Here is a 55035-nt window from a genome sequence, read left to right on the forward strand (position 1 = left end):
AGCCGGCCGAGTTCGTCGTACACCCACTGCTGCTGGCGCACCAGGCTGCCGCTGGCGTCCTTCAGCCGTTGCGCCGTGCGGTTGCCCTGGGCGTCCACGTCGTATTCCAGGCGCTCGCCGAGGTTGTTGACGATGGCCACCAGGCGCCGCGCATCGTCGTAGGTGTAGTCCAGCCAGCTGCCGTCGCCGCGGGTCAGGCGGGTGATCTGCCCGACCGCGTCATAGTCGAAGCGGGTGGTGCTGCCGGCGCGGCTGATGGAGGCCAGGCGCGCGTCGATGCCGCTGTAGGTCAGGGTGCTGACCACGCCGTTAGCGTCGGTGAGGGTACCGGGGTTGCCGCGCTCGTCGTGCCCGCCCAGGCGGGTGACGTGGCCCAGGGCATTGGTCACCGCGGTGAGGTTGCCCTTGGCGTCGTAGCTGTAGCGGGTGACGTCCTGCACGTCGGTGCGCGGGCCATCGGCACTCTCGACCAGGCCCAGGGCGTTGTAGCTATAGGACCAGCTGCGCTCGGCGGCCTGGACACCCAGGCTCAGGAAACAGGCCAGGGCAAGCGCCCCAAGCCGGAAGGTTTGTGGCTTACGCATGATCGACATCCTTGTTCAGTGAGTGGAGAAGGTCTGGCTGGTCTGCCGACCTTGTTCGTCGTACTGGTAGCGGATGGTTCGTCCGGGCTCCTCCACCTGGCTCGGCAGGTAGAAGCGGGGATGCCACTGCGTGAGGATGGTGCGTTCCTGGGGCGCGCCCAGGGCTTCGCGGCGCGAGGTCTCCAGTCCGCGCTCGTTGTATTCGTAGGTGGTGACGTTGCCGTTGTTGTCCGTACGACGCTTCAAAAGACCGCGCTCGTCGTAGGCGAAGGTGGAGTTGCTGGCAGGGCAGTTCGGCGAAGGCTCGCCCTCAACGGCTACCAGCTTGCGAATCCCCTGGATCACCTGAAAACGGTAGGTGGCCTTCTTGCCGTATTCGTTGGTGACCGTGGTCGAGCCGTCCTGGTTGTATGCCAGAACGATTCTCTCGGCGCCATTGGCGTGCTCGCTGGAAATGGCACGCCCCTGGCTGTCGTATGTCCAAGTTGCGTAGCGGACTCCGTTTTCGTCGACGATGCCAGTCAGGAATCGGGGATACAGTTTGTTCTCATGGAGATAGCGGCGTTCCCCGGTACTACCCTGGCCGAATCGCTTGACGCCGATCAGGCGCCTGGTCGAGTCATAGGCATAATCCACTGTCGAATCCGCTGCCACGAAGGACAATGGCTGATACTTCTCGTCCTGGGTGAACCTGAAGCTTTTGCCATGATCATCCGTGACCGTTATCTCCGCGGCCGAATAATCCAGCGCCACGCCTCTCCCTGATGCGTCCCGCCAGGACAACAGGCGCCCCTGCCCATCGAACGTGCCCTGCTCCTGGTCAGCCGAGGCGAACAGCCATTTTCCCACCTCATGCTTCAAGCTGCCCAACTCATCGGCCGGAGGTGTGGCCACGTTACCGGCCAGTGCAAATTCGACTTCTCTTCCGTCCGCATGGACAAGGCGAATGCTGGTCTTTCCCACGACCAGGCGCGTCGAGAAGTTATGCCGCCAGTATCCGTCGAAGCTGTTGTACGCTCTGGCGAACTCCATGAGCGGCGAAGACTTGTCGAGATAGTCGACCTCCCGCTGATACTTGTTCCCGACGGCCAGGTTGATCGGATTCCCGATGCAGGCTTCCGGAGGTGGCGCCCCCTTGTTCTTCGCCTGGGTCACCTCGGGATCGTAGGTCACGGTCATAGTGTCCGATGCGGAACAACTACCCGCGCTACCGCTGACGAATAGAAAATTCTGCCCCGGCCTCAGCCTGACCGGCACACCGCGACTCTCGAGAAAGGAAACCGCAGCGGTAAATGAGCCGGAATAACTGAAGAAGGGGACGCCATTGAGCGTGGCAGTCACCGTTCCCTGATCGCCTTCCTGGGCATTCGCCCCGCCTTGGCCATAGACGGTAATACCCGGACTGCGAACCGTTGCGCCATCCCCTGGAGAGGTGAAACTCAACGAACAGGCCTGGGCCGTGAACGGCGCCATGACCGCGACCGCAAGCAGAGTGAACCTGTGCATACGCCTACCTCCATGTGCTGAATTGACCGACCACACAGTGGTAAATCCATCAGCCCAAGGAGCGATGTCAGACGCATGTAAAGAAGTATTTCAAGACGAAAGATCAGGCCACGCTGAACAGACAATGCTCATTAGAAGGAAAACAGAAGAAAATGATTGAATTGATCTTTCACCAAGAAAGGCAACCAAGGAGAGAGAAATAATTAATTACATACGCCAGCAGCAAAGAATTTCCGCATGCACAAAAGAAAAATAAAGAACAGAACGCAACCCTATACATGAGTCGCAAGTATCAAAGGGAACAACAGATTTAATCTGTAGGAAACTCCCTCAAATCATATCCATACCTAGAGTAGCGACAGCCCTCTCCTGTTTCGTCCAAATTCAAATGCGAGCTTCTATCACCCGCACCAGGCTCGGCATGCGCCCGCGCGGCAGGCACAGCTCGGCGCCGTGCACCTGCGGGTCGAGCACCTCTACGCCGCTGAAGCCGCAGCCGCGGAAGGCCGCGGCTATTTCCGCCTCGCTGCGGTAGTGCAGCGGGTAGCCGCCGCGGGTCAGCCGGCCGATCAGGCCGACGCCCCAGCGGATCTGCCGGTAGCGCGGGTGCTCGCGCAGGTCGGGGTAGAGTTCGGTGAGGTAGGTGGCCGCCGGGAAGTCGGCCAGGGCCGCCGCCAGGCGCGTCCAGAAGCCCTCGATCAGCGGGCGCTGGAAGTAGTTCACCAGGCCCTCGGTGATCACCACCAGCGGGCGCTGGCGGTCGAGCTGGGCGAAGAGCGCAGCCAGGGTGTGCGGGCCGTCCTCGGCGAGGATGTCCACGGGGTGCACCCGGTGCCGTTCATCCAGCCAGCCCTGCTGCCGCAGCAGCGCCGACTTGCGCGCGGCCATGGGCGGCAGGTCCGCCTCCAGGTAGTCCAGCTGTGGATAACGCTGGCGGAAGCGCCTTCCCCGTGGCGACAGGCCGCAGGCGATCTCCACCACCTGGGTGACGCCGCTCTGCTCGATGGCCTGGCGCAGGCGCACGTCTATTAGCAGGTGGCGCTGCAGCAGGAAGTCCTCGATGTTCAGCCCGAAGCCCAGGCGCGCCCCCCAGGCGATCGGCGCCACGCAGCCGTGCACCCAGCGCCCGAAGGTGGTGGCGAAGGCCGGCTCGGCGAGCTTGTGACGGAACCAGACATAACCGGTGTAGTGCGCACTGGGGGTGATGTGCGCGCTGTCGCTGCGGACGCGTTCAGTCATGATTCAGTCTCTTGTTGTTATCATCCGCCAGCCTAAGAGCGTCCTGGTACCCACGACAATCCCATGCCTGCCGATCCCATCCTTGGTTTGCCCTGGCCCGATGCACGGCCGCTGCCCCACGCCTTCTTCGACCGCGACGCCCTGCTGGTGGCACGCCAGCTGCTGGGCAAGGTGATCCGCCACCGCGTCGGCGACCTCTGGCTGTCCGCCCGGATCATCGAGACCGAAGCCTATTACCTGGCCGAGAAAGGCAGCCACGCGTCCCTCGGTTACACCGAGAAACGAAAGGCCCTGTTCCTCGACGGCGGGCACATCTACATGTACTACGCCCGCGGCGGCGACTCGCTGAACTTCAGCGCCGGCGGCGCCGGCAACGCGGTGCTGATCAAGTCCGGCCACCCGTGGCTGGACCGCGTCAGCGGCGACGCAGCCCTGGCCCGCATGCGCCAGCTCAACCCCGCCGCCGATGGCGGCGAGCGCCCGCTGGGCAAGCTCTGCGCCGGCCAGACCCTGCTGTGCAAGGCCATGGGCCTCAAGGTGCCGGACTGGGACGCCCGCCAGTTCGACCCGCAGCGGCTGTTCGTCGACGACCTCGGCGACACCCCGGCCCAGGTCATCCAGACCACCCGGCTGGGCATCCCCCACGGCCGCGACGAGCACCTGATGTACCGCTTCGTCGACGCCGCCTTCGCGCCCTTCTGCACGCGAAACCCGCTGCGCCGCGGCCAGGTCGAAGGACGCGACTACTACCTGCTGGACAGCTCGGAAGCCCACCGCACATGAGCCTGGAACTCTTCAACCAATGGATCGCCAGCCACCCGCAATGGCTGGGGCTGATCGTCTTCCTCGTGGCCTTCATCGAATGCGCGGCGGTGGTCGGCCTGGTGCTGCCCGGCGTGGTGATGCTCTTCGCCATCGCCGTGCTGGCCGGCGGCGGCGCCCTGGGCCTGGGGCAGACGCTGCTGCTGGCCTTCGCCGGCGGGCTGCTGGGCGACCTCTGCTCGTACGGCCTCGGCCGCCGCTTCCACCAGGACATCCGCCGCCTGCCGCTGCTGCGCCACCACCCGGAATGGCTGGCCGGCGCCGAGGGCTTCGTCGCCCGCTACGGCGTCGCCAGCCTGCTGGTGGGCCGCTTCATCGGCGCCCTGCGGCCCTTCCTGCCGCTGGTGGCGGGCATGCTCGACATGCCTTTCGGGCGCTTCCTGGCGGTGTCCATCCTGGCCGCCGCCGGCTGGTCGGTGGCCTACCTGCTGCCCGGCTGGACCACCGGCGCAGCCCTGCGCCTGCCGCTGCCCGAAGGCTTCTGGCCGGAAATGGCGGTGATCGCCGGCGGCCTGGCGGTGCTCGGCGGTGCGCTGATCCACGCCTGCCTCAGGCGGCGCCACGGCACCGCGCTGATCGCCGCGGGCCTTAGCGCCGCCCTGCTGCTAGGCATCCTGGTCGGCTGGCCGCACCTGGACGCCCTCGACCACGGCCTGATGACGCTGATCCAGCAGGAGCGCAGCCCGCTGCTGAACCACGTCATGGTGGCGGTGACGCGCCTGGGCGACTTCCGCACCCAGGTGATCGTCGGCGTGATCGTCAGCGTGCTGCTGCTGGGCCTGGGCAAGTGGCGCCACGCGCTGTTCGCCGGTGGCACCCTGCTGGCCACGGCGCTGCTCAACACCACCCTCAAGCATTTCTTCGGCCGCGCCCGCCCGGAGGTGATCGCCGACCCGCTGAGCGCCTTCAGCATGCCCAGCGGGCACAGCTCGGCCTCCTTCGCCTGCTTCCTGGTGCTGGGCGTGCTGGCCAGCCGCGAGGGCTCGCCGCGGGTGCGCCTGACCTGGCTGCTGCTGGCCATGCTGCCGGCCGCCTGGATCGCCGGCTCGCGCCTGTACCTGGGCGCGCACTGGCCCAGCGACGTGATCGCCGGCGCCCTGCTGGCCGCCGCCGTGTGCGCCGCCGTGCTCTGGGCCAGCCAGCTGCGCCAGCCGCTGCAGGCCCTGCCCGGGCGCGTCTGGTGGTGCCTGGTGCCGGCCCTGCTGCTGGTGTTCTCGGTGTCGGTCGGCTGGGACCTGAGCCACGCGGTGGCGCGCTACCGTCCGCTCTGAGCCTCAATGCCAGGGCGCGCCGCGCATGTGCTCGGCGCAGCGCTGCTGGATGAACTCGCGCAGCAGGGTCACCGGCGGGCTCAGCTGCGCGCGGTGGGTGCAGAACAGGTTCAGCGGCGCCGCCTCGCCCGGGTAGTCGCCCAGGGCCACTTCCAGGCGCCCGGCGCGCACGTCGGCGGCCACGTCCAGCCAGGACTTGTAGACCAGCCCGCAGCCGGCCACGGCCCAGCGCCGCACCACGTCGGCATCGTCGCAGACACGGTCGCCGCCCACCTCCACCGTCTGCTCGCCGAAGCTCCAGCGCTCGTGCACCCGGCCGCCGAGCATGTACAGCAGGCAGTTGTGCCGCGCCAGGTCCTGCGGCTGGCGCGGCCGGCCGCGGCGCGCGAAGTAGGCCGGCGCGCCGCACAGCACGCGGCGGTTGTCCGCCGCCAGGGGCAGCGCCACCAGGCTGGAGTCCGACGGCAGGCCGAGGCGGATGGCCACGTCCACCGGCTGGCGGTAGAGGTCGGCCTGGCGGTCGCTGATCAGCAGGCGCAAGCTCAGCCGCGGGTGCAGCGCCTGGAACTCGTCGAGCCAGGGCAGCAGCACGTTGCGCCCCAGGTCCGAGGGCGCCGAGACCTGCAGCGGCCCGGCGATCTCGCTGCGCCCGCCGGCCAGTAGCTGGCGGCCCTCCTCCAGGCTCTGCAGCGAGGCCCGCGCATGGGCCAGGAACAGCTCGCCCTCGGCGGTCAGCCGCAGGCTGCGGGTGGAGCGGGCGAACAGGCGCGCCTGCAGGGCCGCCTCCAGGCGCTTGAGGGCGGCGCTGGCCACCGCCGGCGAGGCTTCCAGCTCGCGGGCCGCGGCGGACAGGCTGCCCCGCTCGGCGGTACGGACGAACAGGCGGAGGTCGTCGAAGCGCAGCATTTTCAAAATTCTTTTGAAAGAGACTTTCTTCCTACGCGGTTTTTCTTCGCAACGAAAGAGCGGAGGATGCGCCCATCCCCCACTGCCGCAAGGAAACCTCCCGATGAGCAGCCCCCTCACCCTGATCGCCATCATCCGCGCCAAGCCCGGCCGCGGCGACGCCCTGCAGGCCCGCCTGGCCGATCTGCGCATCCCCTCGCGGGCCGAACCCGGCTGCATCCAGTACGACCTGCACCGCGACCGCAAGGACGCCGACCTGATCTACATGATCGAGCAGTGGCGCGACGCGGCCGCCCTCGCCGAGCACGAGGCCAGCGAGCACTTCCAGGCCTTCGTCGCGGCGTCCCGGGCCGACCTGGCCGAACTCGACATCCGCCTGATGAACCGCATCGACTGAGGAGCCGCCCGCATGAAAGCCATCGGTTACACCCACAGCCGCCCGATCGCCGCCGACGACGCCCTGCTCGACATCCAGCTGCCGGAGCCCACCCCCGGCCCGCGCGACCTGCTGGTGGAAGTCCGCGCCATTTCCGTCAACCCGGTGGACACCAAGGTGCGCCAGCGCGCGGAGCCGCAGGCCGGCGAGTACAAGGTGCTGGGCTGGGACGCCGCCGGCGTGGTCCGCGCGGTGGGCAGCGAGGTCAGCCTGTTCCGCCCCGGCGACGAGGTGTTCTACGCCGGCGACCTGACCCGCCCGGGCAGCAACGCCGAGCTGCAGTTGGTGGACGAACGCATCGTCGGCGCCAAGCCGGCCAGCCTCGACTTCGCCCAGGCCGCGGCCCTGCCGCTGACCAGCATCACCGCCTGGGAACTGCTGTTCGAGCGCCTGCAGATCGCCGAGGGCCCGGGCAGCACCGGGCAGAGCCTGCTGATCGTCGGCGCCGCCGGCGGCATGGGCTCCATCCTCACCCAGCTGGCCCGGCGGCTGACCGGCGCCACCGTGATCGGCACCGCCTCGCGGGCGGACACCCAGCAATGGGTGCGCGACCTGGGCGCGCACCACGTGATCGACCACGGCAAGCCGCTGAGCGAGGAACTGCAGCGCATCGGCATCGGCCAGGTCACCCACGTGGCCAGCCTGACGCACACCGACAGCCACCTGGAGCAGATAGTCGCCAGCCTGCGCCCGCAGGGCCGCCTGGGCCTGATCGACGACCCGGCGAGCCTGAACGTGGGCCTGCTCAAGCAGAAGAGCCTGTCGCTGCACTGGGAGTTCATGTACACCCGCTCGATGTTCCAGACCGACGACATGATCGAGCAGCACCGCCTGCTGCAGCGCGTGTCGAGCCTGGTCGACCAGGGCGTGCTGCGCACCACCCTGGGTGAGCACTTCGGCCGCATCGACGCCGCCAACCTGCGCCGCGCCCACGCGCTGCTGGAAAGCGGCAAGGCCAAGGGCAAGATCGTGCTGGAAGGGTTCTGAACGGCGGGACCGCGCCTGGCCGACGGAAACGGCGGATAACGCCTGGGGCGTTATGCGCCCTACGGGCGAACGACGAGGTTGGAGCTGGCGTAGGGCGGATAACCGTTCGCGGTTATCCGCCGCCTGACCTTGGCCCCAGGCGCGCTCCGCATTCAACCTGAACACCCGCCTCGGCGCATAACGCCTGCGGCGTTATGCGCCCTACGGGCGGTCAGCCGTCTTCGCGTTGGCGAGCAGGCGGCAGAGCTTTTCGGTGGCGGCCAGCATGGCGTGGCTCGGCCGCTCCAGGTTGCGGTCCGGCAGCACCCACAGCTGGCCCAGGCGGGTGGCGCTGAGCTGCTTCATGGCCTGCCATTCCCCGGCCTGCTCGGCGGTGGGCGCCAGTATCACTTCCGGATCGCGTGCCAGCACGGCCTCCAGGCCCACCTGGGGCGCCGGCAGTTGCAGGTCGTCGAACAGGTTGCGCGCGCCGCAGACCTGCAGGGCGTCGCTCACCACCTGCTGCCCGCCGAGGGTATAGAGCGGGCGGTTCCAGACCTGGTAGAACAGCCGCAGCGGGCGCTCGCGGGCGTATTCCCGGCGCAGCTCGGCGATCCGCCCGCGGAAGTCCGCGGCCAGCGCAGCCCCCTTCTCCCCGGCGCCCAGCAGCGCGCCCAGTTCCTCCAGTTGCTTCGGGATGTCGTCCAGCCGGTGCGGCTCGGCGACGTAGAGCGTCAGCCCGAGATTCCTCAACCGCGCCATCTGCGCCTCGGGAATGCTCCCGGGCCAGACCAGCACCAGGTCCGGCCGCAGGCTGAGCAGGCGTTCCAGGTTCAGTTGCCCGTAGCGCCCCAGCGACGGCAGCGCCGCCAGTTGCGCCGGGCGCGCGTCGCCGTCGAGCACGCCCACCAGGCGCGCGCCGGCACCCAGCTCCAGGACGCTGTCGGTCATCGAGGGGGCGAGGCTCACCACCCGCTGCGCCGCCAGCGAGGGCAGGCCGAGCGCTAGCAGCAGGGCGGCGAGCAGGATGCGCATCAGAGCAACTGGCGCGGCAGGCGGTACAGCCAGAGGATCAGCAGGCTGGTCAGCCCGAGGAGGATCAGCGCCACGCCGGAGAGGTCGGTGAAGCAGGCCAGCGCGCCGATCCAGGCCGGCAGGCTGGCACCGAGGGCGCCGTTGCGCCGGGTGCGCGCCAGCTTCGCCCAGGCGGCGGGCTCTGCGGCCGTGTCCCGGGCCTTGCCGGCGTCGATCAGGGCGAGCTTGTAGCGGCGGAACAGCGGCAGGGTGAAGTACATCGAGACCAGCGCGGCGACGTACAGCGGGGTGGCCAGCACGGCCAGGGCATCCACCTCGAAGCCCCACAGCAGCAGCGCCAGCAGCGGCCCGAGGGCCAGCGCCAGGTGCAGCCACCAGAGCCTGCCCAGGCGGCCGAACTCGGCGGCGCGGTTCACTGCGCCTCGATCTCCGCCTCGCCCTGGTGCAGCTCGCCGAGCATGTGCCCGAGCTTGCCGGCCTTGGTCGCCAGGTAGCGCTTGTTGTGCGGGTTCAGGCCCTTCTGCAGGGGTACGCGCTCGGCCACGGTGAGGCCATAGCCTTCCAGCGCCTTCACCTTGCGCGGGTTGTTGGTCATCAGCTTCAGCGAGCACACGCCCAGGTGCTGCAGCATCGGCAGGCACATGGCGTAGTCGCGCTGGTCGGCGCCGAAGCCCAGCTTGAGGTTGGCCTCGACGGTGTCCGCGCCTTCGTCCTGCAGGGCATAGGCGCGGATCTTGTTCAGCAGGCCGATGCCGCGGCCTTCCTGGCGCAGGTAGAGCAGCACGCCGCGGCCCTCGCGGGCGATGGCCGAGAGCGCGCCTTCGAGCTGGAAGCCGCAGTCGCAGCGCAGGCTGAACAGGGCATCGCCGGTCAGGCATTCGGAATGCAGGCGACCGAGCACCGGCTGGCCGTCGTCGAGGGTGCCCATGGTCAGGGCGACATGTTCCTTGCCGGTTTCCTCGTCGAGGAAGCCATGCATGGTGAATTCGCCGAAGGGGGTGGGCAGCTTGGAGGCGGCGACGAACACGACGGACACCGGAAACTCCTGAAAGTCAGACAGTAGTAAGGAGCCGGCATTGTAACAGCAGTGCCGGGGCGACCGTCATTGCGAAATCCGCAACTTGGCTATCGAAGCCATCGATAGGTCGATGGCGCGATGACCGGCTCAATGCTTGGACTGGATGTACATCATCCCCTGCTCTTCCCGCCAACCCACGCGGTTGAGGAAGCTCATGCCCAGCAGGATCTCGGTGGGGAACTCGCCTTCCAGCACGCTGGCGTCGACGCCCAGCACCTCGATGCCGCCGAGCTTCACGCTGTTCAGGCTGATGCGCCAGCCCTTGACGGTGCCGCTGGCGGTGGAGGCGACCATGGGCTTGCCGACCACCCGGTAGTCGATGCCCAGGCGGCGCGCCTGGCCTTCGTTCATCGCCACCGTGGTGGCGCCGGTATCGACCAGGAACTGGGCGTTCTGGCCGTTGATCGAGCCGGACACCCAGTAGTGCCCGCCGGTGCCGCGGGCGATGCTCATTTCCTGCACCGGCGCCGGGGCCGAGTAGCCGCTGGCGTTGTATTCGCGGCTCAGCTCGTAGGTCTTCTCGACGCCGCCCACGCGCAGCACCGCCTTGCGGCTGTCGGCGCTGACCACCTGCACGCCCTGGGGCCCGGTCTCGCCGACGCGGAGGAACTTGCGCTGGCCGTCGATGTTGACCACCGCGGCGTTGGGGAACAGCCCCACCACCCACACCTGCGGGGCGGCGAGGGCCACGCTGGCGGCAAGGGCGAGGCTCAGGGCGGACAGCAGGCGCAGCATGATGGGGCTCCTTGTCGGCTGGCGCGAAGGTGGCGCCACGTTACACCGGCGCCGCTGCGCCGTCAGTGATTCAGTCGGCTGTTGTCAGACCAGCCAGGTGGCCCAGGCCCAGACCAGCCCCTGCATGGCCAGCCAGGCGAAGACCCCGGCGAGGACGTCGTCGAGCATGATGCCCACGCCGCCGTGCACGTGGCGGTCGACCCAGCGGATCGGCCAGGGCTTGAGGATGTCGAAGAAGCGGAACACCAGGAAGCCCACCAGCAGCCACCACCAGCCCTCGGGCACCAGCCAGAGGGTGATCCACATGCCGACCATCTCGTCCCAGACGATGCCTTCGTGGTCGTGCACGCGCAGGTCGTCGGCGACCTTGCCGCACAGCCAGAAGCCGAACAGCATGGTCAGCCCCAGCATCAGCCAGTAGCCCCAGTCCGGCAGCAGCTGCCACAGCGGGACGAACGGGATGGCCACCAGCGAGCCCCAGGTGCCGGGGGCCTTGGGCAGGGTCCCGGAGCCGAAGCCGAAGGCCAGGAAATGCCAGGGGTTGCGCCAGACCGACGGCGGTACGGGCTGGGCGGGGGCTTGGTCGGGATGTTCGGGCACTGCGGTCACTCCGTGAAATGCAGGTAGCCGCCCTGGCGCGGCGTGATGTCGTGGCCGCCGGCGTCCAGCACGCGCACCCCGCTGCCGGTCTCGACGCGGCCGACGGCCGCCAGCTGCGGCCAGTGCGCCTGCAGGGCCGGCAACTCGACGGGTGGCAGGGTGAAGGCGATGACGTAGTCGTCGCCGGCGCCGAGCTTGGCCTGCAGCGCGCGCTCGGCGCCCAGCAGGCGTTCCAGCGGCGCGCTGGCCGGCAGGCGTTCGGCCTCGATGACCAGGGCCACGCCGGAGGCGCGGGCGATGTGGCCGCAGTCGGCGAGCAGGCCGTCGGACACGTCCAGCGCCGCCGTGGCGCGGCCGCGCAGGGCTTGGCCGAGGGCCAGCTGCGGCTGCGGCGCCCAGTAGCGCGCCAGCAGCGGCTCGGCCACTTCGGGTTCGGCGGCCAGGCGGCCGAGCACCAGCTCCAGGGCGCCGCCGGCCTCGCCGACCGCGCCGCCGACGCAGAGCAGGTCGCCCGGGCGGGCGCCGCTGCGGGTCAGCGCCTGGCCGGCGGGGACCTGGCCGAACACGGTGAGGGTCATGCTCAGCGGGCCGCGGGTGGTGTCGCCGCCCACCAGCGCCAGGCCGCAGGCCGCGGCCATGCGGTTCAGGCCCAGGGCGAAGGCTTCCAGCCAGGCCGGGTCGGCCTCGGGCAGGGTCAGGGCGAGGGTGAAGGCCAGGGGCGTGGCGCCCATGGCCGCCAGGTCGCTGGCGGAAACCGCCAGGGCACGCTGGCCGAGCAGGAAGGGATCGCACAGCGCGGGGAAATGCACGCCGGCCACCAGGGTGTCGGTGGACACCGCCAGTTGCTGGCCGGCGGCCGGCGCCAGCAGGGCGCAGTCGTCGCCGATGCCCAGGGCCACGCCATCGGCCGCGGCCGCACAGGCGGCCGCGGCGAAATAGCGGCGGATCAGTTCGAACTCACCCATGCCTTGCGGCGGGCTCAGCGCTTGGCGCCGCGCAGCTCGGCGGCGCGCAGGCGCGGCGCCAGCTTGTCCAGCACACCGTTGACGAACTTGTGGCCGTCGGTGGCGCCGAAGGTCTTGGCCAGCTCGATGCCTTCGTTGATCACCACCTTGTAGGGCACGTCCAGGCGGTTGCGCAGCTCGTAGGTGGCCAGGCGCAGGATGGCCAGCTCGACCGGGTCGATCTCTTCCAGCGGGCGATCCAGGCAGGGGGTGAATGCCTGGTCCAGCTCGGTCTTCAGGCGCGGCACGCCGTGGAGGATCTCGTGGAAGTAGGCGCCGTCGACGTCGCCGAAGTCGTTGTCGGTGCGGAAGGTCGCCTCGATCTCGTTCAGCGGCTGGCCGGCCATCTGCCAGGAATACAGGGCCTGCACCGCGAGGCTGCGGGCCTTGCGGCGCATGGCGATCTTGTTGGGCTTGGCCGGCTTGGACGGGGCGCCGTTGTCGTTGCTGCTCACTTGGCCTCCAGCTGCGACAGCAGGCTCACCATTTCCAGGGCGGACAGCGCGGCCTCGGCGCCCTTGTTGCCGGCCTTGGTGCCGGAGCGCTCGATGGCCTGCTCGATGGAGTCCACGGTCAGCACGCCGAAGGCCACCGGCACGCCGAACTGCAGGGAAACCTGCGCCAGGCCCTTGGTGCACTCGCCGGCAACGTATTCGAAGTGCGGGGTGCCGCCACGGATCACCGCGCCGAGGGCGATGATGGCGTCGAACTCGCCGCGCTGGGCGACTTTCTGGGCGACCAGGGGGATCTCGAAGGCGCCCGGGGCGCGGATGATGGTGATGTCGCCTTCGGCGACGCCGTGGCGCACCAGCGCATCGATGGCGCCTTGCACCAGGCTTTCCACCACGAAGCTGTTGAAGCGGCCAACCACCAGGGCGAAGCGGCCTTTGGGGGCGATGAAGGTACCTTCGATGGTCTTCAGGGTCATGGACAGGTCTCGTCTGTTAAAGAGCTAAAGCGTCGGCGACGCTCCGCGAAATCAGGGTAGAAGAACACTGCCACCGTGCCAGGGCACGGCGGCGCGGGTTCATTCGGCGGGCAGGTATTCTACAACTTCCAGGTCGAAACCGGATATCGCGTTGAAGCGCATCGGCGCCGACATCAGGCGCATCTTGCGCACGCCCAGGTCGCGGAGGATCTGCGAACCGGCGCCGACGGTGCTGTAGGTGGTGGTGGGCTTGGGCGCCGGCGCGCTGGCGGCGATCTCGCGCACGTGGGCCAGCAGGTCCTCGCCGCCGATCTGGTGGCCCAGCAGCAGCACCACGCCGCTGCCGGCCTCGGCCACCTTGGCCATGGCCGCGCGCAGGCTCCAGCGCCCGGCCTGGTTGACCATCAGCAGGTCGCGCAGCGGGTCCATGTTGTGCACCCGCACCAGGGTCGGCTCTTCCGCGCAGATGCTGCCGAGGGTCAGCGCCAGGTGCACCTCGCCCTCCACCGAGTCGCGGTAGGTGATCAGGTTGAACTGGCCCAGCTCGGTGTCCAGCGGCTGCTCGGCGAGGCGCTCGACGGTGCGCTCGTGGATCAGCCGGTAGTGGATCAGGTCGGCGATGGTGCCGATCTTGATGCCGTGCTGCTCGGCGAAGGCTTCCAGTTCCGGGCGGCGGGCCATGCTGCCGTCGTCGTTCATGATCTCGCAGATCACCCCGGAGGCCTCGAAGCCGCCCATGCGCGCCAGGTCGCAGGCCGCCTCGGTGTGGCCGGCGCGGGCCAGCACGCCGCCGGGCTGGGCCATCAGCGGGAAGATGTGGCCGGGGCTGACGATGTCGGCGGCCACCGCTTCCTTCGCGGCGGCGGCCTGCACGGTGCGGGCGCGGTCGGCGGCGGAGATGCCGGTGGTGACGCCCTCGGCGGCCTCGATGGAGACGGTGAACTTGGTGCCGAAGCCCGAGCCGTTGCGCTGCACCATCAGCGACAGGCCCAGGCGCTCGCAGCGCTCGCGGGTCATCGGCATGCAGATCAGGCCGCGGGCGTACTTGGCCATGAAGTTGATGTCTTCGGTGCGTACGCACTCGGCGGCCATGATCAGGTCGCCTTCGTTCTCGCGGTCCTCGTCATCCATGAGGATGACCATCTTGCCTTGGCGGATGTCTTCGACCAGTTCTTCGATGCTGTTGAGTGCCATCTGGGCAGCTCCTGTCAATGCTTCATGAAGCCGTTTTCGGCCAGGAATGCTTCGGTGATGCCGCTGGCGGCGGGCTCGGCGGCCTTGTCGCCGAGCAGCAGGCGCTCCAGGTAGCGCGCCAGCAGGTCGACTTCGAGGTTCACCTGATGGCCCGCGCGGTAGTCGCCCATGATGGTCTCGCCCAGGGTGTGCGGGACTATGGTCAGCTCGAACTCGGCGCCGTTCACCGCGTTCACCGTGAGGCTGGTGCCGTCGACGGTGATCGACCCCTTGAGGGCGATGTACCTGGCCAGCTCGCGCGGCGCGCGCACGGTGAACTGGATGGCGCGGGCGTTGTCCTCGCGCTTGACGATCTCGCCGACGCCGTCGACGTGGCCGCTGACCAGGTGGCCGCCCAGGCGGGTGGTGGGGGTCAGGGCCTTCTCCAGGTTGACGCGGCTGCCGACCTTGAGCTGGGCGAAGGCGGTGCGCGCCAGGGTCTCGCGGCTGACGTCGGCCCAGAAGCCGTCGCCGGGCAGCTCCACGGCGGTCAGGCAGATGCCGTTGACGGCGATGCTGTCGCCGAGCTTGACGTCGGAAAGGTCGAGCTTGCCGGTCTGGACGTAGAGGCGCACGTCACCGCCCTTGGGGGTGATCGAGCGGATGCTGCCGATGGCTTCGATTATGCCGGTGAACATGGGGCCTCCCGGACGGCGCAATGCGGTTGCGCGCAGGCGTGCCGGCCGGCGTGAGCCAGCGCAGTGGAAACGAAGGGGTGATGCATGGTGCTGAAACTCCTGTTTTGGGAAAAACAGGGCATACCGATCGAAGGGACACGACGCGCAGGCGTGCAGACGCACCTTGCGCAGGTTCATCCCGTTCTCTCTTCATCCGGACTGTTACCGTCGGCCCCGGAATCGCACCGGGTCTGCTGACCTTGCCGCTGCGGCGGTGGCCGGTCGTGGCAAGCGCTCGCGGGCTAGACGCATTGCGCGCCATCACCGCCGGTGGGGACTTGCACCCCGCCCTGAGAACGTCAATCGCGGTCATTACAGCGTTGACCGCGTGTGGCGTTTTACCACAGGCCGGCGCAAGTCGGAAGGTTCAGTTTGCCACCCCGTCGCATTCGCAAGGGGGGCACAGTCCATTCCGTCAGACCGGCCGCGCCGTGACCAGCCAGTCGTCGCCCACGGCGCGGATGTCGGCGATCTTCAGCGCGCGGGCCTCGGCCATCTTCTCCAGCGGCAGCTCCAGCAGCGGGCGGGCACTGGAACCCAACAGCTTGGGTGCGATGAAGATCAGGTATTCATCCACCAGCCCAAGGCGGGCGAAAGCCCCGGCCAGGCGCGGGCCGGCTTCCACCAGCACCTCGTTGGCGCCGCGCGCGCCCAGCTCGGCGAGCAGCTTCGCCAGGTCGACGTGGCCGTCGGCACCGGGCAGCACCAGCAGTTCGCGGCCCTCGCCGGCGAAGCCGTCGCGTTCGGCGCAACTGGCCACCAGCGCCGGGCCGGCCTGGTAGAAGGCGGCGCCAAGCGGCACCCGCAGGCGGCCGTCCACCAGCACGCGCAGCGGCTGGCGCGCGGCGGCCAGGGCGGTCTGCTCGGCGTCCAGGCCCAGCTCGTCGGGGCGCACGGTCAGGCGGGCAGCGTCCAGCAGCACGGTATCCGCGCCGGAAAGCACCACGCTGGAGCGCGCGCGCAGGCGCTGCACGGCGCGGCGCGCGGCGGCGCCGGTGATCCACTGGCTTTCGCCGCTGGCCATGGCGGTGCGCCCGTCCAGGCTCATCGCCAGCTTGACGCGGACGAACGGCAGGCCGGTCTCCATGCGCTTGATGAAGCCGCCGTTGACCTCGCGGGCCTCGGCCTCCAGCACGCCGCAGGCCACCTCGATGCCGGCCTCGGCCAGGCGCCGCAGCCCCTGCCCGGCGACCTGCGGGTTGGGGTCCTGCATGGCCGCCACCACGCGGGCGACGCCGGCTTTCACCAGGGCATCGGCGCAGGGCGGGGTGCGGCCGAAGTGGCTGCAGGGTTCCAGGGTGACGTAGGCGGTGGCGCCGCGGGCGGCGTCGCCAGCCTGGCGCAGCGCGTGGACCTCGGCATGGGGTTCGCCGGCGCGTACGTGCCAGCCCTCGCCGATCACCTGGCCGTCCTTGACGATCACGCAGCCGACGCGGGGGTTGGGGTGGGTGGAGTACAGCCCCTTGCGCGCCAGCTCCAGGGCGCGGGCCATGTGGGCCTGGTCGACGGCGCTCATTCCTTGGACGGCTCCCGGGCCAGGCGCTCGATCTCCTCGCGGAACTCGTTGAGGTCCTGGAAGCGCCGGTACACCGAGGCGAAGCGGATGTAGGCCACCTCGTCGAGCTTCTGCAGCTCGCCCATCACCAGCTCGCCCAGCACCCGCGACTTCACCTCGCGCTCGCCGGTGGCGCGCAGCTTGTGCTTGATGTGGGCGATGGCCTCCTCCAGGCGCTCGACGCTGACCGGGCGCTTCTCCAGCGCGCGCTGCATGCCGGCGCGCAGCTTGTCCTCGTCGAACGGCTGGCGGCTGCCGTCCTGCTTGATCAGCCGCGGCATGACCAGCTCGGCGGTCTCGAAGGTGGTGAAGCGCTCGCCGCAGGCCAGGCACTCGCGGCGGCGGCGGACCTGGTCGCCCTCGGCGACCAGGCGCGAATCGATGACTTTGGTGTCGTGGGCACCGCAGAAGGGACAATGCATGGCAGGGAATGGCCCGACGAAATGGATGTCAATGGTAGCCCATCCGCCCCTCCCCGAGACAAGCCGCACGCTTTAGGCTATACAGGCGCCGCCCTGGAACCCGTCGCGAGGGATTTCGCCCATGCCGCTCCGCCTTCTCTGCCTGTTCGCCCTGGCCCTGCTGGCCGCCTGTTCGAGCAAGCAACCCGCTCCGCAGCCGCCTTCCGCCAGCGCCCCGGCCAAGGCCGCCGTGGCGCCCCTGCCGGCCAACCAGCGCGAGCTGTCCGGGGTGCTCACCAGCAGCCGCGGCGCCCTGCCCGACGGCGCCGAGGTGGAACTGGCGCTGCTGCTGATGGACGAGCGCGACCGCCCGCAGCGCGCCCTGGCCAGCCTGGAGCTGGTGGGCAACGGCGGCGCCCTGCCCTTCAGCCTGCGCTACGACCCCAGCGACTTTCCCAGCGGCGGCCGCATCGAACTGCACGTGCGGGTGGCACAGAACGGCCAGCTGGCCTGGCGCCTGCGCCCGCTGACCATCGCCCCCGGGCAGTCCCGGGCCCTGGGCGAGCTGCGCCTGGAGCCGGCGCCGTGAAGGCCCCGCACGCCCTGCAGCAGGCCCTGGGCGAGCTGCTCGGCGACGCCCGCCTGGGCGCCGAGCGCCTGCCCGGCACCGACATCGCCCTGTGGCTGATCGATGCGCAGAACATGGACCGCCAGTTCAGCCCCGACGAGACCCGCCGCATCCTCGAGGAGCCGCCCTACTGGTGCTTCTGCTGGGCCAGCGGCCTGGCCCTGGCGCGCTGGCTGGCCGAACGCCCGCAGTGGGTGGCCGGCAAGCGCGTGCTGGACTTCGGCGCCGGCTCCGGCATCGCCGCCATCGCCGCGGCCAGGGCCGGCGCCGCCGAGGTGGTGGCCTGCGACCTGGACCCGCTGGCCCTGGCCGCCAGCCGCGCCAACGCCGAGCTGAACGGCGTGCGGCTGAGCTACTCGGAAGACTTCTTCGGCGAAGAGGACCGCTACGACCTGATCCTGGTGGCCGACGTGCTCTACGACCGCGCCAACCTGCCGCTGCTCGACGCCTTCCTCGGCAAGGGCCGCGAGGCGCTGGTGGCCGACTCGCGGGTGCGCGACTTCCAGCACCCGCTGTACCGGCGCCTGGACATCCTCGACGCCTGCACCTGGCCGGACCTGGCCGAGCCCCACGAATTCCGCAAGGTCAGCCTCTACCACGCCAATCGCCCCTTGTAGGAGCGGGCCCTGCCCGCGATTCGCGCGCAGGGCGCGCTCCTACAGGAACCCAGGGCGCGGCGCGGCATTGCCTTGTTTCCGTCCGCCGCGCCCCCACTTATAGTGACCAGCATCCTTTCGCCCCTTTCGCCCGACGAGAGCCCCCATGAGCGACACGCCCTACATCTTCGACGTCACCAGCGCCGACTTCGACCAGTTGGTGATCCAGAACTCCTTCCACAAGCCGGTGCTGGTCGACTTCTGGGCCGACTGGTGCGCGCCCTGCAAGGCGCTGATGCCGATGCTGGCGCAGGTCACCGAGTCCTACCAGGGCGAGCTGCTGCTGGCCAAGGTCAACTGCGACGTCGAGCAGGACATCGTCATGCGCTTCGGCATCCGCAGCCTGCCCACCGTGGTGCTGTTCCGCGACGGCCAGCCGGTCGACGGCTTCGCCGGCGCGCAACCCGAATCGGCGGTGCGGCAGATGCTGGAGCAGCACGTGCAGCCGCCGGCGGCCCCCGCCGGCAACCCGCTGGACGCCGCCGAGGCCGCCTTCGCCGAGGGCCGCTTCGCCGAGGCCGAGTCGCAGCTCAAGGCCCTGCTGGGCGAAGACAACAGCAACGCCGCGGCGCTGATCCTCTACGCCCGCTGCCTGGCCGAGCGCGGCGAACTGGGCGAAGCCGAGACGGTGCTGGACGCGGTGAAGAGCGACGAGCACAAGGCCGCCCTGGCCGCCGCCCGCGCCCAGCTGACCTTCCTCCGCCAGGCCGCCGACCTGCCCGACGCCGCCACCCTGAAGAGCCGCCTTGCGGCCGACGCCGGCGACGACGAGGCGGCCTACCAGTTGGCCGTGCAGCAACTGGCCCGGCAGCAGTACGAGGCGGCGATGGACGGCCTGCTGCGCCTGTTCCAGCGCAACCGCGGCTATGGCGAGGACCTGCCGCGCAAGACCCTGGTGCAGGTGTTCGACCTGCTGGGCAACGAGCATCCGCTGGTGATTGCCTATCGGCGGAAGCTGGCCAATCTGCTGTATTGAGTGGCGGGGTTCGTGCGAACGGTGCCAACCGGCTGCTCCGATGCTGGGCTTGGCGCCTTTCCCTCTCCCCAGCCCTCTCCCTGAAGGGAGAGGGGGCTTGTCCGTGCCGGTTGGAAGTAAGGTTTCAGTCGGCTATCACAGTGCCCGGCTAACGCCGAATTATCAGAAGACTCCGAACGGTTCCCTCTCCCTTCAGGGAGAGGGTTAGGGAGAGGGCGCTCTCATGCCTGGCATCGGCATGGCCGGGAAACTCCGTTCGCGAGCAAGCTCGCTCCTACGAAAAGCAAAAATCCAAAAGCCCCCTATTCCCCGACCCAGGTGAACACCTGGGTCCCCTCTCGCACCTCGATCTTCACGTTCGGGCTGTGCCGCAAGCGCACCAGCAGTCCCTTGGCCGCGCCGGCGCTGCCGGCCAGGGCGGCCAGTTCGTCCAGCAGTTGCGGGCCTTCGCGGCTGCCAGCCTGGCGCAGCAGGTCGCGGGCCGACTGCCAGAGGCGGTCGGCGCCGCTGGGCATGGCCGCCGGCGGGGTTTCCACGGGGGCGGCCGCGGCCGTTTGCGGCGCATGGCGCAACGCCACGCCCAGGCGCTGCCATTCCGCCTCGTCCAGTTCCAGGGTCAGGTCCACCGGCCAGTCGCCGATGCTTCCACGGATTCGCATGGTGGTCTCCTCCTGCATGGCGGCATGCTCCCATGCCGGCGCGGCCGCGCCAATCTCCCCGGGGACCTCTAGCCAGCGGCAATATTTCGTTATAACGTAACGCACCCTCGATTTCCCCACCGGAGAACGTCCATGCGCCCGCTGTTGCTCGCCCTCGCCCTGATCCCCTTCGCTGCCGCCCAGGCCCACGACGAACACGAGCACGGCAGCCTCGGCAAGCACGAGCATAGCGTGGCCCAGCTCAACGTCGCGCTGGACGGCAGCACCCTGGAGCTGGAAGTGGACAGCCCGGCGATGAACTTCGTCGGCTTCGAGCACCCGGCCAGCAGCGCCGCCGACCAGGCCACCGTGGCCGCCGCCCGCGCCCAGCTGGGCAAGCCGCTGGAACTGGTCCAGGCACCGGCCGCGGCCAAGTGCGGCGTCGCCGAGGTGGAGCTGGAAAGCCCGCTGTTCGGCAACGCCAAGGCCCATGACCACGACGACGATGGCGACGAGCACGAAGGCCACCAGCACAGCGACATCAACGCCCACTACAAGCTGACCTGCGCCGCACCCGAGGCCCTGACTAGCCTCGACTTCGCCCCGCTGTTCAAGCGCTTCCCCGGTACCCAGAAGCTGGTGGTGCAGTTGATCGGCCCGAATGGCCAGCAGGGCGCCGAACTGACCCCGGCCAGCAGCCTGCTGAAGTTCTGACGCGCCCCATGGACACCCTGCTCGAACTCCGCGACCTCGGCTTCGCCTGGCCCGGCCAGGCGGAGCTGCTGGACATTCCGCAGTTCACCCTCGGCCGCGGCGAGACGCTGTTCCTCAAGGGCCCCTCCGGCAGTGGCAAGACCACCCTGCTCGGCCTGCTGGGCGGCGTGCAGAGGCCGCAGCGCGGCAGCATCCGCCTGCTCGGCGAGGACCTGGCGCAGCTTTCCGCCGCGCGCCGCGACCACTTCCGCGTCGACCACACCGGCTACATCTTCCAGCAGTTCAACCTGCTGCCGTTCCTCTCGGTGCGGGAGAACGTCGAGCTGCCCTGCCACTTCTCGCGCAGCCGCGCGGCGCGCGCCCGCGAGCGCCACGGCAGCGTCGACGAGGCCGCCCGCGCCCTGCTCGCGCACCTGGGCCTGGGCGACGCCGGCCTGCTGCAGCGGCGCGCCGACAACCTCTCCATCGGCCAGCAGCAACGCGTCGCCGCGGCCCGCGCGCTGATCGGCCAGCCGGAGCTGGTGATCGCCGACGAGCCGACCTCGGCGCTGGACGCCGACGCCCGCGAAGCCTTCCTCCAACTGCTGTTCGCCGAGTGCCGCGCGGCCGGCGCCAGCCTGCTGTTCGTCAGCCATGACCAGGGCCTGGCGCCGCTGTTCGACCGCAGCCTGTCGCTGGCCGACCTCAACCGCGCCGCCACCGCCCCCGGGATCTGAGCATGTACCTGTTGCGCCTGGCCCTGGCCAGCCTTTCCAACCGCCGTTTCACCGCGTTGCTCACGGTCTTCGCCATCGCCCTCTCGGCCTGCCTGCTGCTGGCCGTGGAACGGGTGCGCAGCGAGGCCCGCGCCAGCTTCGCCAGCACCATCTCCGGCACCGACCTGATCGTCGGCGCGCGCTCGGGCTCGATCAACCTGCTGCTGTACTCGGTGTTCCGCATCGGCAACGCCACCAACAACATCCGCTGGGAGAGTTTCCAGACGGTCAAGGCCAGCCCGCTGGTGAAGTGGGCCATCCCCATCTCCCTGGGCGACTCGCACCGCGGCTACCGGGTGATGGGCACCGACACCGGCTACTTCGAGCACTACCGCTACGGCCGCGACCAGCAACTGCAGCTGGCCGAGGGCCGGCCCTTCGGCCAGGACCTGTTCGACGTGGTGCTCGGCGCCGAGGTGGCCGAGGCGCTGCACTACAAGCTCGGCGACCCTATCGTGCTCAGCCACGGCGTCAGCACCATCAGCCTGGTGCAGCACGACGACAAGCCGTTCACCGTGGTCGGCATCCTCAGGCGCACCGGCACCCCGGTGGACCGCACCCTGCACATCTCCCTGGCCGGCATGGAGGCGCTGCACGTCGACTGGAAGAACGGCGTGCCGGCCCGCGGCGCCGGCCGCATCAGCGCCGACCAGGCGCGCCACATGGACCTGCAGCCGACCGCCATCACCGCCTTCCTGCTCGGCCTGAAGAGCAAGGTGGCGACCTTCGCCCTGCAGCGGCAGATCAACGAATACGACGGCGAACCGCTGCTGGCGATCCTCCCCGGGGTGGCCCTGCAGGAACTCTGGGGGCTGATGGGCACGGCGGAGAAGGCGCTGTTCGTGGTCTCGCTGTTCGTCGTGCTGACCGGCCTGATCGGCATGCTCACCGCCATCCTCACCAGCCTCAACGAGCGCCGCCGCGAGATGGCCATCCTGCGCTCGGTGGGCGCGCGGCCCTGGCACGTGTTCAGCCTGCTGCTGGCCGAGGCCTTCGCCCTGGCGCTGGCCGGCGTGGCCCTCGGCCTGGGCCTGCTGTACGCCGGCATCGCCGCGGCCCAGGGCTACGTGCAGGCCAACTACGGCATCTTCCTGCCGCTGGCGGCGCCAAGCGCCTATGAGTGGTCGCTGCTGGGCGGCATACTGCTGGCCGCCCTACTGATCGGCTGCGTGCCGGCCTGGCGCGCGTACCGCCAGTCGCTGGCCGACGGCCTGTCGATCCGAATCTGAGTAGCCCCATGAAAACCACCGTCTCCGCCTTCCTCGCCCTGCTCCTGCTCGCCGCCGGCGCGGCCTGGGCCGGCACGCCGCAGACCCTGACCTGGCCGCAGCTGATCCCCGAGGGCGCGCCGCCGCCCCCGCCGCCGGTGCCGCTGCACGACATTTCCCAACTGAGCGACGCGCTCAACGCCGAAAGCGGCCCGGCGGCAAGGCAACAATCACCGGCGGCCCCGGTGGTCCAGGCGCTGGATGGCAAGGAGGTGAAGCTGCCCGGCTACATAGTGCCGCTGGACGTGGGCCAGGACGGCGAGGTCAACGAGTTCCTCCTGGTGCCCTACTACGGCGCCTGCATCCACGTGCCGCCGCCGCCTTCCAACCAGATCGTCTACGTGCACCAGGCCCGCGGCGTGAAGATGGACGAGCTGTACCAGCCCTACTGGGTGACCGGGCGCCTGCAGGTGAAGCACATCGACAGCGACCTGGCCCAGGCCGGCTACCAGCTCAAGGCCGACGAAGTGACGCCGTACGAATACGAAGGCGAGTAGCCTGCGACCATCCGCCGCAGGTATTACCCCTACGGCTCAGGGGGGCTTTATTGAGCTGAATCAAGAAGAATCGCTTAGCGCTGTCTACCATGATGCTCACCAACGCTTATTCCAAAATCATGGAGCATCACCATCATGCGCAAGTCCTGGCTCACCGCCTCCCTGCTCGCCGCCGCCGTCGCCACGCCGTTCGCCGTACAGGCTGCGGACATCCAGGGCCACAAGGCCGGTGACTTCATCGTCCGCGGCGGCTTCGCCACCGTCGACCCCAACGACGACAGCGGCAACCTCAAGCTCGACGGCGCCAAGGTCGGCGGCACCAAGGCCACCGTGGACAGCGACACCCAGCTGGGCCTGACCTTCAGCTACCTGCTCACCGACAAGATCGGCGTCGAGCTGGTGGCCGCCACCCCGTTCAACCACCAGGTCGACGTCAAGGGCCTCGGCCCGGGCCTGGACGGCAAGCTGGCCGACATCAAGCAACTGCCGCCGACCGTGCTGCTGCAGTACTACCCCATGGGCGGCACCAACTCCGCCTTCCAGCCCTACGGCGGCCTGGGCGTGAACTACACCACCTTCTTCGACGAAGACCTCGCCGGCTTCCGCAAGGACCAGGGCTTCAGCAACCTGAAGCTGCAGGACTCCTGGGGCCTGGCCGCGGAACTGGGCATGGACTACATGCTCAACGAACACGCGCTGGTCAACGTCGCCGTGTGGTACATGGACATCGACACCAAGGCCAGCGTCGACGGCCCCGGTGCTCTGGGCATCCAGAAAACCAAGGTCGACGTCGACGTCGACCCCTGGGTGTACATGATCGGTTTCGGCTACAAGTTCTAAGTCGGAAGTTCCACAAAAAGCCCTCGGCAATTGCCGGGGGCTTTTTTATTTCCATCTTTCATCAAGCACCGATCGGAATATCAAGGCCTGTTTCATGGAAACTTCTCCGCCCGAAATTTTCCCACCCCTATTTTCTTTGAAGAAATAACAAATTTTATCCGTTACCTACCCCACTGATAAGAATTGGCCTACGCCCCATCAGAAGATTCCTAATATTCGAAAACTCAGGAAGCAAGGAGAATTCACCTACCGAAAAACCTGCAACAAAGGAAAGCACCATGAAAAAACTCACTCTTCCCGCAACCGTCTTCCTCGCCCTGGTGGCCGGCGGCGCCCAGGCGGCAACCGGCGGCCAGATCAGCTTCACCGGCCACGTCCTGGAAGACACCTGCGACGTCAGCGTGAACGGCGGCGGCGCCGATGCCTCCATCAACCTGCCGTCGATCTCCACCAGCGAATTCGACACCGTCGGCTCCACCGCCGGCGAGCAGCGCTTCACCATCACCCTCAACGGCTGCTCCGTCGGCCAGACCTACAAGGTCGATTTCGGCTCGGCCAACATCAACCCGGGCACCGGCAACCTCACCTTCAACGGCGAAGCCCTGAGCATGTCCGGCATCGAGCTGCAGATCGCCAACGAGGAGCTGGAAGCCATCGACCTGCGTACCAATGACAACAGCACCAGCAAGCTCCTCGAAGAGGCCGGCCCGCTGGAGTTCGCCTACTACGCCCGTTACGTCCAGACCTCGGAGATCGTATCGGCCGGTACCGCCGACACCGCCCTGCTGTACTCCATCCGTTACGACTGACGGCCGCCCGGGTGCATCCCCCTCCCCCATCGGGGGATGCACCCGGCCTATCCATCACGCGCATGAACCTATCCACAGAAGTCCATACGCGGGTTGAATAAAGAACCGCACTTACAAGTTCCCCCGGCAACTTCGCCGAACGAAACTTGCCAGTACCCCGGCCCCGCCTAGACTCCACCGAAAGTCCTTCTTTATATGGAGAAGGAGGTTGACCCCGATGCGTCCCGCTACCCACTTAGTTCTGCTGATCGGTATTTGCCTGCTGGCCCTGCAGGCCAACGCCAGCATCGTCATCACCGGCACCCGCGTGGTCTATCCGGCCAGCGAGCGGGACATCACCGTCAATATCCGCAACACCGGCAAGACGCCCTCGCTGATCAAGGCCTGGGTGGACCACGGCAAGGGCACGCCGGGCGCCGACAGCCCGGGGCGCTCGCCCTTCATCGTCACGCCGCCGGTATCGCGGGTGGACCCGGACAAGGGCCTGCTGCTGCGCATCGCCAATATCGACCGGACGCTGCCCCAGGACCGCGAGTCGGTGTTCTGGCTGAACGTCCTGGAAGTGCCCTCCAGCAGCCCGGACAAGGCCGGCGCGGCCGCCAGCGGCAACAGCGCGGGCAAGCTGCAGGTGGCCTTCCGTTCGCAGCTCAAGCTGTTCTACCGCCCCGCGGCGCTCAAGGGCGCGGCCGCCGATGCGGCGCAGCAACTGAAGTGGCGCATCGCCGCCGAAGGCGGCAAGCGCGTCCTGCGCGCGGTCAACGACCAGCCCTACTCGGTGTCCCTGGCCCGCCTGCACCTGCGCTCGGGGGCCAGGCAATACGCCAACGACGACCTGGACATGGTCCCGGCCAAGGGCAGCTACGGCATCCCCCTGCCCGCGGACGCGGCGGCCTGGGCCAGGGCCGGCGCCAAGCTCCGCTACACCTGGATCAACGATTTCGGCGGCCTGATCGAGACCGAAGCCACCGTCGAGTAACCCTCCTGCGCGAGGTCCATCGTGTTCCCTTCGATACTGTCCCGCACCCTGCGCCTCGGCTGCCTGGGAGGGCTCTGCTGCGCCCTGCTGCCGGCCCCGGCGCTGGCCGCCGAAGGCCCCGGCGAGGTGCATTTCGACCGCGGCCTGCTGGAGACGCTGGGCATGAGCACCGACGTTTCCGGGTTCGAGAAGAACCCCTCGGCGCTGCCGCCGGGCACCTACTCGCTGGACCTGACGCTGAACAAGGTGTACTTCGGCCAGCAGGAAGTGCGCATCGTGCACACCGCCGAGCAGCGCCAGGTCTACTGCTTCGGGCCGGAGCAGCTGGAACAGTGGGGCGTGCTGCTGCCCGGGCCCGCTCCCGGCGCCGAGCCCGCCGGCGGCGACTGCATCGACCTGCTCGAACGCGTCCCGCAGAGCCGCGTGGACCTGGACGGCGCCAGCGGGGCCATCCACCTCACCCTGCCCCAGGCCTACGTGAAGCAGCGCCCGCGCAACTACGCGCCGCCGTCGAGCTGGGATTCGGGGATCAACGCCGGCTTCCTCAGCTACACTGGCAACCTCGACCGCTCCAGCAACAGCCAGGACACCCGCAACGACCTGTTCCTCGGCCTCAACGGCGGCCTCAACCTGCTGGACTGGCGCCTGCGCCACAACGCCAGCTTCAGCCATGGCGACACCACCCGCCAGGGCAGCCACTACCGCACGCTGAACAACTACGCCCAGCGCGACCTCACCGGGCTTTCCTCGCAGCTGACCCTCGGCCAGCACTTCACCGCCGGCGAGATGTTCGACAGCATCCCCTTCACCGGCGTGCAGCTGGAGAGCGACGAACGCATGCTGCCGGAGAGCGAGCGCGGCTTCGCCCCGGTGGTGCGCGGCATCGCCGACAGCAACGCCACCGTGAAGATCCACCAGGGCCAGCAGCTGATCCACCAGGTCAGCGTCCCGCCCGGCCCCTTCGTCATCGACGACCTGTACAACACCGGCTACACCGAGGACCTGCAGGTCACGGTGATCGAGGCCGACGGCCGCGAGAAGACCTTCAGCGTGCCCTACTCCTACGCCGCCGAACTGCTCAGGCCCGGCGCCTCGCGCTACCAGGTCGCCTCGGGCAGCTATCGCGGCGAGGACGTCGGCAACCCGCTGAAATTCGTCCAGGGCGGCTACCGCCGGGGCCTGAGCAACAACCTCAGCGCCTATTCCGGCGCGGTGCTCGCCGACAGCTACATGGCCTCGCTGATCGGCGCCGCGCTGAACACCTCGCTGGGCGCCTTCTCGGTGGACGCCACCGTCTCGCGCTTCGACGCGCTGCCCGGCGAGGCCGGCGCCCAGGGCATGCCCGACAATGGCGAAAGCTACCGCCTGGCCTACAACAAGAGCTTCGGCGGCACCCACCTGCAACTGTCCTACCGCCGCTCGGACAAGGGCTACCTGGGGCTGGCCGCCGCGGCCGACGCCCTGGACACCGACAACGCCAACCTGTTCCGCGAACGCGACCGCGTCCAGCTCAACCTCAGCCAGGCGCTGGGCGGCGGCAGCCTGTACCTGTCCGGCGTGGGGCAGACCTACTGGACCGGGGAGAACCGCAGCCTGACCTTCAGCGGCGGCTTCAGCCGGACCTTCGGCTGGGGCAGCCTGGGCCTGTCGGCGACGCGCTTCCAGAGCGTCGACGGCTACGACAACCAGTACCTGCTGAGCGTCAGCGTCCCGCTGGGCCGCGAGGCCGGCGCGCCGCGCCTGAGCAGCACCCTGTCGCTGCAGGACGCGCGCAACCGCTCGCTGCAGACCAGCCTCAGCGGCATCGCCGGCGAGCAGGGCCAGTGGAACTACAACCTGTACGGCAACGACAGCCAGGCCGAAGACGGCAACAGCCAGTCCTATGGCGGCAACCTCAACCTGCGCACCGCCGCCAGCTCGCTGGGCGCCAGCCTGGCGCGGGGCGACGGCTTCAGCCGCGAGTCCCTGTCCGCCCGCGGCAGCCTGGTCGCCTATTCCGGCGGCGTGGCGCTGTCGCCGAACCAGGGCGAGACCATGGCCATAGTCGAGGCCGAAGGCGCGGCGGGCGCCCTGCTGCCGCGCGGGCGCGTGCATCTGGACGGCGACGGCAAGGCCCTGCTCACCGGGCTGACGCCCTACCGCCACAACGAGATAGTGCTGGACGCCAAGAGCGCCATCGACGACGTCGAGATCCGCGAGAACATCCAGAAGACCGCGCCGCGCTACGGCGCCATCGTGCGGGTGCCCTACCGCACCCGCAGCGGCATCTCGGTGCTGCTCGAGCTGCGCCGCGCCGGCGGCCAGGAGGTGCCCTTCGGCGCCGAGGTCGGCGGCGACGGCGAGGTGCTGGCCTACGTCGGCCAGGACAACCTGGTCTACCTGTACCTGGAAAAGGGCCGCGACAGCTACCGGGTATCCTGGGGCGAGGCGGACGAGCAGCAATGCAGCTTCACTTACGCCATGCCCGCGAAGAAGGACAAGCAAGACACCTACCGGGCCATCCCGGTCGACTGCCAGGCCGCCAGCGGCCAGCCCCGCAAGGAGGAAGCATGATCCGCCGCCCCGCCACCCTGCTCCACGGCCTCGCCCTGGCCGCCTGCCTGCTGCAGGCGCTCCCGGCCCGGGCCGACGAATGCCCGGTGGAGCCCAACCAGTGCTACTTCACCAACCAGCAGTTCACCTACGACGGCGAGCGCTACATCAGCGCCGGGCTGCCGGTGGGCAGCGTGCTGGGCACCCTGAACCTGTCCCTGGACTATGCCTGCCGCCTGCAGGAGTACCTGGCCGGCGAGGCCGGGCGCTACATAGTGCTGGGCATCGCCAGCGAGGCCAGCCACCGGCAGGGCAACGACTTCGCCACCAACATCGACGGCCTGGTCTACCGCGTCATCCCCTCCGGCCAGGACGGCGTCGGGGTGAAGCAGGTCGGCGGGGTGGAAAAGCGCATCCAGCTGGGCGTCGTCGGCGACCGCAGCCTGGGCCCCAGCCAGTGCGTCAGCGGCTCGCTGTCCAACAGCTTCATCGAGGTGCTGAAGAACGGCAACATCGACACGCCCGGGACCTACCCGGTCAACTTCCGCGAGCCGGCCCTGTTCGTCGGCTCGCGTTGGAACAACACGCCGCCGGCCTACCCCATCGACCCCTTCCCGGACGTCGCCCTGACCTTCCTGCCCACCACCTGCGAGATGACCGACGCCCCCACCCGCGTGGATTTCGGCAGCTTCAGCAAGAACCAGTTGCCGCTGCAGCGCCGCTTCGAGTTCCATTGGCAGTGCGACGGCGGCGCGGTCATCCGCACCACCCTGTCGCCGGCCAGCGGCGTGCTCGCGGAAAACGGCAGCGCGCTGCTGCATGAAAGCGCCGGTTTGCTGTTGAAGATCAAGGACCTGCTGAACGAGCAGTACGTAGTCTTCAACCAGCCCGTCGAGCACGTGGTACGCTCGCCGCGCTCGCTGAGCTTCGACACCACCTTCGAGGCCGAGCTGCTGGCGGGCGCCGAGGTCCGGCCGGGGCCCTTCGAGTTCGTCGTGCTCTACACCACCGAATACAAGTGAGCCGCCCATGTACCTCTGGCTGAAGCACCTGCACATCACCCTGGCGATCCTCAGCAGCCTGCTGTTCCTCTGGCGCCTGGGGCTGAACTGGCTGGGCCGGCGCCTGGCCGGCTGGCAGCGCTGGGCGCCGCACCTGGTGGACAGCCTGCTGCTGCTCAGCGCCCTGGGCCTGGTGCACCTGGCCATGCCCTGGCCGCTGCCGCTGTGGCTGCAGGCCAAGCTGGGGCTGCTGCTGGGCTACATCGTGCTCGCCGCCTTCGCCATGCGCAGCGCCGCGCGCGGGCCCAAGGCGCTGCTCAGCGCCCTGGCCCTGGCGTGCCTGGGCGGCATCTTCTACCTGGCGCTGAACAAGCCCTGGTGGTGATCAGCGCCCGAGCAGGCGCGCCAGCCCCTCGCCGATCGGCGTCGGCCGCTCCAGGCGGTAGTGCGCCAGCAGGCGGACGTTGTCGGCACGGGAATGGCGGATGTCGCCGGGGCGCGCCTCGGCGTGGCTCACCGGCGGCAGGCCGCCGACCAGCGTGTCTATCTCGCCGAGCAGCTGGTTCAGGCTGGTCACCTGGTTCAGCCCGACGTTGACCGCCCCTTCCGGCACCTGCCGCGCCTCCAGCGCCTGCACCAGCAGTTGCACCAGGTCGGCGACGTAGATGAAGTCGCGGGTCTGCTCGCCGTCGCCGAACACGGTGATCGGCTGCCCGTTCAGGGCCCGCTGGGTGAAGATGCTGATCACCCCGGAATAGGGCGAGGACGGGTCCTGGCGCGGGCCATAGACGTTGAAGAATCGGAATACCGCCGGCTCCAGGCCATGCTGGCGGCGGTAGAAGTCGAGGTAGTACTCGCCGGCCAGCTTATCCGCGGCATAGGGCGTCAGCGGCGCCTTCGGCAGGTCCTCGACTATCGCCGTGCCCTGGCCGTTCTGGCCGTAGACGGCGGCGCTGGAGGCGTACAGCACGCGCCGGATGCCGGCTTCGCGCAGCGCCTCGCAGAGGTTCAGGGTGCCGATGAAGTTGCTCTGGTGGGTGGCCACCGGGTCGTCCACCGAGGCTTGCACCGAGGCCACCGCGGCCAGGTGCACCACCGCCTGGCAGCCGTCCAGGGCACGGCGGACCAGCGCCGCGTCGGCGACGTCGCCGACCAGCAGCTCCACCGCCGCGTCGAGGTTCTCGCGCTTGCCGGTGGACAGGTTGTCCAGCACGCGCACGCGGTAGCCGCGCGCCAGCAGCGCGTCGGCCAGGTGCGAGCCGATGAAGCCCGCGCCGCCGGTGATGAGGACGGGCTGGGCGCAGGTGGGGGAGATGTCAGCCATGACGGTAGTAACGGTCCAGTAGGGTCGGCAGCGCGGCGCGCCAGGCGCGCGGCTTGATGCCGAAGGTGTGGAGGATCTTCTTGCAGGCGAGCACCGCGTGCTGCGGTTCCTCGCTGGCATCCGGGCGCGCCGCGTGGGCCTGGGCGACGGGGTCGCGCAGGGCCTGGCCGGCGAGGGTCCGGGCCTCGGCGACGATCACCTGGCCCAGGGCCAGGGTGGTGGTGGCCTCGAGGCCGCCGTAATGGTAGGTGCCCCACAGCGGCGCCTGGCAGTCCAGCTGCTTGAGCACCGAGAGGATCACCCGCGCGGCGTCGTCCACCGGGGTGGGGTTGCCGCGGCGGTCGTCCGCCAGGTACAGCTCCTCCTCGCCCAGGGCGCGGCTGAGGAAGCGGTCCAGGCTGCCGCCCGGGCTGTCGTCCAGCAGCCAGCCGAAGCGCAGCAGCACGTGGCGCGGGCAGGTGGCGCGGACCCACTGCTCCATGCGCCACAGCGCCTGGCCGCGGCGGCCCAGGGGCAGCGGCTCGTCCTTCTCGCTGTAGGCGGTGGCGCGGGCGCCGTCGAACACCCGGTAGCTGGAAGGCTGCAGCAGGAGGATCTCGTAGTGCTGGCAGAGCTCGGCCAGGCGCTCCACGGCGCGTTCCTGGGCGGCCAGGCGGGCGTCGTCGACCTGCTCGGCCTGGAACCAGTCGTGGTAGTAGGCGAGGTTGATCACCGCGTCGGGGCGGGTCTCGTCCAGCAGCAGGGTCAGGCTGGAGGCATCCCAGCCCTGCTCGGGCGGGCGCGGGGCGAGGAAGCCGATGTCTTCCTCGGCTCCCAGGCGGATCAGCGCCTGTCCCAGGGCATTACCGCCACCCAACAGCATCAGGCGCATACGCATCTTCAGGGGGTCACTCGAATCGTGGGCCACGGCCGGCGGCGTTTCGCCGACGCTTTGCCGGCATTTTTCCTGCGCACCGGAACAGCGTCAAGCACGGCGCCACGCGCGGCGCGGCCTGGGCGTCCGAAAAAGCGCGGGCTGCGGCGGCGGGGACGGCCAGCGGAAAACCGGCCCGACAGCCGCGGCGGCCCCCTGCGACCGCTTGTCACGTCCCGGCGCCACACCGCATGGAATAGCGGCCACGGCCCATCTGATATGGTTTTTTCCGGCGGACCTGAAGCTGTTTCGGCCAGCAGCCCCTTCCTATAGTCGCGGCGCATCCCCAGCCTGATGGGCCACGACAATGAGCCAGAGAATCCCCGCGAAGATCGTCGAGATCGCCGCCCCGCACGCCTTCACCCCGCCGCCCAGGCCGCTCTCGGCGGTCACCCCGACGGTCTACACCAAGCGTTTCAGCGGGCGCTTCCGCGACCTGCGGCGGCTCGGCGGCGCGCTGCTGTTCGCGCTGTTCTTCGGCACCCTGTGGCTGCAGTGGAACGGCCGCCAGGCGGTGCTCTGGGACCTGCCCGAGCGCAAGTTCTACATCTTCGGCGCGACCTTCTGGCCGCAGGACCTGATCCTGCTCTCGGCGCTACTGATCATCGCCGCCTTCGGCCTGTTCTTCATCACCGTGCTGGCCGGCCGCGTGTGGTGCGGCTACACCTGCCCGCAGAGCGTGTGGACCTGGATCTTCATGTGGGCCGAGCAGGTCACCGAGGGCGACCGCAACCAGCGCATGAAGCTGGACAAGGCCCCGCCCAGCGCCGCCAAGTACCTGCGCAAGGGAGCCAAGCACGGGCTCTGGCTGCTGGTCAGCCTGGCCACGGCGCTGACCTTCGTCGGCTACTTCACCCCGGTGCGGCCGCTGGTGGCGGACCTCTTCACCCTGAACCTGGACCTGGAAAGCGCCTTCTGGGTGGCCTTCTTCGCCGCCGCCACCTACGCCAACGCCGGCTGGCTGCGCGAGCAGGTGTGCATCCACATGTGCCCCTACTCGCGCTTCCAGAGCGTGATGTTCGACAAGGACACCCTGACCGTTTCCTACGACGCCGCCCGCGGCGAAACCCGTGGCGCGCGCAAGAAGGACGCCGCGCCCAGGGCCCTCGGCCTGGGCGACTGCATCGACTGCCAGCAATGCGTGCAGGTCTGCCCCACCGGCATCGACATCCGCGACGGCCTGCAGATAGCCTGCATCGGCTGCGCCGCCTGCGTCGACGCCTGCGACTCGGTGATGGACAAGATGGGCTACGCCCGCGGCCTGGTGCGCTACACCTCCGAACGCGCCCTGGAAGGCGGCCGCACCCACCTGCTGCGGCCGCGCCTGGTCGGCTACGCGGCGGTGCTGCTGGCCATGTTCGGCGCCTTCGCATGGGCCCTGCAGGCGCGCCCGCTGATCGCCCTGGACGTGGCCCGCGACCGCGGCCTGTTCCGCGAGAACGCCGAAGGCCTGATCGAGAACGTCTACAACCTCAAGCTGATCAACAAGACGCAGCAGGCGCAGCGCTACCGCCTGAGCCTGGCCGAGGCCGGCGGCTACCGCCTGCAGGGCGCCGTCGAACAGCGCCTGGAGCCGGGCGAGATCCGCGACTTCGCCGTCTCGGTGGCGCGCCTCGAAGCGGGCGGCAGCGGCGGCCCAGCGCCCCTGCACTTCCGCGTGACGGCGCAGCAGGGCGGCGAACAGGTCGAGGCGGCCAGCACCTTCGTCGCGCCGAGGCGCTGAGCGATGGCCCCGCGGCATGGCGGCGGCGCCGCGCAACGCCTAGAGTGGGAGCTCCCCAACGGCCCCCGGGACACGATGAAGCGCTACGAGAAATTCGCCGACGAGATCGCCGAGCTGATCCGCAGCGGGGTGCTCGCCCCCGGGCAGAAGGTGCCCTCGGTGCGGCACGCCAGCCGCACCTACGGGGTCAGCGCCTCCACCGTGTTCCAGGCCTACTACCTGCTGGAGGATCGCGGCCTGATCGTGGCCCGCGCGCGTTCCGGCTACTTCGTCCGCGAGCACGTGCGCCGCGCCCTGGCCGAACCGGAGATCGCCCGCCACGCGGCGCAGACCACCGAGGTGGACGTCAGCGAGCTGGTGTTCTCGGTGCTCGGCTCGATCAAGGACCCGGACACCGTGCCCTTCGGCTCGGCCTTCCCGGCCCCCGAGCTGTTCCCCCTGCCGCGCCTGGCGCGCTCCATGGCCCACGCCGTGCGCGACATGGAGCCGCGCGCCGCGGTGGCCGACATGACCCCGGGCAGCCATGCCCTGCGCCGGCAGATCGCCCTGCGCTACAGGGTCAACGGCACGCCGCTGCCGGTGGAAGAACTGGTCGTGACCAACGGCGCGCTGGAGGCGCTGAACCTGTGCCTGCAGGTGGTCACCCAGCCCGGCGACCTGGTGGCCATCGAGGCGCCGGCCTTCTACGCCACCCTGCAGGTGCTGGAGCGGCTCAAGCTCAAGGCCGTGGAAATCCCCGTGCACCCGCGCGAGGGCATCGACCTGCAGGTGCTGGCCGACAGCCTGGAGCGCCTGCCGATCAAGGCCTGCTGGTTCATGAGCAACTTCCAGAACCCGCTGGGCGCGAGCATGGGCGAGGACCGCAAGCGCGCCCTCGCCGGCCTGCTGGCCCGGCACCAGGTGCCGCTGATCGAGGACGACGTGTACGCCGAGCTGTACTTCGCCCGGCAGGCGCCCAGGCCGGTGAAGGCCTACGACACCGAGGGCCTGGTGATGCACTGCGGCAGCTTCTCCAAGAGCCTGGCGCCGGGCTACCGCGTCGGCTGGGTGGCCGGCGGGCGCTTCCACGCGCAGGTCGAGCGGCTCAAGCTGATGACCAGCCTGTCGGCCTCGGTGCCGGCCCAGGCGGCCATCGCCGACTACCTGCTGCACGGCGGCTACGACCGCCACCTGCGCAAGCTGCGCCACGCCCTGGAAAGCCAGCAGCACGCCATGCTCGCCGCGGTGGCCCGGCACTTCCCCGAGCAGACGCGGGTGACGCGCCCCGGCGGCGGCTACTTCCTCTGGCTGGAGCTGCCCGAGCGGGTCGACGCCCTGAAGCTGTTCCAGCTGGCCCACGCCCAGGGCATCAGCATCGCCCCGGGGCCGATCTTCTCCGCCACCCGCGGCTTCCGCAACTGCCTGCGGCTGAACTACGGCCACCCCTGGACGGTGCGCAGCGAGAAGGCCATGGCGACGCTCGGGCGGATCATCCAGTCGCTGTAGCACTGCTCCGTACATTCGGACACGATCTGTATCTGTGCGACGGATTGCCGCAGGCATACGCTGTCAGACCAGACCCCGGACGAAGGACAGCGACCATGGATGCGGAAACCCTGACGATCCTGCTGACAGTGGGCACCGCCCTGGGCCTGCACCTGGGCGTGCGCTGGTACATCCGCCACGGCCTGCCCGGGCGCGGGTCGGATGACTGGATGGCTTGATGGTGGGTGGCGGGTTTGAGAGCCCCTCTCCCTAACCCTCTCCCTGAAGGGAGAGGGGACCGTTGGGCAGACGCTGATGTTCTGGAGTCAGCCGGCTAACACAGAGATTGCCGGCTGAAACCGGGCCTCCTCTCGGCACGGACAAGCCCCCTCTCCCTTCAGGGAGAGGGCTGGGGAGAGGGAGCGGAGTCGACCTGATGCACCGATGCATCCGGCAAGCACCATTCGCGAGCAAGCTCGCTCCTACAAACAACCCCCAGCCATCTGCCGTCAGCCCGGCCGGTAAAGATGCCCATGCCCCGCGCTATACAACGACGACTCCCCAAACCCCTCCGCCGCCAGCACCCGCCCGACCAGGATCAGCGCCGTCCGCTTGAACCCCTTGGCGCGGGCCTTGGGCAGTATGTCGCCAAGGGTGCCGCTGACCCGGTCCTGGTCCGGCCAACTGGCGCGGTGGATCACCGCGATCGGGCAGTCCGCGCCGTAGTGCGGCACCAGCTCCGCGACTATCTTCTCCAGCTGGCCCACGCCCAGGTGGATGGCCATGCTCGCCCGGTGCCGCGCCAGGTCGCCCAGGGATTCCCCCTCGGGCATCTTCGTGCGGCTGGCGTAGCGGGTGAGGATCAGCGTCTGCGACACCTCCGGCAGCGTCAGCTCGCAGCCCAGCAGCGCGGCGCAGGCGGCGGTGGCGGTGACCCCGGGGACGATCTCGTAGGGAATGCCGAGCCGGCGCAGGTGCTGGATCTGCTCACCGATGGCGCCGTACAGCGAAGGGTCGCCGGAATGCACGCGGGCCACGTCCTGGCCTTTCGCATGGGCCTCCGCCAGCAGCGCGACTATCTGCTCCAGATGCAGCTCGGCGGTGTTCACCACCACCTCGGCGCTGTGCCCTTCGAGCACCGCCTCGGGCACCAGCGAGCCGGCGTAGAGGATCACCGGGCAGCTGCGCAGCAGGCGCTGGCCCTTGACCGTGATGAGCTCGGGATCGCCGGGGCCGGCGCCGATGAAATAGACCGTCATGGGCGTTTCGCTTCGGATCGGGAAAGGCGCAAGTCTACCCCAGCCCGTAGGGAGCCATGGCCAGCGCGCAGGTAGCGTTGGCGCTGCGCCGCTTGGGCACGACCAGCCGCGCCGGGCCTTCAGCCAGCGCTTCGGCCAGTGCCAGGGCGGCAGCCTCAGCCACGCCAGCGCTGCCGGTGACCTGGCGAGCCCGCTCGGAAGTGGAAGTCAGGCGCTGCTCGTAAGGCGCCAGGCGCTGCGCATCCAGCAGTTCCAGGGGCAGACGAAGTTGCCGCGACAGGTCGCGCAGGCCACCTTCCAGGGCCTTGGCCTCGCTGCTGGCCAGAGCGTTCAGCGCCGCCTCATCGAGGCCGGCCTCGCGCAGGCAGGCGCGCAGCAGGGCGAGCAGTTCGTCGGCGCCGCATCCACGGCGGCACCCCAGTCCGGCAACCAGTATCACGCGGGCGATCCTTCCTCGGGCAATCGCCGGGCAGCACAGCACGGCCCAGGCAGAGCGTCAACCGGCCCGGTGGCGATTGACCACCCGCCGGGCACTGCGTAGCCTTTGCCGCTTCGAGGTTCTCCGGCCCGGCGCCGGAGCTAAGAGGGAACGTGGTCAAGGCCACGGCTGCCCCCGCAACTGTGAATGATCCAAACCCCTTCGAATGCCACTGCCCACGGGCGGGAAGGCGAAGGCCAGGCGCAAGCCGGATCGTGAGCCAGGAGACCTGCCTCGAACCAGCATTACCACAACCGGGCGGGGTGATCCGGTGGCGGCTTCCGACGCGCGGAACCTCCGTGCGCGCGCCTCTGCCTCCCGCCATCGCAGCGCAGAGGCGACCATGCAAACCCTGGCCAAGCTCCCCGTCACCATCGTCACCGGCTTCCTCGGCGCCGGCAAAACCACCCTGCTCCGGCACATGCTCGACAACGCCGAAGGCCGCCGCATCGCGGTGATCGTCAACGAGTTCGGCGAACTGGGTATCGACGGCGAAATCCTCAAGCAATGCTCCATCGGCTGCAGCGAAGAAGAAGCCGTCGGGCGCGTCTTCGAACTGGCCAACGGCTGCCTGTGCTGCACCGTGCAGGAAGAGTTCTTCCCGGTGATGCGCGAACTGGTGGCGCGCCGCGGCGAGCTGGACCAGATCCTCATCGAGACCTCCGGCCTGGCCCTGCCCAAGCCCCTGGTGCAGGCCTTCCAGTGGCCGGAAATCCGCAACGCCTGCACGGTGGATGCGGTGATCACCGTGGTCGACAGCCCGGCGGTGGCCGCCGGAACCTTCGCCGCCCACCCCGAGCAGGTCGACGAGCAACGCAGGCAGGACCCGAACCTGGACCACGAATCGCCGCTGCACGAACTGTTCGAAGACCAGTTGGCCAGCGCCGACCTGGTGGTGCTGAACAAGGCCGACCTGCTCGACGCCGACACCCTCGCGCAAGTGCGCACCCACGTCGCCGAGGAACTGCCGCCGGCGGTGAAGATCATCGAGGCCAGCGCCGGCAAGCTGCCGCTGTCGGTGCTGCTGGGGCTGAACGCCGAGGCCGAGCTGCACATCGACAGCCGCCCGACCCACCACGACCATGAAGGGCACGAGGACCACGACCACGACGAGTTCGACTCCTTCCACGTCGACCTGCCGGAAGTGGAAGAGCGCGCCCTGCTCGACGCCCTCGAACAACTGGTAGAGCGCCACGCGGTGCTGCGCATCAAGGGCTTCGCGGCCATTCCCGGCAAGCCCATGCGCCTGCTGGTGCAGGGCGTCGGCAAGCGCTTCGACAAACACTTCGACCGCAAGTGGCTGGCGGACGAACAGCGCGCCACCCGCCTGGTGGTGATCGGCCAGGAACTGGACCAGGCCAGCATCGCCAACGAACTGCGCACCGCGCTGGCGTGAATACCCTCACCCCCAACCCCTCTCCCGGAGGGAGAGGGAGGCTGATCCGGCGCTTCGCCGATAGGCCGGCGCACGAGCACGGGCCGTGCCCATCGGTAAGCACAATGTCCGCGCGCACACCGAACCGGCCCTCTCTCCCTTCAGGGAGAGGGCTGGGGAGAGGGCGCTCCTGACCGAGCGAAAGAGGTCCCCCATGCACCTGCTGCGCACCCAACCCGGCGGCTTCGTCCCCGACGACGGCATCGCCCACCTGGCCCAGACGCCCGCCGAGCTGGTCATCCTCTGCAGCGGCGATTCGCACCTGGCGCTGCTCGCCGAGGCCGCCCGCGAACTGCCGGCGGACTACCCGAGCCTGCGCCTGGCCAACCCCATGCAGCTGCAGAACCATGCCTCGGTGGACCTCTACGTCGACGAGGTGCTGCGGCACGCGAAGGTCATCCTGATCTCGGTGCACGGCGGCGTCGGCTACTGGCGCTACGGCATCGAGCAACTGGTGGCCCTGGCCGAGCGCGGCGCCACCCTGGTCCTGGTCCCCGGCGACGACAAGCCCGACCCCGAACTGACCACGCTGTGCACGGTTCCCGCCGCCGAGGCCGAGCGCCTCTGGCAGTACCTGCGCCAGGGCGGCCTGGACAACGCCCGGCAGCTCTTCGCCAACCTGGCCAGCCGCTACCTGGGCCGCGCCTATCCCTGGAACGAACCGCGCGCCCTGCCCCGCGTGGCGCTGCACCATCCCCGGCACGCCAGCGCCGGGCTCGGCCACTGGCAGGCCGAGTGGAACCCCGACTGGCCGGTGGCGGCGCTGCTGTTCTACCGCACCCACCTGCAGGCGGCGAACACCGGTTTCATCGATGTCTTCTGCGAGCGCCTGGGGGCCCAAGGCCTCAACCCCCTGCCGATCGCCGTGGCCAGCCTCAAGGAAACGGCCTGCCTGGAGCAGGTCGAGGCACTGCTGGACGCCGCCTGCGCCGAGCTGGTCATCAACACCACCGGCTTCGCCCAGTCCAACCCGGAGGCGCCCCAGGCCCGCCCGTTCCGCCGCGACGTGCCGGTGCTGCAGGCCATCTGCTCGCTGGACAACATCGAGCAGTGGCGCGCCAACGCCCAGGGCCTGGGCCCGCGCGACCTGGCCATGCACGTGGCGCTGCCGGAACTGGACGGCCGCCTGATCACCCGGCCGGTCAGCTTCAAGGGCCTGGCCTGGCGCAGCGAGCGCAGCCAGAGCGACGTGGTCTGCTACCTGGCGCACCGCCCGGGCATGGACTTCGTCGCCGAGCTGGCGCGGCGCTGGGTGCTGCTGGCGCGCAAGGCCAACGCCGACAAGCGCGTGGCGCTGATCCTGGCCAACTACCCGACCCGCGACGGCCGCATCGGCAACGGCGTCGGCCTGGATACGCCGGCGGCGGCGCTGAACATCCTGCGCGCCCTGGAGGCCTCGGGCTACCCGGTGGCCGGCCTGCCAGAGACTGGCGATGCGCTTATCCACAGCCTGCTCGGCGGCGTGAGCAACGACCTCGACAGCCTCGACCTGCGCCCCTGCGCCCAGAGCCTGGAGCTGGCCGACTACCTGGCCTGCTTCGCGCGCCTGCCCGAGGCCAACCAGCGCGCCGTGCGCGAGCGCTGGGGCGAGCCCGAGCAGGACCCGATGTGCCGTGGCGGGCGGATGATGGTCGCCGGCCTGCGCCTGGGCCTGGCCTTCGTCGGCATCCAGCCGGCGCGCGGCTACCAGCTCGACCCGGCGGCCATCTACCACGACCCGGCGCTGGTCCCGCCCCACGGCTACCTGGCCTTCTACTTCTGGCTGCGCGAGGCCTTCGGCGCCGACGCGGTGATCCACGTCGGCAAGCACGGCAACCTCGAATGGCTGCCGGGCAAGGGCGTGGGCCTGTCCGAGGAATGCTGGCCGGACGCGATCCTCGGCCCGCTGCCGAACCTCTACCCGTTCATCGTCAACGACCCCGGCGAGGGCGCCCAGGCCAAGCGCCGCAGCCAGGCGCTGATCATCGACCACCTGATGCCGCCGCTGACCCGCGCCGAGAACTACGGCCCGCTGCGCGACCTGGAGCGCCTGGCCGACGAGTACTACGACGCCTCGCTGCTGGACCCGCGCCGCGCCGTGCAACTGCGCGGGGAAATCCTCGACGCGGTGCGCGCCGCCGCCCTCGACCGCGAACTGGGCCTGCAACTCAACGATGACCAAGACAGTTGGCTGCCACAACTGGATGCCTACCTCTGCGACCTCAAGGAATCGCAGATCCGCGACGGCCTGCACGTGTTCGGCGAATCGCCGGAGGGCCAACTGCGCCGCGACACCCTGCTGTCGCTGGTGCGCATCCCGCGCGGCGACGGCAAGGGCGGCAACGCCAGCCTGCTGCGCGCCCTGGCCGAGGACCTGCGCCTGGGCCGCGACCCGCTGGACAGCAACTTCGCCGAGCCCTGGGACGGCCCGCGCCCCGAGTCGCTGCTGGCCGTCAGCGACGAACCCTGGCGCAGCAACGGCGACACCCGCGAACGCCTGGAACTGCTCGCCCTGCACCTGATCGAGGACGGCCTCGACGGCCCCGGCCCGGCCAGCGCGCTGGTCCTGCAGCAACTGCGCGAAAACGTGGCGCCGCTGCTCGACGCCTGCGGCGCCAACGAGACCGGCCAGTTGCTGGCCGGGCTCAACGGCCGCTTCGTCCCCGCCGGCCCCAGCGGTGCGCCCAGCCGCGGGCGGCTGGACGTGCTGCCCACCGGGCGCAACTTCTTCACCGTCGACGTACGCAACCTGCCCACGCCCACCGCCTACCGCCTGGGCTTCCAGTCCGCCAGCCGGTTGCTGGAACGGCACCTGCAGGACCACGGCGACCACCTGCGCCAGCTCGGCCTCTCGGTGTGGGGCACGGCGACCATGCGCAGCGGCGGCGACGACGTCGCCCAGGCCCTGGCGCTGCTCGGCGTGCGCCCGGTGTGGCAGGCCGGCAGCCAGCGCGTGGAAGACTTCGAGATACTGCCGCTGAGCCTGCTCGACCGCCCGCGGGTGGACGTGACCCTGCGCGTGTCCGGCTTCTTCCGCGACGCCTTCGCCAACCTCATCCGCCTGTTCGACGCGGCGGTGCAGGCGGTGGCGGCGCTGGACGAGCCGGACGACATGAACCCGCTGGCCACCCGCGTGCGCGCCGAAAGCGCCCAGTTGCAGGCCAACGGTGTGGCGGCGGAAGAAGCCCGGCGCCAGGCCGGCTGGCGCATCTTCGGCGCCCAGCCTGGCGCCTATGGCGCCGGCGTGCAGGGGGTGATCGAGGAACGCAGCTGGGAGAACCGCGCCGACCTCGCCGCGGCCTACCTGAACTGGGGCGGCTACGCCTACGGCGCCGGCGACGACGGCACCCCGGCCCGCGAGCGCTTCGCCCGGCGCCTGGACGGCCTGCAGGCGGTGCTGCACAACCAGGACAACCGCGAGCACGACATCCTCGATTCCAACGACTACTACCAGTTCCAGGGCGGCATGCTGGCCGCCGCCGAGGTCATCCAGGAGCGCCGCGTGGCCAGCTACCACGGCGACCACAGCCAGCCGGACAACCCGCGCATCCGCACGCTGAAGGAAGAACTCGGCCGCGTGCTGCGCGCCCGCGCGGTGAACCCGAAATGGATCGCCGGCATGAAGCGCCACGGCTACAAGGGCGCCTTCGAGATGGCGGCGACCGTGGACTACCTGTTCGCCTTCGACGCCACCAGCGAACTGGTGGAAGACCACCAGTACCAGCTACTGGCCGACGCCTACCTGCTGGACGACGACACCCGCGAGTTCATCCGCCAGCACAACCCCGAGGCCCTGCGCGACATGGCCGAGAGGCTGCTGGAAGCGCAGCAGCGCGGGCTCTGGCAGGAGCCTGGGGAGTACCGCGAGACGCTGGAGAACATCCTGGTGGACAGCGAGGAGCAGTGACGCTGAGGCTCTTCGTAGGAGCGAGCTTGCTCGCGAACGGAGTTTCCAAGTGGCTTAGGTGTCTAGGTTTGGCTCCGTCCCCTCTCCCCAACCCTCTCCCTGAAGGGAGAGGGGGCTAGTCCGTGCCGAGAATGGATTTGGCGTCAGCCGGCAACTTCGTACTAGCCGGCTAGCTCCGAAATACCCGAGCACTCCGAACAGCCCCTCTCCCTTCAGGGAGAGGGGCTTGTCCGTGCCGAGAATGGATTTGGCGTCAGCCGGCAACTTCGTACTAGCCGGCTAACTCAGGAATACCCACGCACTCCGAACGGTCCCCTCTCCCTTCAGGGAGAGGGTTAGGGAGAGGGTGCTCTCATCCCTGGCACCGGCATGGCCGGGAAACTCCCTTCGCGAGCAAGCTCGCGCCTACAGACATCCAGCAACGTAGGGCGTATAACCGTTCGCGGTTATACGCCGCTACACCCACCTCATGCCCGGCTTCCCGGTCGAACCCGAAGCGCCCCCAAACAGCGACTCCGTGACAGGCCCCGGAGCACACGGAAACGTCGGATGAACGGCGTATGACGCGGAGCCCGCCATCGTTGCGATTACCCCCGCCGCAACCGCCCCGCCGCATCCAGCAACAACGCCTCGGTCCCACTCCACCCCAGGCAGCCATCGGTAATGGAAACCCCATAGCGCAGCTCGCCCTTCAGCGGCTGGCAGCCGTCGAACAGGTGGCTCTCCAGCATCACCCCGCGCAGCGACGCATCGCCGCCCAGGCGCTGGTCGAGCACGCTGGCCAGCACCGCCGGCTGGCGCAGCGGGTCCTTGCTGCTGTTGGCGTGGCTGCAGTCGACCATGATCCGCGCCGGGATGCCCTGCTGCTCCAATCCCTCGCGGGCCGCGCGCACGCTGGCCACGTCGTAGTTCGGGCCGCCGTGGCCGCCGCGCAGCACCAGGTGGGTGTCCGGGTTGCCGAGGGTCTGCACCAGCGCCGGGCGGCCCAGGCCGTCGATGCCGAAGTGCTGGTGCGGGTGCGCCGCCGAGCGCATGGCGTCGCAGGCGATGCCCAGGCTGCCGTCGGTGCCGTTCTTGAAGCCCACCGGCAGGTCCAAGCCGCTGACCATCTCGCGGTGCACCTGGGATTCGCTGGTGCGCGCGCCGATGGCCGCCCAGCCCAGCAGGTCGTCGAGGTAGCCGGCCACCAGCGGCTGCAGCAGTTCGGTGGCCACCGGCAGGCCGCGTTCGAGCATGCCCAGCATCAGCCGCCGCGACAGCGCCAGACCCTCGGCCATGTCACCGCTGCCGTCCAGGTGCGGGTCGTACACCAGGCCCTTCCAGCCGATGGTGGTGCGCGGTTTCTCGACGTAGGCGCGCATCACCAGCAGCAGCTGGTCGCTCACTTCGGGGGCCAGGGCGGCGAGGCGCTCGGCGTAGTCGAGGGCGGCATCGGCGTCGTGCAGGGAACAGGGGCCGACCACCACCAGCAGGCGCGGGTCGCGGCCGTCGAGGATGGCGCGGATGGCCTGGCGGTCGTGCTGCACGCGTTCGGCCAGGGCGGCGGAAAGCGGCAGGCGCTGGCGCAGTTCGGCGGGGCTCGGCAGCGGCTGTTCGCGGCGGCGGAGGCTGGGGCGCGGCAGTTCGAGGACTTCGGCGGACTGCGGCAGGTCGTTGCGGATCAGGGCGGAAACGGAGGAATTCATGGACTGGCATCCTTGGCCGGCGCGGTCGTGGCCGCGCGCGGCGCTATCTGAGTGTTCGACTGAGGTGTTCGGGTGTGGCAGCGGCACGGCTGCTAAATCGCCAGTCGGAGGTGCGGTAATAGCGGTAGGTGGTGTAGGCGGTCATGTTTCGATCCTCTGGTTGAAGTGCTTTGGCCTTGTGGGCCGGAAAAACAAAAACCCCGGTCGGGTTGCCGACCGGGGTTTCGTGAAGCTGTCTGGTTGGCGACCCTGCTTGCTAGGGCGCCTGTGGGGTATCAGGCGCGCCTGTGGCTAAACCAATACCCATGGAAGAAATAACCGGCGGCAGCGGCCAGCACCCGCGCGCGCGCGACCGCGGAGCCGAGGGCACCGGGGCGGGCGAGGGACTGGATGGACAGGCTGGACGGCATGGTTATCTCCACAAGATGCCGGCCAAGCTACCGCATCGGCGCCGGGCTTTCAATCATCCTTTCCTATCGCCTTCATCGATGGCGCCTCGCCCGCCCGCGCCGGCTTCGCTACCATTCGCCGTTCAAGCCCACCCAGGCACGCAGCAGGTAACGCCCCATGCAACCGCATTTCCCCCTCGCCGCCGTGGTCGCCGCCGACGACCTGAAACTGGCGCTGTGCCTGGCCGCCATCGACCCGGCCATCGGCGGGGTGCTGATCGAGGGCCCGCGCGGCATGGCCAAGTCGACCCTGGCCCGCGGCGTGGCCGACCTGCTCGACGGCGGGCGCTTCGTCACCCTGCCCCTGGGCGCCAGCGAGGAACGCATCGTCGGTACCCTCGACCTCGACGCCGCCCTGGGCGAGGGCCGCGCGCGCTTCTCCCCGGGCATCCTGGCCAATGCCGACGGCGGCGTACTCTACGTCGACGAAGTGAACCTGCTGCCCGACCACCTGGTGGACCTGCTGCTGGACGTGGCCGCCAGCGGCGTCAACCACGTCGAGCGCGACGGCCTGTCCCACAGCCACCCGGCGCGCTTCGTGCTGATCGGCACCATGAACCCCGAGGAAGGCGAGCTGCGCCCGCAGCTGCTTGACCGCTTCGGCCTGAAGGTCGAGCTGGGCGGCACGCCGGCGCCGGCCGAGCGCGCCGAGATCGTCCGCCGCCGCCTGGCCTTCGACGCCGACCCACAGGCCTTCCTCGGCCACTGGCAGGCCGAACGGGACGCCCTGCGCCAGCGCTGCGCCCAGGCCCGCCAGCGTCTTCCCGGCATCCCCCTGGACGACGCCGCGCTGCAGGCCATCGCCGAGCGCTGCTACGCCGCCGGGGTGGACGGCCTGCGCGCCGACCTGGTCTGGCTGCGCGGCGCCCGCGCCCATGCCGCCTGGCGCGGCGCCGAGCGCATCGAGAAGGAGGATATCGACGCCCTGGAGCCCTTCGCCCTCGCCCACCGCCGCCGCCATGCACCGCCCCCACCGGCACAGCCGCACGCACCTCAGGCCCCTGCCGCCAACCAACCCGAACAAGGCACACAGAACGAAGGCCAGTGGGGCGAACTGCCGCCCCGCGCCGTGCCCGCCGGCGCCGCCCGCGAACTGCCGCGCTGGCCAAAAAAGCCCTGAGCATCCGCCCGCGCCCGGCCCCAGGCGCGGATGCCAGCCCCACACCCGGCCAGTCCGCCGGCGGCCGCAGCGGCGCCCGCCGGCAAGGCGCGCAGTCGCGCGTCGACTGGCCTGCCAGCTTCCTGCACGGGCGCCCGAAGAAGCGTGACGAACTGGTGCTGCGCGCCCGCAGCGCCAGGCCCCGCGAGCTCTGGCTGGTAATCGTCGACGCTTCGGCCAGCACCCGCCGGCATGGCGCCCTGGGCCAGGCCAAGGGCCTGCTGGCGGAGGTCTTCGAACAGGCCTACCGGCAACGCGCGCGCCTGGCCGTGCTGCATGCCGCGGGGCAGCAGCCGCGCTGGCTGTGGCAGGGGCAGAAGGCTTCGGCGCAACTGCGCGACTGGCTGCGCGACCTGGGCGCCGGCGGCGGCACGCCGCTGTTCGATGCGCTGGCCCAGGCCGCCGACTGGTTGCAACGGCGCCAGCGGCACAAGCCCGGCGAGCGCCAGCGCCTGCTGATCGTCACCGACGGCCGCCTGAGCGACTGCCCTCCCCTGGCGCCCCTGCCCTGCGCCAGCCTGCTGGTGGACATCGAGAGCGGCCCCGTGCGCCTGGGCCGTGCGCAACACCTGGCCGCGGAACTGGAAGCGGATTACCGGCACATCAGCGAACTTCCCTGGAAGACCCAGCTACCCTCGTAAACCCACATATTCCAGCGCCCAGGAAGACCATCATGACGACAGTAGCGATTCTCTACCGGGAAACCGATATCGAGGAAATATCCGAACTGTTACGCAAGCATCAGCTATTGATGCTGCCCGCAGTGATGCGCAGCGAAGGCCGACGACTGGCCGCGACATTGGACGGCGAGCGCGACGAGAATGGCAATGGCGTACTGCTGCTGGAAATTCCAGTGCAGACGCGTGAGTACGGCGAAGACTTCGTCGCCGTCTTCTTCCATAGCAGTCGCTACGACTACCGCAGCCAGGGACAGCTGCAAGCCACCATGCAAAGGGCCCAGGATGCCTGGGAAGATGCGGGTGGGCCGAACGAGTTCTTCGTCGAAACCTAGGGCAAGCCGTTGCGCCCGTGCTCGCGGAACCCCGGGCGCCGGCCCAGCCGCTCGTAGTAGGCGGCCACGGCCGGCAGCCCGGGGCGCTGCATCGGCGTCATGAACCAGCGCTGCACCGACAGGCCGATGGCGACGTCGGCCAGGCTGAAACGCTCGCCGGCGACATAGGCGCCGGTGCGCTCCAACTGGCGGTCGAGCAGCGCCATCAGCCGGCTCCACTCGCGTTCGCTCGCGACGATGGCCGCGGCATCGGCATGCGCCGGGCTGTTGCGCACCCGCGCCATGAACACGTAGCGCCAGGCATTGTTCAGCTCGGTGGCCTGCCAGCCCATCCACTGCTCCACCCGCGCCCGCTCGCGGGGCGCGGAAGGCAGCAGGTCGTCGCGCGGGTACTGGCTGGCCAGGTAGCTGCAGATGGCGTTGCTCTCCCACAGCACGAAGTCGCCGTCCACCAGCACCGGCACCAGCGCATTGGGATTGAGCGCGAGGAATTCGGGCGCGTCGGTGGCGCGAAAGCCGCTGCCCCAGTCTTCCCTATGGTAGGGAAGCTGCAGCTCGGCGCAGGTCCACAGCACCTTGCGCACGTTGATCGATGAGGCCTTGCCGAGGATTCGCAACATTCCGCCACTCCCTGTTCGCGTCGTGCGCATGACCGTTCTCGGTTATACGCCGGCGCCCCCCGCCGCGTCGATCGCGCCGGCTGACGCCGGACAAGCCGCCCACGCCGACCGGCCCCCTCTCCCGCTTGCGGGAGAGGGTTGGGGAGAGGGGCTCTCATGCGCCAATCGGCGCTATCGATCCACCTCGGACAGCTCCAGCTTCGGCAATGTGTCGGCGAGCGGTTCGCGAGCAAGCTCGCTCCTACAGGCGATGCACCTGTGCTTTTCGTAGGAGCGAGCTGGCTCGCGAACCCCGCCCTACAGAAGCGGCGCCAACGCCGCCCACAACGCCTCGACGCTGTCGAACTGCCGATCCACCTCGGGCAATTCCGGCCGCGCCAGGATCAACACCGGCACACCCCGCTCGCGCGCCACCTGTAGCTTCGGCTCGGTGGCCTGGCTGCCGCTGTTCTTGCTCACCAGCACATCGGTGCCCCGGCGCGCGAACAGCTCGCGCTCGCCCTCCAGGCTGAAGGGTCCACGGGCACCCAGCACCTCGGCGCGCTCGGTGCCCGGCAGGCTCTGCAGGCAGCGCAGGGTCCAGAACTGATGTTCGGGAATTTCACCGAGGTGTTCCAGCGGCTCGCGGCCCAGGGTAAACAGCGGCCGCTCGAACGGCGCCAGCGCCGCGATCAGCGCCGGCCAGTCGGCCACCTCGCGCCAGTCGTCACCAGGCCCGGGCTGCCAGCCGGGGCGGCGCAGGGCCCAGCAGGGCACGCCAGCCAGCTGCGCCGCGCGGACGGCGTTGCGGCTGATCCGCGCGGCATAGGGATGGGTGGCGTCGAGCAACAGGTCATAGCCCTGCGCGGTGATGAACGCCGCCAGGCCCTCGGCGCCGCCGTAGCCGCCCACGCGCACCTGGCAGGCGAGGTCGTCGGGCACCTTGCCCAGGCCGGCCAGGCTGTACAGGTGCCGCGGGCCGAGGCGGCGGGCGATGGCCAGGGCCTCGCCGATGCCGCCCAGCAGCAGGATGCGCTTGCCGCTCACGGCTTGCGCACCGCCAGCAGGGTGATCGGCAGGGCGGCGCGCCAGGTGTCGAAGCCGCCCAGGGGCTGCGCCTGGGCCACCTGCAGGCGCACCAGCTCGCCGCCGTGGCGCTCGCGCCAGGCGACCAGGGCCGCCTCGCTCTGCAGGGTCACGGCATTGGCCAGCAGGCGCCCGCCGGGCTTGAGGTTGTCCCAGCACAGCGCCAGCACGCCGGGCACGGTGACGCCGCCGCCGATGAAGATGGCGTCCGGCGCCTCCAGGCCTTCCAGGGCCTGGGGCGCGTGCCCGGCCACCAGTTGCAGGCCGGGCACGCCAAGGGCGTCGCGGTTGTGGGCGATGTGCCCGAGGCGGCCCTCGTCGGCCTCGATGGCGATGGCCCGGCACGCGGGGTGCGCGCGCATCCACTCGATGCCGATGGAGCCGCAGCCGGCGCCGACGTCCCAGAGCAGTTCACCCGGCTCCGGGGCCAGGCGCGCGAGGGTCACGGCGCGCACGTCGCGCTTGGTCAGTTGGCCGTCGTGGCGGTAGGCGTCGTCGGCCAGGCCGGGGGTCAGCGGCAGGCGCCGGGCATCGGCGCCAGCCACGCAATCGATGGCCAGCACGTTGAGCGCGGCGGCCTCCTCCAGCGACCAGTCGGCGGCCAGGCCGTCGATGCGCCGCTCGCGCTCGCCGCCCAGGTGCTCCAGCACGCTCAGCCGGCTCGGCGCGAAACCGCGTTCGCGCAACAGCGCGGCGACCGCCGCCGGGCTGCGCCCATCGGCGCTCAGCACCAGCAGCCGGCGCCCCGGGTGCAGGCGCAGGTTCAGCGCCGCCAGCGGCCGGCCCACCAGCGACAGCAGCTCGACGTCCTGCAGCGCCCAACCCAGCCGCGCCGCGGCCAGGCTCACCGAGGACGGCGCCGGCAGCACGCGCATTTCCGCCGCCGGCAGTTGCCGCGCCAGGCTCGCGCCCACGCCGAAGAACAGCGGGTCGCCGCTGGCCAGCACGCAGGTCGGGGTGCCGCGCCGCGCCAGCAGCGGGGCCATGTCGAAGGGGCTCGGCCAGCGCGTGCGCTGCGCGCCGATGCATGGCGGCAGCAGGTCCAGCTGGCGCTCGCCGCCGAACACTTCGCTGGCCGCCAGCAGGGCGCGGCGGGCGGTCTTGCCGAGGCCGGGGTAGCCGTCCTCGCCGATGCCGACGATGGTCAGCCAGGGCGTCATGGGAAGTCCTCGCAGGTTGCGACACCGCGCCGCCGGCGTTCCGACGGGCAGGGTTTTCAAGGGGTCGGGCAAAGCGGGCATAATACAGCCTTCGTCGGTGCCCATCAGGGCCGAAGAGGGAACGCGCAGGAGCCATCCAAGCGCGGCTGCCCCCGCAACTGTAAGCAGCGAGTCCACGCGTCATTGGCCACTGGGAGACCGGGAAGGCCGCGTCGGGCGACGACCTGCCAGCCAGGAGACCTGCCGACGGGACCAGTCGCGCGTGCAAGCATCGAGCGGGGTGTATCGATGTTGTAGGTCTTCCCATATGTGGGGCGATCCGCAAGGTCACCGCGACCCAGCCATGGTGACCCTGTGCCGAGCCAGCCGCCCGTCCCCCCTGTCGAAATCCGTCCGTCGCCCTGCCCGGGGCTGTTGCGCGTGGTCGCCTCCGGCGATGGCGGCATCTGCCGCATCAAGCTGCCCGGCGGGCGCCTCGACGCCACCGGCGCCAGGGCCATCGCCCGCGCCGCCGAGCGCCATGCCGACGGCGTGCTGGAGGCGACCAACCGCGCCAACCTGCAGATCCGCGGCGTGCACGCAGGCGTCGGCGCGGCGCTGTCCACCGAGCTGCTGCAGGCCGGGCTGGGCCCGCGGGTCGCCGCCGCCGATGACGTGCGCAACCTGCTGCTGAGCCCCGCCGCCGGCCTCGACCCGGCCCAAACCCTGGACGTCTCGCCGCTGGCCGCCACGCTGCTCGACCTGCTGCAGGACAAGCCGCGCTTCCATGGCCTGTCGCCCAAGTTCGCCCTGCAGTTGGATGGCGGCGAGTCCCTGGCGATGCTCGAACACCCCCACGACATCTGGCTGTCGGTCATGGACGCCGGGCGCTTCGCCTTCGGCCTGGCCGGCTGCCCGCCGGTGCGCGCGCAGGACAGACCCGCGCTCGCCGCCATCGCCAGCGAACAGGTGCCGGCCCTGGTCGAGGCGCTGCTGAACCTGTTCCTCGACCTGGCCGGCGAAGGCGTCTCGCGCATGCGCCAGTTGCTGACAAGCCTTCCCGCCGAGGATCTGCTGGCGCGCCTCGACCTGCCACTGCAACAGGACGTGGCCGACTGGCGCCGCCCCGCCGTCGCGCCCTTCGCCCATCTGGGTATCCGCCCGCAGCGCCAGCACGGCCTGTGCAGCGTCGGCGCCGGCTTCGTCCTCGGCCGCCTGCACGCCGGGCTGCTGCGCGAACTGGCCGGCCTCGCCGAACGCGAAGGCGACGGCGCCCTGCGCCTGACACCCTGGCAGGGCCTGCTGCTGCCCAACGTGCCGCGCGAGCGAGCCGACGCCGTGCTCGCCGCCCTGGCCGGCCTGGGCCTGGCCACCTCGGCGGAGCAGCCGCTGTCCCGGCTGGTCGCCTGCAGCGGCTCCAGCGGCTGTGCCCGCGGCCTGGCCGACACCAAGGCCGACGCCCTGCGCCTGGCCCAGCGCCTGGGCGCGCCGCTGCCGCCCGGCGTGCACCTGTGCGGCTGCCCGCGCTCCTGCGCCGCCGCCCAGGTGGCGCCCCTGACGCTGCTGGCCGTCGCCGACGGCCGCTACGACCTCTACCGCCGCGCCCCCGGCCACGCCGGCTTCGGCCAGCCGCTGGCGCGCGACCTGTCCCTCGACGCCGCGGCCGACCGGCTGCGCGACCCCGGAGTCTTCCCCGATGCTTGACTACATCCGCGACGGCCAGGCGATCTACCGCCAGTCCTTCGCCACCATCCGCGCCGAGGCCGACCTCTCGGCCATCCCCGCCGACCTGGAGAAGCTCGCCGTGCGGGTGATCCACGCCTGCGGCATGGTCGACGTGGTGCAGGACCTGCGCTTCTCCGCCGGCGCCGGCAGCGCCGGCCGCGCGGCCCTGGCGGCCGGCGCGCCGATCCTCTGCGACGCGTGCATGGTCGCCGAGGGCATCACCCGCGCGCGCCTGCCGGCGCACAACGAAGTCATCTGCACCCTCAACGAGGCGGACGTCCCGGCCCTGGCACGCGAGCGGGGCAACACCCGCTCGGCGGTGGCCCTGGAGCACTGGCGCCAGCACCTGGAAGGCAGCGTGGTGGTGATCGGCAACGCCCCCACCGCGCTGTTCTACCTGCTGGAAATGCTCGACGCCGGCGCGCCGAAGCCGGCGCTGATCCTCGGCTTCCCGGTGGGCTTCGTCGGCGCCGCCGAATCCAAGGAGCTGCTGGCCGCCGACAGCCGCGGCGTGCCCTACGTGATCGTCCGTGGCCGCCGCGGCGGCAGCGCCATGGCCGCCGCCGCGGTGAACGCCCTGGCCACGGAGGTGGAATGATGGGCGGCCGCCTGCTCGGCCTGGGCGTCGGCCCCGGCGACCCCGAGCTGATCACCCTCAAGGCCCTGCGCCTGCTGCAGTCGGCCCCCGTGGTCGCCTACTTCGTGGCCAAGGCCAAGCACCACGCGGGCCAGGGCGGCAACGCCTTCGGCATCATCGAGCAGCACCTGGGGCAGGCCCAGGAACGCCTGCCGCTGGTGTACCCGGTGACCACCGAGAAGCTGGAGCCGCCGCTGACCTACGAGACCGTCATCAGCGACTTCTACGACACCGCCGCCGAGCAGGTGGCCCGGCACCTGGACGCCGGCCGAGACGTCGCGGTGATCTGCGAAGGCGACCCCTTCTTCTACGGCTCCTACATGTACCTGCACGACCGCCTGGCCGAACGCTACCCGAGCGAAGTGGTGCCCGGCGTGTGCTCCATGCTGGGCAGCGCGGCGGTGCTCGGCGTACCGCTGGTGTACCGCAACCAGAGCCTCTCGGTGCTCTCCGGCGTGCTGCCGGAAGACGAGCTGAAGCAGCGCCTGGCCAGCGCCGACGCGGCGGTGGTGATGAAGCTCGGGCGCAACTTCGACAAGGTCCGCCGCGTGCTCCGCGCGCTGGGCCGCGACGGCGGCGCGCACTACGTGGAGCGGGCGACCATGCGCGAGCAGCGCATCGTGCCGCTGGACGAGGTGGACCCGATGGCTTCGCCCTACTTCTCCATGGTGGTGATCCCCGGGCAGAGGTGGCGCGGTTGATGAACGCCTCCCCCGCCATCGTCATCCTCGGCGCCAGCGCCCTGGCCACCGCCCGGCGCGTGCAGGCGCTTTATCCACGGGCGCGCATCCACGGCCTGCAGGGCCGCGTCGAGGGTGCCGACGAGCCCTACCAGGATTTCGGCGACACCCTGCGCGCGCTCTACCGCGCCGGCACGCCGATCATCGCCCTGTGCGCCGCGGGCATCGTCATCCGCAGCCTGGCCCCGGCGCTGCAGGAAAAAGGCGCCGAGCCGCCGGTGCTGGCCGTGGCCGAGGACGGCAGCGCGGTGGTGCCGCTGCTCGGCGGCCTGGCCGGGGTCAACCGTCTGGCCCGCGAGATCGCCACCGCCCTGGAGGTGGCGCCGGCCATCACCACCAGCGGCGAGTTGCGCTTCGGCGCCTGCCTGCTGGAGCCGCCACAAGGCTATGCCCTGGCCGACATCGAGCAGGGCAAGCGCTTCGTCGCCGACCTGCTCGGCGGCGAGAGCCTGCGCATCGAAGGCGACGCCCCCTGGCTGGCCGCGGCGCGCCTGCCGCTGGCCGAGGATGCCCGGCGCCGCGTGCGGGTGACCTGCGAGGCACGCCCGGCACAGCGCGACGAACTGCTGATCCACCCGCGCCAGGTCCTGGCCGAAGTGCAGGCGCCGGTCGACGACCTCGCCGCACTTGTCCACAAGGCATTGGCGCACGCCCACCTGGCCCCGGCCGCCCTCGCCGCCCTGCTCGCCCCGCGCCGGCACATGGCCGACGCGCGCCTGGCGGAAGCCGCCCGGGCCCTCGGGGTGCCGCTGCGCTTCGTCGCCGGTGAACCACTGCCACCCGTGCATGGCGCGCACGAGGGCATCCACCTGCGCCTCGCCGAATCCCCCGCGCAGGCCGCCGCCATCGGCCGCCCGCGCGGGCGCCTGAGCGTGATAGGCCTCGGCCCCGGCGCCGCCGAGCACATGACCCCGGCCGTGCGCCGCGCCCTGGACGAAGCCCAGGACCTGCTCGGCTACGAGACCTACGTGAAGATGGCCGAGCCGTTGCGCGCCGACCAGGTGCGCCACTGCAGCGACAACCGCGAAGAGATGCAGCGCGCCCGCCATGCCTTCGAGCTGGCGGCCGGCGGCCGGCGCGTGGTAGTGGTGTCGTCCGGCGACCCGGGGGTGTTCGCCATGGCCGCGGCGGTCATCGAGGCCCTGCACGAAAGCGCCGATGCCGAGTGGCACAACGTCGAGCTGGAGGTGCTGCCCGGAGTCTCCGCCGCCCTGGCCGCCGCGGCCAGGGCCGGTGCGCCCCTGGGCCACGACTTCTGCCTGATCTCGCTGTCGGACAACCTCAAGCCCTGGGAGGTGATCGAAAAACGCCTCGACCACGCCGGCGCCGCCGACCTGGCCATGGCCTTCTACAACCCCATCTCCAGGGCCCGCCCCTGGCAACTGGGCCGCGCCCTGGAGATCGTCCGCCAGCACCGCGCGGCGGAAACGCTGGTGGTGCTCGGCCGCGACATCGGCCGCCCGGCCGAGGCGCTGCGCAGCCTCACCCTCGGCGAACTGCAGCCGGAGATGGTGGACATGCGCACCCTGGTGATCATCGGCTCGTCGCTCACCCGCCGCTTCCCCCGCGCCGGCGGTGGCGACTGGGTGTACACGCCGCGCTGGTATCGCTGAGGCAGGTGTATCGGCGGATAACCGCGAACGGTTATTCGCCCTACGTCATGGTCGGGCCTGGCGTAGGGCGCATAACGCCTACGGCGTTATCCGCCGTTTGACTGTGATCCTCGGCGGCTCCGGGATTGACCTGGGCATTGACTGTGGCCCCGGCGTATCGGCGGATAACCGCGGACGGTTATTCGCCCTACGTCATGGTCGGGCCTGGCGTAGGGCGCATAACGCCTACGGCGTTATCCGCCGTTTGACCGTGATCCTCGGCGGCTCCGGGGTTGGGCTGGGCATTGGCTATGACCCCGGCGTATCGGCGGATAACCGCGGACGGTTATTCGCCCTACGCCCCTGGACGTTCGGCCCCGCTTGCAAATGGCCATTGCGTTGATGAAAATGCGACGAATTATCATTCTTCATATTTCCCGGCGCCCATGGCCTCCTCCACCCTCGACATCGACCGGCTGTATAGCGACCACCACGGCTGGCTGCACGGTTGGCTGCGCAGCCGCCTGGGCAACGCCGCGGATGCCGCCGACCTGGCCCAGGACACCTTCCTGCGCCTGCTGCTCAAGCAGGAGCTGCTGGAGCTGCGCACCCCGCGCGCCTTCCTGCGCACCATCGCCCGCGGCCTGGTGATCGACCACTGGCGCCGCGAGGAACTGGAGCGCGCCTACCTGGAATCCATCGCCCACCTGCCGGAAGCGGAAGCCCCCTCGGCGGAAACCCGCGAAATGCTCCTGCAACTGCTGGAAAGCATCGCCCGCCTGCTCGACGGCCTGAAACCCAGGGTGCGCACCGCCTTCCTCCTGGCCCAGTGCGAAGGCCTGCCCCATGCCCAGGTCGCCGAACGGCTCGGCGTCTCCGTGCGTTCGGTGGAGCGCTACGTGGCCGAGGCGCTGTTCCACTGCTACCAGGCGCGCTACGCCGGATGAACGCCACCGCCGAACTGCAGCCCGACGCCCGGGTGGTCAAGCAGGCCATCCAGTGGACGCTGCGCCTGGCCGGCGGCGCCGACCCGCAGCTGCAGGAAGCCTGCGCCCGCTGGCGCGCCCAGCGCGCCGAACACGAACTGGCCTGGCAGCGCGTGCAGTCGCTGAACCAGGAACTGCGCAGCGGCCTGCAGAGCGTGCCGGGCAGCCGCGTGGCCCTGGAAACCCTGGAGAAGGGCAGCCAGCGCCTGCAACGGCGCCAGGCCCTGAAGCTACTGTCGCTGGTCGCCCTGGGCGGCTCGGCGCTGTGGCTGAGCCGAGACCTCGGCCCCTGGCAGCGCTGGAGCGCCGACTACGCCAGCGGCGTCGGCGAGCGCAAGCGCTTCGTCCTGGCCGACGGCAGCAAACTGCTGCTGAACACCGACACCGCCGTCGACGTCTTCTTCGCCCCGCAACAGCGCCTGCTGGTCCTGCAGCGTGGCGAAATCCTCGTCAGCACCGCCAGGGACCCCGCCCGGCC

Annotated in this window: 55 protein-coding genes, 1 pseudogene and 3 riboswitches (1 of these 59 only partly in view); of the genes and pseudogenes, 31 read left to right on the forward strand and 25 right to left on the reverse strand. The window is 70.1% G+C overall.

All coding sequences use genetic code 11. The features are described from left to right. The 3 genes and pseudogenes from CHC02_RS20925 to CHC02_RS20935 all read right to left on the reverse strand — a co-directional run. Positions 1-584: pseudogene (locus tag CHC02_RS20925) on the reverse strand (RHS repeat protein); the annotation flags it as partial. 15 nt (positions 585-599) lie between these two features. Further along, complete coding sequence (locus tag CHC02_RS20930; protein ID WP_089393360.1) at positions 600-2090, reverse strand: DUF6531 domain-containing protein; 1491 nt, start codon at positions 2088-2090, stop codon at positions 600-602. A gap of 384 nt (positions 2091-2474) precedes the next feature. Further along, positions 2475-3329, reverse strand: a complete 855-nt coding sequence (locus CHC02_RS20935) for a class I SAM-dependent methyltransferase (protein WP_089393361.1) — start codon at positions 3327-3329, stop codon at positions 2475-2477. Positions 3330-3392: 63 nt separating this feature from the next. On the opposite strand from CHC02_RS20935, the gene CHC02_RS20940 reads away from it, so the two are divergent. Both CHC02_RS20940 and CHC02_RS20945 read left to right on the forward strand, forming a co-directional pair. After that, a complete protein-coding gene (locus tag CHC02_RS20940) occupies positions 3393-4112 on the forward strand; it encodes a DNA-3-methyladenine glycosylase (protein WP_089393362.1) in 720 nt (239 codons plus the stop codon). Further along, on the forward strand, positions 4109-5422 hold the full coding sequence (locus CHC02_RS20945; RefSeq protein ID WP_089393363.1) for a bifunctional DedA family/phosphatase PAP2 family protein: 1314 nt from the start codon (positions 4109-4111) through the stop codon (positions 5420-5422). Before CHC02_RS20940 ends, CHC02_RS20945 begins: the two co-directional genes overlap by 4 nt. Before the next feature lie 3 nt (positions 5423-5425). On the opposite strand, the gene CHC02_RS20950 is transcribed toward CHC02_RS20945, so the two are convergent. Beyond that, positions 5426-6328 carry a LysR family transcriptional regulator gene (locus CHC02_RS20950; protein ID WP_089393364.1) on the reverse strand — a complete coding sequence of 301 codons (903 nt, stop codon included), beginning with the start codon at positions 6326-6328 and terminating at the stop codon, positions 5426-5428. A gap of 103 nt (positions 6329-6431) precedes the next feature. Here CHC02_RS20950 and CHC02_RS20955 point away from each other — a divergent pair, with 103 nt between their 5' ends. Together CHC02_RS20955 and CHC02_RS20960 are read left to right on the forward strand one after the other, a co-directional pair. Further along, positions 6432-6725 carry a putative quinol monooxygenase gene (locus CHC02_RS20955; RefSeq protein WP_089393365.1) on the forward strand — a complete coding sequence of 98 codons (294 nt, stop codon included), beginning with the start codon at positions 6432-6434 and terminating at the stop codon, positions 6723-6725. A gap of 12 nt (positions 6726-6737) precedes the next feature. Then, complete coding sequence (locus tag CHC02_RS20960; protein WP_089393366.1) at positions 6738-7751, forward strand: zinc-binding alcohol dehydrogenase family protein; 1014 nt, start codon at positions 6738-6740, stop codon at positions 7749-7751. A gap of 201 nt (positions 7752-7952) precedes the next feature. Here CHC02_RS20960 and CHC02_RS20965 read toward each other — a convergent pair whose 3' ends face one another. The 12 genes from CHC02_RS20965 to nrdR all read right to left on the reverse strand — a co-directional run bounded on the left by CHC02_RS20965 (position 7953) and on the right by nrdR (position 16997). Further along, entirely contained in the window at positions 7953-8765 is an 813-nt protein-coding gene (locus tag CHC02_RS20965; RefSeq protein WP_089393367.1) for a cobalamin-binding protein, read from the reverse strand. Beyond that, a complete protein-coding gene (locus CHC02_RS20970; RefSeq protein ID WP_089393368.1) occupies positions 8765-9181 on the reverse strand; it encodes an MFS transporter in 417 nt (138 codons plus the stop codon). Before CHC02_RS20970 ends, CHC02_RS20965 begins: the two co-directional genes overlap by 1 nt. Beyond that, positions 9178-9801 (reverse strand): GTP cyclohydrolase II, encoded by a 624-nt coding sequence (gene ribA, locus CHC02_RS20975; RefSeq protein WP_089393369.1) that lies wholly within the window; start codon positions 9799-9801, stop codon positions 9178-9180. Before ribA ends, CHC02_RS20970 begins: the two co-directional genes overlap by 4 nt. Before the next feature lie 129 nt (positions 9802-9930). Continuing rightward, positions 9931-10578, reverse strand: a complete 648-nt coding sequence (locus CHC02_RS20980) for a retropepsin-like aspartic protease family protein (RefSeq protein WP_089393370.1) — start codon at positions 10576-10578, stop codon at positions 9931-9933. A gap of 84 nt (positions 10579-10662) precedes the next feature. Continuing rightward, the gene (locus CHC02_RS20985) at positions 10663-11178 is read right to left on the reverse strand and encodes a phosphatidylglycerophosphatase A family protein (RefSeq protein ID WP_089393371.1); all 516 of its coding nucleotides are present in this window, start codon (positions 11176-11178) and stop codon (positions 10663-10665) included. Between the two features lie 5 nt (positions 11179-11183). Continuing rightward, entirely contained in the window at positions 11184-12143 is a 960-nt protein-coding gene (thiL, locus tag CHC02_RS20990; protein ID WP_089393372.1) for a thiamine-phosphate kinase, read from the reverse strand. A 14-nt stretch (positions 12144-12157) separates the two neighbouring features. Next, positions 12158-12637, reverse strand: coding sequence for a transcription antitermination factor NusB (nusB, locus tag CHC02_RS20995; protein ID WP_089393373.1), 480 nt, complete (start codon positions 12635-12637; stop codon positions 12158-12160). Then, positions 12634-13110 carry a 6,7-dimethyl-8-ribityllumazine synthase gene (ribH, locus tag CHC02_RS21000; RefSeq protein ID WP_043313777.1) on the reverse strand — a complete coding sequence of 159 codons (477 nt, stop codon included), beginning with the start codon at positions 13108-13110 and terminating at the stop codon, positions 12634-12636. Before ribH ends, nusB begins: the two co-directional genes overlap by 4 nt. A gap of 99 nt (positions 13111-13209) precedes the next feature. Next, complete coding sequence (gene ribBA / locus CHC02_RS21005; RefSeq protein WP_089393374.1) at positions 13210-14304, reverse strand: bifunctional 3,4-dihydroxy-2-butanone-4-phosphate synthase/GTP cyclohydrolase II; 1095 nt, start codon at positions 14302-14304, stop codon at positions 13210-13212. Positions 14305-14318: 14 nt separating this feature from the next. Further along, positions 14319-14981, reverse strand: coding sequence for a riboflavin synthase (locus CHC02_RS21010; RefSeq protein ID WP_089393375.1), 663 nt, complete (start codon positions 14979-14981; stop codon positions 14319-14321). A gap of 176 nt (positions 14982-15157) precedes the next feature. Beyond that, a riboswitch (FMN riboswitch) is annotated at positions 15158-15322 on the reverse strand. Between the two features lie 113 nt (positions 15323-15435). Beyond that, a complete protein-coding gene (gene ribD / locus CHC02_RS21015) occupies positions 15436-16536 on the reverse strand; it encodes a bifunctional diaminohydroxyphosphoribosylaminopyrimidine deaminase/5-amino-6-(5-phosphoribosylamino)uracil reductase RibD (protein WP_089393376.1) in 1101 nt (366 codons plus the stop codon). Continuing rightward, positions 16533-16997, reverse strand: coding sequence for a transcriptional regulator NrdR (gene nrdR, locus CHC02_RS21020; RefSeq protein ID WP_089393377.1), 465 nt, complete (start codon positions 16995-16997; stop codon positions 16533-16535). Before nrdR ends, ribD begins: the two co-directional genes overlap by 4 nt. Positions 16998-17118: 121 nt before the next feature. Between nrdR and CHC02_RS21025 the strand changes: the two genes are divergently transcribed. The 3 genes from CHC02_RS21025 (at position 17119) to trxA (ending at position 19236) form a co-directional block, all read left to right on the forward strand. After that, the gene (locus tag CHC02_RS21025; RefSeq protein WP_089393378.1) at positions 17119-17565 is read left to right on the forward strand and encodes a YbaY family lipoprotein; all 447 of its coding nucleotides are present in this window, start codon (positions 17119-17121) and stop codon (positions 17563-17565) included. Then, on the forward strand, positions 17562-18221 hold the full coding sequence (locus tag CHC02_RS21030; protein ID WP_089393379.1) for a class I SAM-dependent methyltransferase: 660 nt from the start codon (positions 17562-17564) through the stop codon (positions 18219-18221). Before CHC02_RS21025 ends, CHC02_RS21030 begins: the two co-directional genes overlap by 4 nt. Positions 18222-18366: 145 nt before the next feature. Further along, on the forward strand, positions 18367-19236 hold the full coding sequence (trxA, locus tag CHC02_RS21035; RefSeq protein ID WP_089393380.1) for a thioredoxin: 870 nt from the start codon (positions 18367-18369) through the stop codon (positions 19234-19236). A 302-nt stretch (positions 19237-19538) separates the two neighbouring features. Here trxA and CHC02_RS21040 read toward each other — a convergent pair whose 3' ends face one another. Continuing rightward, positions 19539-19895, reverse strand: coding sequence for a hypothetical protein (locus CHC02_RS21040; protein ID WP_244160957.1), 357 nt, complete (start codon positions 19893-19895; stop codon positions 19539-19541). 132 nt (positions 19896-20027) lie between these two features. Here CHC02_RS21040 and CHC02_RS21045 point away from each other — a divergent pair, with 132 nt between their 5' ends. The 10 genes from CHC02_RS21045 to CHC02_RS21090 all read left to right on the forward strand — a co-directional run bounded on the left by CHC02_RS21045 (position 20028) and on the right by CHC02_RS21090 (position 29651). Then, positions 20028-20588, forward strand: coding sequence for a DUF2796 domain-containing protein (locus CHC02_RS21045; RefSeq protein ID WP_089393382.1), 561 nt, complete (start codon positions 20028-20030; stop codon positions 20586-20588). Positions 20589-20596: 8 nt separating this feature from the next. After that, a complete protein-coding gene (locus tag CHC02_RS21050) occupies positions 20597-21304 on the forward strand; it encodes an ABC transporter ATP-binding protein (RefSeq protein ID WP_089393383.1) in 708 nt (235 codons plus the stop codon). Between the two features lie 2 nt (positions 21305-21306). Next, on the forward strand, positions 21307-22572 hold the full coding sequence (locus CHC02_RS21055; protein ID WP_089393384.1) for an ABC transporter permease: 1266 nt from the start codon (positions 21307-21309) through the stop codon (positions 22570-22572). Positions 22573-22580: 8 nt separating this feature from the next. After that, positions 22581-23108, forward strand: coding sequence for a DUF3299 domain-containing protein (locus tag CHC02_RS21060; protein ID WP_089393385.1), 528 nt, complete (start codon positions 22581-22583; stop codon positions 23106-23108). A 135-nt stretch (positions 23109-23243) separates the two neighbouring features. After that, complete coding sequence (locus CHC02_RS21065; RefSeq protein ID WP_089393386.1) at positions 23244-23948, forward strand: OmpW/AlkL family protein; 705 nt, start codon at positions 23244-23246, stop codon at positions 23946-23948. Between the two features lie 278 nt (positions 23949-24226). Then, a complete protein-coding gene (locus CHC02_RS21070) occupies positions 24227-24757 on the forward strand; it encodes a fimbrial protein (RefSeq protein WP_089393387.1) in 531 nt (176 codons plus the stop codon). Positions 24758-24974: 217 nt separating this feature from the next. Beyond that, positions 24975-25733 carry a fimbrial biogenesis chaperone gene (locus CHC02_RS21075; RefSeq protein ID WP_089393388.1) on the forward strand — a complete coding sequence of 253 codons (759 nt, stop codon included), beginning with the start codon at positions 24975-24977 and terminating at the stop codon, positions 25731-25733. 21 nt (positions 25734-25754) lie between these two features. Continuing rightward, positions 25755-28286 (forward strand): fimbria/pilus outer membrane usher protein, encoded by a 2532-nt coding sequence (locus CHC02_RS21080; RefSeq protein ID WP_089393389.1) that lies wholly within the window; start codon positions 25755-25757, stop codon positions 28284-28286. Beyond that, positions 28283-29287 carry a hypothetical protein gene (locus tag CHC02_RS21085; RefSeq protein ID WP_089393390.1) on the forward strand — a complete coding sequence of 335 codons (1005 nt, stop codon included), beginning with the start codon at positions 28283-28285 and terminating at the stop codon, positions 29285-29287. Before CHC02_RS21080 ends, CHC02_RS21085 begins: the two co-directional genes overlap by 4 nt. A gap of 7 nt (positions 29288-29294) precedes the next feature. Then, positions 29295-29651: a SirB2 family protein gene (locus tag CHC02_RS21090; RefSeq protein ID WP_089393391.1), complete on the forward strand. Its 357-nt coding sequence runs from the start codon at positions 29295-29297 to the stop codon at positions 29649-29651. Here CHC02_RS21090 and CHC02_RS21095 read toward each other — a convergent pair whose 3' ends face one another. Next, the gene (locus tag CHC02_RS21095) at positions 29652-30590 is read right to left on the reverse strand and encodes an NAD-dependent epimerase/dehydratase family protein (RefSeq protein ID WP_089393392.1); all 939 of its coding nucleotides are present in this window, start codon (positions 30588-30590) and stop codon (positions 29652-29654) included. After that, positions 30583-31467, reverse strand: coding sequence for a sugar nucleotide-binding protein (locus CHC02_RS21100; protein WP_089393393.1), 885 nt, complete (start codon positions 31465-31467; stop codon positions 30583-30585). The genes CHC02_RS21095 and CHC02_RS21100 overlap by 8 nt, the downstream gene beginning before the upstream one ends. A 343-nt stretch (positions 31468-31810) precedes the next feature. Between CHC02_RS21100 and ccoG the strand changes: the two genes are divergently transcribed. The 3 genes from ccoG (at position 31811) to CHC02_RS30775 (ending at position 34929) form a co-directional block, all read left to right on the forward strand. After that, the gene (gene ccoG / locus CHC02_RS21105) at positions 31811-33226 is read left to right on the forward strand and encodes a cytochrome c oxidase accessory protein CcoG (RefSeq protein WP_089393394.1); all 1416 of its coding nucleotides are present in this window, start codon (positions 31811-31813) and stop codon (positions 33224-33226) included. Positions 33227-33301: 75 nt separating this feature from the next. Then, positions 33302-34711: a GntR family transcriptional regulator MpaR gene (gene mapR, locus CHC02_RS21110; protein ID WP_089393395.1), complete on the forward strand. Its 1410-nt coding sequence runs from the start codon at positions 33302-33304 to the stop codon at positions 34709-34711. 95 nt (positions 34712-34806) lie between these two features. Then, positions 34807-34929 (forward strand): hypothetical protein, encoded by a 123-nt coding sequence (locus CHC02_RS30775; RefSeq protein WP_256595844.1) that lies wholly within the window; start codon positions 34807-34809, stop codon positions 34927-34929. A gap of 270 nt (positions 34930-35199) precedes the next feature. On the opposite strand, the gene cobM is transcribed toward CHC02_RS30775, so the two are convergent. Next, on the reverse strand, positions 35200-35949 hold the full coding sequence (gene cobM / locus CHC02_RS21115; RefSeq protein WP_089393396.1) for a precorrin-4 C(11)-methyltransferase: 750 nt from the start codon (positions 35947-35949) through the stop codon (positions 35200-35202). A 34-nt stretch (positions 35950-35983) separates the two neighbouring features. Then, positions 35984-36388, reverse strand: coding sequence for a cobalamin biosynthesis protein (locus tag CHC02_RS21120; RefSeq protein WP_089393397.1), 405 nt, complete (start codon positions 36386-36388; stop codon positions 35984-35986). Between the two features lie 99 nt (positions 36389-36487). Further along, positions 36488-36678: riboswitch (cobalamin riboswitch) on the forward strand. 92 nt (positions 36679-36770) lie between these two features. On the opposite strand from CHC02_RS21120, the gene cobW reads away from it, so the two are divergent. After that, on the forward strand, positions 36771-37823 hold the full coding sequence (gene cobW / locus CHC02_RS21125; RefSeq protein ID WP_089393398.1) for a cobalamin biosynthesis protein CobW: 1053 nt from the start codon (positions 36771-36773) through the stop codon (positions 37821-37823). 193 nt (positions 37824-38016) lie between these two features. Continuing rightward, positions 38017-41748 carry a cobaltochelatase subunit CobN gene (gene cobN / locus CHC02_RS21130; protein WP_089393399.1) on the forward strand — a complete coding sequence of 1244 codons (3732 nt, stop codon included), beginning with the start codon at positions 38017-38019 and terminating at the stop codon, positions 41746-41748. A 587-nt stretch (positions 41749-42335) separates the two neighbouring features. Here the strand turns inward: cobN and CHC02_RS21135 are convergent. Further along, positions 42336-43433, reverse strand: a complete 1098-nt coding sequence (locus CHC02_RS21135) for a 3-deoxy-7-phosphoheptulonate synthase (protein WP_244160958.1) — start codon at positions 43431-43433, stop codon at positions 42336-42338. Positions 43434-44000: 567 nt separating this feature from the next. Between CHC02_RS21135 and CHC02_RS21140 the strand changes: the two genes are divergently transcribed. The 3 genes from CHC02_RS21140 to CHC02_RS21150 are packed head-to-tail and all read left to right on the forward strand — an operon-like array spanning position 44001 to position 46053. Further along, on the forward strand, positions 44001-45002 hold the full coding sequence (locus tag CHC02_RS21140; RefSeq protein WP_089393400.1) for a magnesium chelatase ATPase subunit I: 1002 nt from the start codon (positions 44001-44003) through the stop codon (positions 45000-45002). Then, the gene (locus tag CHC02_RS21145; RefSeq protein ID WP_244160960.1) at positions 44984-45682 is read left to right on the forward strand and encodes a vWA domain-containing protein; all 699 of its coding nucleotides are present in this window, start codon (positions 44984-44986) and stop codon (positions 45680-45682) included. Before CHC02_RS21140 ends, CHC02_RS21145 begins: the two co-directional genes overlap by 19 nt. A gap of 32 nt (positions 45683-45714) precedes the next feature. Beyond that, complete coding sequence (locus CHC02_RS21150; RefSeq protein WP_089393402.1) at positions 45715-46053, forward strand: hypothetical protein; 339 nt, start codon at positions 45715-45717, stop codon at positions 46051-46053. On the opposite strand, the gene CHC02_RS21155 is transcribed toward CHC02_RS21150, so the two are convergent. The 3 genes from CHC02_RS21155 to cbiE form a co-directional block, all read right to left on the reverse strand. Further along, a complete protein-coding gene (locus CHC02_RS21155) occupies positions 46050-46673 on the reverse strand; it encodes a glutathione S-transferase family protein (protein ID WP_089393403.1) in 624 nt (207 codons plus the stop codon). The genes CHC02_RS21150 and CHC02_RS21155 overlap by 4 nt on opposite strands. A 297-nt stretch (positions 46674-46970) precedes the next feature. Then, positions 46971-47699 (reverse strand): cobalt-precorrin-6A reductase, encoded by a 729-nt coding sequence (locus tag CHC02_RS21160; protein ID WP_089393404.1) that lies wholly within the window; start codon positions 47697-47699, stop codon positions 46971-46973. After that, positions 47696-48898 carry a precorrin-6y C5,15-methyltransferase (decarboxylating) subunit CbiE gene (gene cbiE / locus CHC02_RS21165; RefSeq protein WP_089393405.1) on the reverse strand — a complete coding sequence of 401 codons (1203 nt, stop codon included), beginning with the start codon at positions 48896-48898 and terminating at the stop codon, positions 47696-47698. The genes CHC02_RS21160 and cbiE overlap by 4 nt, the downstream gene beginning before the upstream one ends. 78 nt (positions 48899-48976) lie before the next feature. Then, a riboswitch (cobalamin riboswitch) is annotated at positions 48977-49160 on the forward strand. 92 nt (positions 49161-49252) lie between these two features. Between cbiE and cobG the strand changes: the two genes are divergently transcribed. From cobG to CHC02_RS21195, 6 genes are all read left to right on the forward strand, one after another. Continuing rightward, a complete protein-coding gene (gene cobG, locus CHC02_RS21170) occupies positions 49253-50581 on the forward strand; it encodes a precorrin-3B synthase (RefSeq protein ID WP_089393406.1) in 1329 nt (442 codons plus the stop codon). Then, the gene (locus CHC02_RS21175) at positions 50574-51200 is read left to right on the forward strand and encodes a precorrin-8X methylmutase (RefSeq protein ID WP_089393407.1); all 627 of its coding nucleotides are present in this window, start codon (positions 50574-50576) and stop codon (positions 51198-51200) included. Before cobG ends, CHC02_RS21175 begins: the two co-directional genes overlap by 8 nt. After that, positions 51200-51940: a precorrin-2 C(20)-methyltransferase gene (locus CHC02_RS21180; protein ID WP_425262410.1), complete on the forward strand. Its 741-nt coding sequence runs from the start codon at positions 51200-51202 to the stop codon at positions 51938-51940. Before CHC02_RS21175 ends, CHC02_RS21180 begins: the two co-directional genes overlap by 1 nt. Next, entirely contained in the window at positions 51940-53592 is a 1653-nt protein-coding gene (gene cobJ / locus CHC02_RS21185) for a precorrin-3B C(17)-methyltransferase (RefSeq protein WP_089393409.1), read from the forward strand. The genes CHC02_RS21180 and cobJ overlap by 1 nt, the downstream gene beginning before the upstream one ends. Positions 53593-54017: 425 nt before the next feature. Then, the gene (locus tag CHC02_RS21190) at positions 54018-54518 is read left to right on the forward strand and encodes a sigma-70 family RNA polymerase sigma factor (protein ID WP_089393410.1); all 501 of its coding nucleotides are present in this window, start codon (positions 54018-54020) and stop codon (positions 54516-54518) included. Then, positions 54515-55035, forward strand: partial view of a FecR domain-containing protein gene (locus CHC02_RS21195; RefSeq protein WP_089393411.1) — the 5' portion only. The gene runs 457 nt beyond the window's last position; the window shows 521 of its 978 coding nt (coding positions 1-521); the start codon lies at positions 54515-54517; its stop codon lies beyond the right edge, outside the window. The genes CHC02_RS21190 and CHC02_RS21195 overlap by 4 nt, the downstream gene beginning before the upstream one ends.

The organism is Pseudomonas delhiensis (assembly GCF_900187975.1).
Lineage (GTDB): Bacteria > Pseudomonadota > Gammaproteobacteria > Pseudomonadales > Pseudomonadaceae > Pseudomonas > Pseudomonas delhiensis.

Bases quoted from the DNA above. Each gene is read 5' to 3' on its own strand.
- CHC02_RS21040 (WP_244160957.1), bottom strand. From the start codon at position 19,895: ATGCGAATCCGTGGAAGCATCGGCGACTGGCCGGTGGACCTGACCCTG.
- CHC02_RS20940 (WP_089393362.1), top strand. From the start codon at position 3,393: ATGCCTGCCGATCCCATCCTTGGTTTGCCCTGGCCCGATGCACGGCCG.
- CHC02_RS21150 (WP_089393402.1), top strand. From the start codon at position 45,715: ATGACGACAGTAGCGATTCTCTACCGGGAAACCGATATCGAGGAAATA.
- CHC02_RS21095 (WP_089393392.1), bottom strand. From the start codon at position 30,590: ATGGCTGACATCTCCCCCACCTGCGCCCAGCCCGTCCTCATCACCGGC.
- CHC02_RS21045 (WP_089393382.1), top strand. From the start codon at position 20,028: ATGCGCCCGCTGTTGCTCGCCCTCGCCCTGATCCCCTTCGCTGCCGCC.
- CHC02_RS30775 (WP_256595844.1), top strand. From the start codon at position 34,807: ATGGATGCGGAAACCCTGACGATCCTGCTGACAGTGGGCACCGCCCTG.
- thiL (WP_089393372.1), bottom strand. From the start codon at position 12,143: ATGGGTGAGTTCGAACTGATCCGCCGCTATTTCGCCGCGGCCGCCTGT.
- CHC02_RS20930 (WP_089393360.1), bottom strand. From the start codon at position 2,090: ATGCACAGGTTCACTCTGCTTGCGGTCGCGGTCATGGCGCCGTTCACG.
- CHC02_RS21085 (WP_089393390.1), top strand. From the start codon at position 28,283: ATGATCCGCCGCCCCGCCACCCTGCTCCACGGCCTCGCCCTGGCCGCC.
- CHC02_RS21050 (WP_089393383.1), top strand. From the start codon at position 20,597: ATGGACACCCTGCTCGAACTCCGCGACCTCGGCTTCGCCTGGCCCGGC.
- CHC02_RS21155 (WP_089393403.1), bottom strand. From the start codon at position 46,673: ATGTTGCGAATCCTCGGCAAGGCCTCATCGATCAACGTGCGCAAGGTG.
- CHC02_RS21135 (WP_244160958.1), bottom strand. From the start codon at position 43,433: ATGAATTCCTCCGTTTCCGCCCTGATCCGCAACGACCTGCCGCAGTCC.
- ribH (WP_043313777.1), bottom strand. From the start codon at position 13,110: ATGACCCTGAAGACCATCGAAGGTACCTTCATCGCCCCCAAAGGCCGC.
- ribD (WP_089393376.1), bottom strand. From the start codon at position 16,536: ATGAGCGCCGTCGACCAGGCCCACATGGCCCGCGCCCTGGAGCTGGCG.
- CHC02_RS21190 (WP_089393410.1), top strand. From the start codon at position 54,018: ATGGCCTCCTCCACCCTCGACATCGACCGGCTGTATAGCGACCACCAC.
- cobW (WP_089393398.1), top strand. From the start codon at position 36,771: ATGCAAACCCTGGCCAAGCTCCCCGTCACCATCGTCACCGGCTTCCTC.
- CHC02_RS21090 (WP_089393391.1), top strand. From the start codon at position 29,295: ATGTACCTCTGGCTGAAGCACCTGCACATCACCCTGGCGATCCTCAGC.
- CHC02_RS20965 (WP_089393367.1), bottom strand. From the start codon at position 8,765: ATGCGCATCCTGCTCGCCGCCCTGCTGCTAGCGCTCGGCCTGCCCTCG.
- CHC02_RS20960 (WP_089393366.1), top strand. From the start codon at position 6,738: ATGAAAGCCATCGGTTACACCCACAGCCGCCCGATCGCCGCCGACGAC.
- CHC02_RS20950 (WP_089393364.1), bottom strand. From the start codon at position 6,328: ATGCTGCGCTTCGACGACCTCCGCCTGTTCGTCCGTACCGCCGAGCGG.
- nrdR (WP_089393377.1), bottom strand. From the start codon at position 16,997: ATGCATTGTCCCTTCTGCGGTGCCCACGACACCAAAGTCATCGATTCG.
- CHC02_RS21010 (WP_089393375.1), bottom strand. From the start codon at position 14,981: ATGTTCACCGGCATAATCGAAGCCATCGGCAGCATCCGCTCGATCACC.
- CHC02_RS21100 (WP_089393393.1), bottom strand. From the start codon at position 31,467: ATGCGTATGCGCCTGATGCTGTTGGGTGGCGGTAATGCCCTGGGACAG.
- CHC02_RS21025 (WP_089393378.1), top strand. From the start codon at position 17,119: ATGCCGCTCCGCCTTCTCTGCCTGTTCGCCCTGGCCCTGCTGGCCGCC.
- CHC02_RS21070 (WP_089393387.1), top strand. From the start codon at position 24,227: ATGAAAAAACTCACTCTTCCCGCAACCGTCTTCCTCGCCCTGGTGGCC.
- trxA (WP_089393380.1), top strand. From the start codon at position 18,367: ATGAGCGACACGCCCTACATCTTCGACGTCACCAGCGCCGACTTCGAC.
- mapR (WP_089393395.1), top strand. From the start codon at position 33,302: ATGAAGCGCTACGAGAAATTCGCCGACGAGATCGCCGAGCTGATCCGC.
- CHC02_RS20935 (WP_089393361.1), bottom strand. From the start codon at position 3,329: ATGACTGAACGCGTCCGCAGCGACAGCGCGCACATCACCCCCAGTGCG.
- CHC02_RS21075 (WP_089393388.1), top strand. From the start codon at position 24,975: ATGCGTCCCGCTACCCACTTAGTTCTGCTGATCGGTATTTGCCTGCTG.
- cobN (WP_089393399.1), top strand. From the start codon at position 38,017: ATGCACCTGCTGCGCACCCAACCCGGCGGCTTCGTCCCCGACGACGGC.
- CHC02_RS21140 (WP_089393400.1), top strand. From the start codon at position 44,001: ATGCAACCGCATTTCCCCCTCGCCGCCGTGGTCGCCGCCGACGACCTG.
- cbiE (WP_089393405.1), bottom strand. From the start codon at position 48,898: ATGACGCCCTGGCTGACCATCGTCGGCATCGGCGAGGACGGCTACCCC.
- CHC02_RS20945 (WP_089393363.1), top strand. From the start codon at position 4,109: ATGAGCCTGGAACTCTTCAACCAATGGATCGCCAGCCACCCGCAATGG.
- cobM (WP_089393396.1), bottom strand. From the start codon at position 35,949: ATGACGGTCTATTTCATCGGCGCCGGCCCCGGCGATCCCGAGCTCATC.
- ccoG (WP_089393394.1), top strand. From the start codon at position 31,811: ATGAGCCAGAGAATCCCCGCGAAGATCGTCGAGATCGCCGCCCCGCAC.
- CHC02_RS20980 (WP_089393370.1), bottom strand. From the start codon at position 10,578: ATGCTGCGCCTGCTGTCCGCCCTGAGCCTCGCCCTTGCCGCCAGCGTG.
- CHC02_RS21060 (WP_089393385.1), top strand. From the start codon at position 22,581: ATGAAAACCACCGTCTCCGCCTTCCTCGCCCTGCTCCTGCTCGCCGCC.
- CHC02_RS20955 (WP_089393365.1), top strand. From the start codon at position 6,432: ATGAGCAGCCCCCTCACCCTGATCGCCATCATCCGCGCCAAGCCCGGC.
- CHC02_RS21175 (WP_089393407.1), top strand. From the start codon at position 50,574: ATGCTTGACTACATCCGCGACGGCCAGGCGATCTACCGCCAGTCCTTC.
- CHC02_RS21055 (WP_089393384.1), top strand. From the start codon at position 21,307: ATGTACCTGTTGCGCCTGGCCCTGGCCAGCCTTTCCAACCGCCGTTTC.
- ribBA (WP_089393374.1), bottom strand. From the start codon at position 14,304: ATGGCACTCAACAGCATCGAAGAACTGGTCGAAGACATCCGCCAAGGC.
- CHC02_RS21065 (WP_089393386.1), top strand. From the start codon at position 23,244: ATGCGCAAGTCCTGGCTCACCGCCTCCCTGCTCGCCGCCGCCGTCGCC.
- CHC02_RS21180 (WP_425262410.1), top strand. From the start codon at position 51,200: ATGGGCGGCCGCCTGCTCGGCCTGGGCGTCGGCCCCGGCGACCCCGAG.
- cobJ (WP_089393409.1), top strand. From the start codon at position 51,940: ATGAACGCCTCCCCCGCCATCGTCATCCTCGGCGCCAGCGCCCTGGCC.